This is a genomic window from Mucilaginibacter sp. 3215 (assembly GCF_050433785.1).
In the GTDB taxonomy this organism is placed as follows: Bacteria; Bacteroidota; Bacteroidia; order Sphingobacteriales; family Sphingobacteriaceae; genus Mucilaginibacter.
Genome location: NZ_JBNPWO010000004.1, coordinates 115343 through 173013, shown reverse-complemented (window position 1 = coordinate 173013; position 57671 = coordinate 115343). Strand labels below are relative to the sequence as shown.

The 57671-nt window shown below is 42.1% G+C and carries 56 protein-coding genes (2 of these 56 running past the window's edge); 36 read left to right on the top strand and 20 right to left on the bottom strand.

All coding sequences use genetic code 11. From position 1 onward, the window contains the following. The 4 genes from nrfD to ABIC84_RS09340 all read right to left on the bottom strand — a co-directional run. Nucleotides 1-310 carry the 5' portion of an NrfD/PsrC family molybdoenzyme membrane anchor subunit gene (gene nrfD, locus ABIC84_RS09355; RefSeq protein ID WP_426584410.1) on the bottom strand. Its footprint begins 1163 nt before the window's first position, so the window shows 310 of its 1473 coding nt (coding positions 1-310); its start codon is at nucleotides 308-310; its stop codon lies beyond the left edge, outside the window. Between the two features lie 26 nt (nucleotides 311-336). Continuing rightward, entirely contained in the window at nucleotides 337-3399 is a 3063-nt protein-coding gene (locus tag ABIC84_RS09350; protein ID WP_429263426.1) for a TAT-variant-translocated molybdopterin oxidoreductase, read from the bottom strand. 36 nt (nucleotides 3400-3435) lie between these two features. Further along, nucleotides 3436-4716, bottom strand: a complete 1281-nt coding sequence (locus ABIC84_RS09345; protein WP_426584406.1) for a cytochrome c3 family protein — start codon at nucleotides 4714-4716, stop codon at nucleotides 3436-3438. Nucleotides 4717-4968: 252 nt separating this feature from the next. Further along, nucleotides 4969-5949: a deoxyhypusine synthase family protein gene (locus ABIC84_RS09340; protein ID WP_090530168.1), complete on the bottom strand. Its 981-nt coding sequence runs from the start codon at nucleotides 5947-5949 to the stop codon at nucleotides 4969-4971. 205 nt (nucleotides 5950-6154) lie between these two features. Here ABIC84_RS09340 and ABIC84_RS09335 point away from each other — a divergent pair, with 205 nt between their 5' ends. Further along, nucleotides 6155-7282, top strand: coding sequence for a polymerase (locus ABIC84_RS09335; protein ID WP_426584403.1), 1128 nt, complete (start codon nucleotides 6155-6157; stop codon nucleotides 7280-7282). A 101-nt stretch (nucleotides 7283-7383) separates the two neighbouring features. Here ABIC84_RS09335 and ABIC84_RS09330 read toward each other — a convergent pair whose 3' ends face one another. After that, on the bottom strand, nucleotides 7384-7986 hold the full coding sequence (locus tag ABIC84_RS09330) for a hypothetical protein (RefSeq protein ID WP_426584401.1): 603 nt from the start codon (nucleotides 7984-7986) through the stop codon (nucleotides 7384-7386). Nucleotides 7987-8030: 44 nt separating this feature from the next. Here ABIC84_RS09330 and ABIC84_RS09325 point away from each other — a divergent pair, with 44 nt between their 5' ends. The 4 genes from ABIC84_RS09325 to ABIC84_RS09310 all read left to right on the top strand — a co-directional run bounded on the left by ABIC84_RS09325 (nucleotide 8031) and on the right by ABIC84_RS09310 (nucleotide 11738). After that, nucleotides 8031-8903, top strand: coding sequence for a transglutaminase family protein (locus ABIC84_RS09325; RefSeq protein WP_426584399.1), 873 nt, complete (start codon nucleotides 8031-8033; stop codon nucleotides 8901-8903). A gap of 193 nt (nucleotides 8904-9096) precedes the next feature. Further along, nucleotides 9097-10632, top strand: coding sequence for a histidine kinase (locus tag ABIC84_RS09320; protein ID WP_426584397.1), 1536 nt, complete (start codon nucleotides 9097-9099; stop codon nucleotides 10630-10632). Nucleotides 10633-10635: 3 nt separating this feature from the next. Beyond that, complete coding sequence (locus ABIC84_RS09315) at nucleotides 10636-11313, top strand: LytR/AlgR family response regulator transcription factor (RefSeq protein ID WP_429263425.1); 678 nt, start codon at nucleotides 10636-10638, stop codon at nucleotides 11311-11313. 47 nt (nucleotides 11314-11360) lie between these two features. Then, nucleotides 11361-11738 (top strand): nuclear transport factor 2 family protein, encoded by a 378-nt coding sequence (locus tag ABIC84_RS09310; RefSeq protein WP_429263424.1) that lies wholly within the window; start codon nucleotides 11361-11363, stop codon nucleotides 11736-11738. A 413-nt stretch (nucleotides 11739-12151) separates the two neighbouring features. Here the strand turns inward: ABIC84_RS09310 and ABIC84_RS09305 are convergent, their stop codons facing one another. The 5 genes from ABIC84_RS09305 to ABIC84_RS09285 all read right to left on the bottom strand — a co-directional run bounded on the left by ABIC84_RS09305 (nucleotide 12152) and on the right by ABIC84_RS09285 (nucleotide 15874). Beyond that, nucleotides 12152-12580 carry a hypothetical protein gene (locus ABIC84_RS09305; RefSeq protein WP_426584391.1) on the bottom strand — a complete coding sequence of 143 codons (429 nt, stop codon included), beginning with the start codon at nucleotides 12578-12580 and terminating at the stop codon, nucleotides 12152-12154. A gap of 104 nt (nucleotides 12581-12684) precedes the next feature. Continuing rightward, on the bottom strand, nucleotides 12685-13134 hold the full coding sequence (locus ABIC84_RS09300) for an ankyrin repeat domain-containing protein (protein WP_426584389.1): 450 nt from the start codon (nucleotides 13132-13134) through the stop codon (nucleotides 12685-12687). Nucleotides 13135-13148: 14 nt separating this feature from the next. Continuing rightward, entirely contained in the window at nucleotides 13149-14063 is a 915-nt protein-coding gene (locus ABIC84_RS09295) for an alpha/beta hydrolase (RefSeq protein WP_429263423.1), read from the bottom strand. A gap of 180 nt (nucleotides 14064-14243) precedes the next feature. Next, nucleotides 14244-15336 (bottom strand): peptide chain release factor 2 gene (gene prfB, locus ABIC84_RS09290; RefSeq protein WP_176625233.1). Its coding sequence is split into 2 segments (ribosomal slippage): nucleotides 14244-15275 and nucleotides 15277-15336, totalling 1092 coding nucleotides; the frame shifts between segments, so codons are not numbered across the junction. Between the two features lie 100 nt (nucleotides 15337-15436). Then, nucleotides 15437-15874 carry a hypothetical protein gene (locus ABIC84_RS09285; protein ID WP_091171982.1) on the bottom strand — a complete coding sequence of 146 codons (438 nt, stop codon included), beginning with the start codon at nucleotides 15872-15874 and terminating at the stop codon, nucleotides 15437-15439. A 253-nt stretch (nucleotides 15875-16127) separates the two neighbouring features. On the opposite strand from ABIC84_RS09285, the gene pgi reads away from it, so the two are divergent. Next, nucleotides 16128-17774 carry a glucose-6-phosphate isomerase gene (pgi, locus tag ABIC84_RS09280; protein WP_429263422.1) on the top strand — a complete coding sequence of 549 codons (1647 nt, stop codon included), beginning with the start codon at nucleotides 16128-16130 and terminating at the stop codon, nucleotides 17772-17774. 473 nt (nucleotides 17775-18247) lie between these two features. Further along, a complete protein-coding gene (tnpA, locus tag ABIC84_RS09275) occupies nucleotides 18248-18682 on the top strand; it encodes an IS200/IS605 family transposase (protein WP_429263421.1) in 435 nt (144 codons plus the stop codon). A 93-nt stretch (nucleotides 18683-18775) separates the two neighbouring features. Here tnpA and ABIC84_RS09270 read toward each other — a convergent pair whose 3' ends face one another. From ABIC84_RS09270 to ABIC84_RS09255, 4 genes are all read right to left on the bottom strand, one after another. Further along, the gene (locus tag ABIC84_RS09270; RefSeq protein WP_429263420.1) at nucleotides 18776-19849 is read right to left on the bottom strand and encodes a glutaminyl-peptide cyclotransferase; all 1074 of its coding nucleotides are present in this window, start codon (nucleotides 19847-19849) and stop codon (nucleotides 18776-18778) included. 5 nt (nucleotides 19850-19854) lie between these two features. Next, the gene (locus ABIC84_RS09265) at nucleotides 19855-20223 is read right to left on the bottom strand and encodes a YraN family protein (RefSeq protein ID WP_426584377.1); all 369 of its coding nucleotides are present in this window, start codon (nucleotides 20221-20223) and stop codon (nucleotides 19855-19857) included. Continuing rightward, nucleotides 20223-22166 carry a DNA primase gene (gene dnaG, locus ABIC84_RS09260; RefSeq protein WP_429263419.1) on the bottom strand — a complete coding sequence of 648 codons (1944 nt, stop codon included), beginning with the start codon at nucleotides 22164-22166 and terminating at the stop codon, nucleotides 20223-20225. Before dnaG ends, ABIC84_RS09265 begins: the two co-directional genes overlap by 1 nt. A gap of 391 nt (nucleotides 22167-22557) precedes the next feature. Continuing rightward, nucleotides 22558-23427, bottom strand: coding sequence for a DMT family transporter (locus tag ABIC84_RS09255; protein WP_429263418.1), 870 nt, complete (start codon nucleotides 23425-23427; stop codon nucleotides 22558-22560). A 111-nt stretch (nucleotides 23428-23538) separates the two neighbouring features. On the opposite strand from ABIC84_RS09255, the gene ABIC84_RS09250 reads away from it, so the two are divergent. From ABIC84_RS09250 to ABIC84_RS09165, 18 genes are all read left to right on the top strand, one after another. Continuing rightward, nucleotides 23539-24030: a hypothetical protein gene (locus tag ABIC84_RS09250; protein ID WP_429263417.1), complete on the top strand. Its 492-nt coding sequence runs from the start codon at nucleotides 23539-23541 to the stop codon at nucleotides 24028-24030. A gap of 59 nt (nucleotides 24031-24089) precedes the next feature. Next, on the top strand, nucleotides 24090-24299 hold the full coding sequence (locus ABIC84_RS09245; RefSeq protein WP_090530211.1) for a hypothetical protein: 210 nt from the start codon (nucleotides 24090-24092) through the stop codon (nucleotides 24297-24299). A 182-nt stretch (nucleotides 24300-24481) separates the two neighbouring features. Next, nucleotides 24482-25918, top strand: coding sequence for an asparagine--tRNA ligase (asnS, locus tag ABIC84_RS09240; RefSeq protein WP_426584369.1), 1437 nt, complete (start codon nucleotides 24482-24484; stop codon nucleotides 25916-25918). Between the two features lie 98 nt (nucleotides 25919-26016). Then, nucleotides 26017-26493 (top strand): SRPBCC family protein, encoded by a 477-nt coding sequence (locus ABIC84_RS09235; protein WP_429263416.1) that lies wholly within the window; start codon nucleotides 26017-26019, stop codon nucleotides 26491-26493. Nucleotides 26494-26580: 87 nt separating this feature from the next. After that, nucleotides 26581-27123 carry an RBBP9/YdeN family alpha/beta hydrolase gene (locus ABIC84_RS09230; protein WP_429263415.1) on the top strand — a complete coding sequence of 181 codons (543 nt, stop codon included), beginning with the start codon at nucleotides 26581-26583 and terminating at the stop codon, nucleotides 27121-27123. 213 nt (nucleotides 27124-27336) lie between these two features. Beyond that, the gene (locus ABIC84_RS09225; RefSeq protein ID WP_090531310.1) at nucleotides 27337-27708 is read left to right on the top strand and encodes a methionine-R-sulfoxide reductase; all 372 of its coding nucleotides are present in this window, start codon (nucleotides 27337-27339) and stop codon (nucleotides 27706-27708) included. 559 nt (nucleotides 27709-28267) lie between these two features. Next, nucleotides 28268-29242, top strand: coding sequence for a ribonucleoside-diphosphate reductase small subunit (locus ABIC84_RS09220; RefSeq protein WP_426584363.1), 975 nt, complete (start codon nucleotides 28268-28270; stop codon nucleotides 29240-29242). A gap of 159 nt (nucleotides 29243-29401) precedes the next feature. Continuing rightward, nucleotides 29402-31774 (top strand): ribonucleoside-diphosphate reductase subunit alpha, encoded by a 2373-nt coding sequence (locus ABIC84_RS09215; RefSeq protein WP_429263414.1) that lies wholly within the window; start codon nucleotides 29402-29404, stop codon nucleotides 31772-31774. 132 nt (nucleotides 31775-31906) lie between these two features. Beyond that, nucleotides 31907-32188 carry a cysteine-rich CWC family protein gene (locus tag ABIC84_RS09210; protein WP_429263413.1) on the top strand — a complete coding sequence of 94 codons (282 nt, stop codon included), beginning with the start codon at nucleotides 31907-31909 and terminating at the stop codon, nucleotides 32186-32188. A 113-nt stretch (nucleotides 32189-32301) separates the two neighbouring features. After that, nucleotides 32302-33255: an acyltransferase family protein gene (locus ABIC84_RS09205; protein WP_429263412.1), complete on the top strand. Its 954-nt coding sequence runs from the start codon at nucleotides 32302-32304 to the stop codon at nucleotides 33253-33255. Between the two features lie 86 nt (nucleotides 33256-33341). Continuing rightward, complete coding sequence (locus ABIC84_RS09200; protein ID WP_426584355.1) at nucleotides 33342-33524, top strand: hypothetical protein; 183 nt, start codon at nucleotides 33342-33344, stop codon at nucleotides 33522-33524. Nucleotides 33525-33776: 252 nt separating this feature from the next. Further along, nucleotides 33777-34469, top strand: coding sequence for a hypothetical protein (locus ABIC84_RS09195; protein ID WP_426584353.1), 693 nt, complete (start codon nucleotides 33777-33779; stop codon nucleotides 34467-34469). 364 nt (nucleotides 34470-34833) lie between these two features. Continuing rightward, entirely contained in the window at nucleotides 34834-35247 is a 414-nt protein-coding gene (rpsL, locus tag ABIC84_RS09190) for a 30S ribosomal protein S12 (RefSeq protein WP_073405808.1), read from the top strand. Between the two features lie 19 nt (nucleotides 35248-35266). Next, nucleotides 35267-35734, top strand: coding sequence for a 30S ribosomal protein S7 (gene rpsG / locus ABIC84_RS09185; RefSeq protein ID WP_110585619.1), 468 nt, complete (start codon nucleotides 35267-35269; stop codon nucleotides 35732-35734). 141 nt (nucleotides 35735-35875) lie between these two features. Next, nucleotides 35876-37987 carry an elongation factor G gene (gene fusA, locus ABIC84_RS09180; RefSeq protein WP_426584350.1) on the top strand — a complete coding sequence of 704 codons (2112 nt, stop codon included), beginning with the start codon at nucleotides 35876-35878 and terminating at the stop codon, nucleotides 37985-37987. Nucleotides 37988-38103: 116 nt separating this feature from the next. Continuing rightward, entirely contained in the window at nucleotides 38104-38409 is a 306-nt protein-coding gene (rpsJ, locus tag ABIC84_RS09175; protein WP_022830652.1) for a 30S ribosomal protein S10, read from the top strand. A 263-nt stretch (nucleotides 38410-38672) separates the two neighbouring features. Beyond that, a complete protein-coding gene (locus ABIC84_RS09170; RefSeq protein ID WP_429263411.1) occupies nucleotides 38673-39026 on the top strand; it encodes a YciI family protein in 354 nt (117 codons plus the stop codon). Nucleotides 39027-39188: 162 nt separating this feature from the next. Then, nucleotides 39189-40415, top strand: a complete 1227-nt coding sequence (locus tag ABIC84_RS09165; protein ID WP_429263410.1) for an RNA polymerase sigma factor — start codon at nucleotides 39189-39191, stop codon at nucleotides 40413-40415. 171 nt (nucleotides 40416-40586) lie between these two features. Here the strand turns inward: ABIC84_RS09165 and ABIC84_RS09160 are convergent, their stop codons facing one another. Then, the gene (locus tag ABIC84_RS09160; RefSeq protein ID WP_429263409.1) at nucleotides 40587-41819 is read right to left on the bottom strand and encodes a serpin family protein; all 1233 of its coding nucleotides are present in this window, start codon (nucleotides 41817-41819) and stop codon (nucleotides 40587-40589) included. A 149-nt stretch (nucleotides 41820-41968) separates the two neighbouring features. Between ABIC84_RS09160 and ABIC84_RS09155 the strand changes: the two genes are divergently transcribed. The 3 genes from ABIC84_RS09155 (at nucleotide 41969) to ABIC84_RS09145 (ending at nucleotide 45888) form a co-directional block, all read left to right on the top strand. After that, on the top strand, nucleotides 41969-43213 hold the full coding sequence (locus tag ABIC84_RS09155; protein ID WP_426584340.1) for an alkaline phosphatase family protein: 1245 nt from the start codon (nucleotides 41969-41971) through the stop codon (nucleotides 43211-43213). Between the two features lie 423 nt (nucleotides 43214-43636). Then, on the top strand, nucleotides 43637-44506 hold the full coding sequence (locus ABIC84_RS09150; protein ID WP_426584338.1) for a hypothetical protein: 870 nt from the start codon (nucleotides 43637-43639) through the stop codon (nucleotides 44504-44506). Between the two features lie 551 nt (nucleotides 44507-45057). After that, nucleotides 45058-45888 carry a DUF6263 family protein gene (locus ABIC84_RS09145; protein ID WP_429263408.1) on the top strand — a complete coding sequence of 277 codons (831 nt, stop codon included), beginning with the start codon at nucleotides 45058-45060 and terminating at the stop codon, nucleotides 45886-45888. A 169-nt stretch (nucleotides 45889-46057) separates the two neighbouring features. Here ABIC84_RS09145 and ABIC84_RS09140 read toward each other — a convergent pair whose 3' ends face one another. Then, the gene (locus ABIC84_RS09140; protein WP_426584332.1) at nucleotides 46058-46957 is read right to left on the bottom strand and encodes an alpha/beta hydrolase; all 900 of its coding nucleotides are present in this window, start codon (nucleotides 46955-46957) and stop codon (nucleotides 46058-46060) included. 180 nt (nucleotides 46958-47137) lie between these two features. On the opposite strand from ABIC84_RS09140, the gene trxA reads away from it, so the two are divergent. From trxA to ABIC84_RS09100, 8 genes are all read left to right on the top strand, one after another. Beyond that, a complete protein-coding gene (gene trxA / locus ABIC84_RS09135; protein WP_426584330.1) occupies nucleotides 47138-47434 on the top strand; it encodes a thioredoxin in 297 nt (98 codons plus the stop codon). Between the two features lie 127 nt (nucleotides 47435-47561). After that, the gene (locus ABIC84_RS09130; protein WP_426584328.1) at nucleotides 47562-48215 is read left to right on the top strand and encodes a TetR family transcriptional regulator C-terminal domain-containing protein; all 654 of its coding nucleotides are present in this window, start codon (nucleotides 47562-47564) and stop codon (nucleotides 48213-48215) included. Nucleotides 48216-48219: 4 nt separating this feature from the next. Beyond that, nucleotides 48220-49554: an ABC1 kinase family protein gene (locus ABIC84_RS09125; RefSeq protein WP_429263407.1), complete on the top strand. Its 1335-nt coding sequence runs from the start codon at nucleotides 48220-48222 to the stop codon at nucleotides 49552-49554. A gap of 73 nt (nucleotides 49555-49627) precedes the next feature. After that, a complete protein-coding gene (locus tag ABIC84_RS09120; RefSeq protein WP_426584324.1) occupies nucleotides 49628-50197 on the top strand; it encodes a hypothetical protein in 570 nt (189 codons plus the stop codon). A gap of 33 nt (nucleotides 50198-50230) precedes the next feature. After that, on the top strand, nucleotides 50231-50545 hold the full coding sequence (locus ABIC84_RS09115; protein WP_426584322.1) for a Dabb family protein: 315 nt from the start codon (nucleotides 50231-50233) through the stop codon (nucleotides 50543-50545). Between the two features lie 79 nt (nucleotides 50546-50624). Then, complete coding sequence (locus ABIC84_RS09110; protein WP_426584320.1) at nucleotides 50625-52091, top strand: SDR family oxidoreductase; 1467 nt, start codon at nucleotides 50625-50627, stop codon at nucleotides 52089-52091. Nucleotides 52092-52158: 67 nt separating this feature from the next. Next, a complete protein-coding gene (locus tag ABIC84_RS09105; RefSeq protein WP_429263406.1) occupies nucleotides 52159-53067 on the top strand; it encodes a TIGR01777 family oxidoreductase in 909 nt (302 codons plus the stop codon). After that, nucleotides 53057-54370 (top strand): cryptochrome/photolyase family protein, encoded by a 1314-nt coding sequence (locus ABIC84_RS09100; protein ID WP_429263405.1) that lies wholly within the window; start codon nucleotides 53057-53059, stop codon nucleotides 54368-54370. The genes ABIC84_RS09105 and ABIC84_RS09100 overlap by 11 nt, the downstream gene beginning before the upstream one ends. Before the next feature lie 5 nt (nucleotides 54371-54375). On the opposite strand, the gene ABIC84_RS09095 is transcribed toward ABIC84_RS09100, so the two are convergent. From ABIC84_RS09095 to ggt, 4 genes are all read right to left on the bottom strand, one after another. Continuing rightward, a complete protein-coding gene (locus tag ABIC84_RS09095; RefSeq protein ID WP_429263404.1) occupies nucleotides 54376-55302 on the bottom strand; it encodes an FKBP-type peptidyl-prolyl cis-trans isomerase in 927 nt (308 codons plus the stop codon). 74 nt (nucleotides 55303-55376) lie between these two features. Continuing rightward, entirely contained in the window at nucleotides 55377-55877 is a 501-nt protein-coding gene (locus ABIC84_RS09090) for an FKBP-type peptidyl-prolyl cis-trans isomerase (protein ID WP_176625283.1), read from the bottom strand. 295 nt (nucleotides 55878-56172) lie between these two features. After that, entirely contained in the window at nucleotides 56173-56616 is a 444-nt protein-coding gene (locus ABIC84_RS09085) for a MarR family winged helix-turn-helix transcriptional regulator (RefSeq protein WP_429263403.1), read from the bottom strand. A 204-nt stretch (nucleotides 56617-56820) separates the two neighbouring features. Next, on the bottom strand, nucleotides 56821-57671 hold the 3' portion of the coding sequence (ggt, locus tag ABIC84_RS09080) for a gamma-glutamyltransferase (RefSeq protein WP_429263402.1). Its footprint extends 871 nt past the window's final position; only the last 851 of its 1722 coding nucleotides appear in the window; its start codon lies beyond the right edge, outside the window; it ends in the stop codon at nucleotides 56821-56823.

Below are 57671 nucleotides of genomic sequence, written 5' to 3'. Positions count from 1 at the left end.
ACAGTAACAATACCGCCGAGATAAGCGTACCAGCGTGACCGATACCCACCCACCATACGAAACCGGTAATGTCCCACGCCCATCCTACTGTTTTGTTCAGGCCCCATTCGCCCAAACCAAACCAAAAAGTCCAGCTGATTGCGAAAACCCAAAGCGAGGCGCCAAGCGAGGCTACACTAAAACCGATCCACCAGGCTTTACCCGGCATATTTTCTACAGGGCGTAATACATCATCCGTAATTTTCTTATACGTGATGTCCTTACCCGTAATTAACGGTTCCCTTATTATTGATTCACTATGAGATGCCATATATCTTAATCTCTGTATATAAAAATTTATGCCTGAGCTTCAGTTTCTATTATATTTCTAACTTTTGTCTGGTAACCAATACCTGGCTGTACGTTAAGTTCTTCAAGTACGTAGTAAGTTCTTTCACTTGCAAGTGCTTTTGAAACTTCAGAGTTAGGGTCATTCCTGTTACCGAACACGATAGCGTTGGCAGAACATGTTTGCTGACAAGCCATTTTGATTTCGCCGTCTTTAAGCGGGCGTTTTTCAATTTTAGCTTTCAGTTTACCAGCCTGGATACGTTGGATACACATTGAACATTTTTCCATAACACCACGGAAACGTGTTACCACATCCGGGTTAAGTACTAATTGTGTATGTTCGCCTTGCAGGTAGTTGTCAAAACGCGCGTCGTTCCAGTAGTTGAACCAGTTAAAGCGGCGTACTTTAAACGGACAGTTGTTAGCGCAGTAACGTGTACCTACGCAACGATTGTAAGCCATGTGATTTAAACCTTCAGACGAGTGAACGGTAGCTAATACCGGGCACACAGTTTCGCAAGGTGCGTGGTCACAGTGCTGACAAAGCATTGGCTGGTGAACAACCGATACATTGTCAAAGTTCTCAAGCTTATCAATTTCCTTTTCTTTGGTAACTGCTTCTTCGCTGTTGCCATGGTCATTGTAGCTATAGTAGCGGTCGATACGGATCCAGTGCATTTCACGACGACGTGAAACTTCATCTTTACCTACAACCGGAATGTTATTTTCTGCAGAACATGCAACCACACAGGCACCGCAACCGGTACAAGCGTTAAGGTCGATTGCCATTACCCAGTCATAAACAGGGCGGTCATGGTTATCCCAAAGCGATTCGGCATTGTAATCTTTACGGCCATGCTCATTACCGCTACCTGCTGCAGGGTTCTTTTTGTATTCAACAAAAGTAGCCTCGCGAATCACGCTCCTGCCCTCGTATGAGTGGTGGGTTTGTGTTTGTGCAAGCGGTGATTTGTAACCGGCTGATTTAAATGAAGCTACAGCAGCAGTTTGGAAAGTACCATTACTTAAGCTAAAGAATGGGAAGGCATTTTTACCAACGTTGTTACCAACTGGGCCAGCATTTGTACGGCCATAGCCTACAGCAACAGATAAAGTTCCTTGAGTTTGACCAGGCTGGGCTAATACCGGCAACTCAACTGAATAACCGTTGGCTTCGATCTTAATTACATCCCCTTCTTCCAGTTTCAATTTCTTCATATCAGAAATCGACATGGCAGCAAAGTTATCCCAGGTAACTTTTGAAACCGGGTCAGGAAGCTCCTGTAACCATGGGTTGTTAGCACGTTTACCATCACCTATAGCCTGGCTAACGTAAAGCTGCAATTCAAATTTGTCACCATCAGCGGCAACAGCTTTGCTCTGGGTTAATATTTTTTGAGTTACACCGGCAAGATCAAGGCTAAAGCTATAAGCAGAAGTTGCTACAGGAGCAACAATCACCATACCTGTTTGTAACAGGGTTTCCCATCCTTTTTGACCGGATAAGCCACCTTTTGCCAACAAACCTGAATCCCAGGTTTTGCGTACGTAAGTGTAGTAATCTTTTATTGGGTTATCCATCCAAACCAGTAAGCTGTGCTCGGCCTGGCGGGTATTGTAAACGGGGTTTATCGTTGGCTGAATCACAGTGTAGTAACCTTCAACAGCGTTAGCATCACCCCATGTTTCCAGGTAATGGTGATTTGGAGCATTAACTGTAGCTAATAAAGCTGTTTCATCAGCATGATCAGCAAATGATACCGTTAAACGAACATTTTTCAACGCTGCTTTAAACTCATCATTTTTGTAGTAATCATAAGCAGGGTTAGCATTCAAAAATAATACTGCACCAATATCACCACGTTTTACTTCGCTTACAAATTCAACAAATGCAGCATCGTTACCGGCGTATTGTTTTGATGGGTTATCCAAATCGATAGTAGTACCGTAGCTACCTAATAAGGAGTTGATAGCATTCACCAATACTTGCGTAGCAACATCGTTTGAACCCGAAACAACTAATGCTTTGCCTTTGGCAGCAACTAATTCTTTAGCAGCTAACTGGATAGCGGTGTCAACTTTTTTGCTGCCGGTTGCTTTTGAACCAGGTAAAGTGGTGCCAGAGATTGCGTTGTAAAGGTTTATTAATGCAACGCCAATTTCTGATGGCTTGGTAGTGATACGGGCATCGGCGTTAGTACCGGTCATGCTCATACCAGTTTCAAACTGAATGTGGCGCGACATTTTTTTGTTTGCCAGCGATTTGCTGTTACGGTTTGAAACATACTGGCGGGTAAATTCTTCGCCAGAGATCCATGTACCTAAGAAATCAGCACCAAAGCTTACAATGACATCGGCTTTATCAAAATTGTAGTGAGGCAATACTGCTTTACCAAAACTGTTTTGATTAGCCTGAATGATGCCGGTGTAGGAAACCGCATCATAATTAATATGTTTAGTAGTAGGGTATTTAGCGATGAACTCAGCAATAACTGCTAAGGTTGAAGGGCTGTGTACAGTTGAAGTAACCAAACGGATACCTTTACCTGCTGCAGCAACAGCCGCAAGCTCTTTCATTACATAAGCATCAACCTCGGCCCAACCGGCTTCGGTACCTTTTAGCTTAGGGTCTTTTAAACGGTTAACATCATACAGGTCAAGTACCGAAGCCTGGGCCTGCGCACTTAAACCGCCTTTTGAAAACACGTCGTTAGGGTTACCTTCTACCTTGATAGGACGGCCTTCGCGGGTTTTAACCAAAATAGCCTGACCTTCATAGCTTGAAGAGTAATAGTTAGCCACACCCGGGGTAACCTCTTCAGGTTTAATCAGGTACGGAATTGATTTATGCACCGGCACTTTCTGACAAGCTGCCAATGTAACCGCACCAACACCAAAGCCAAGCGCTTTTAAAAAGTCGCGGCGTGGAGTTTTAGCTGATAAACCAGATCCGCTAAGCACTTCCTCGATAGGAATTGGCTCTGCAAATTCGTTCTTATTTTTCTCAACAAATTCTGGTGTTCTGTTTAGTTCTTCTAAACCTTTCCAGTATTTTTTATTGCTGTCCATTTAAGCTGTATAAACTGTAATGCTAAATTCTTTTTATTAATAGTGACATTTACCGCACTCGATACCACCTAACACGGCGGCTGTAACTTTCTCACCTTTCTTGATCTTATCGTGTGCAGCCAGGATGCTGTCATAGTAAGCATTGCCTTTACCGTTAACTTCGGTACGTTTGTGGCATTGGATACACCATTTCATGGTAAGCGGAGAGTATTGGTAAACCTCTTTCATCGTTTGCACCGGACCATGGCACTGCTGACATTTAATACCACCAACTTTTACGTGTTGTGAGTGGTTAAAGTAAGCCAGGTCGGGCAGGTTGTGGATACGTACCCATTGAATTGGTTTGGCCGCGGTGCTGTCATACTTCTGTGTTTTTGGATCGTAACCCAGAGCGTCATAAATCTTGTGAATTTCTTCTGATTCGGTTTTAACAACCTTGTGGCAGTTCATACACACGTTTAATGAAGGGATAGAAGCATTTTTTGACTTGTATGCACCTGAGTGACAGTACTGGCAATCAATTTTCATGATACCGGCGTGTAATTCGTGTGAGTATTTAATAGGTTGCACCGGCTGGTAACCCTGGTGAACGTTGGTGTTCCATAAAGTAACCCAACCCCAGCTGCACATTGCAACAGTACCGGCAACCAATATAAAGAATACCAGTTTTTTGTTTTTAAGGATCTTAGTGATAAATTCCTTTTTAGCATCAACCGCTACGGCACCTTCCGGAGTAATAACCTCGTCCTCAATAATAAGATCTTTGTTTTTAAGCAAAATGCGCTCTAAAGAACCTACTACCCTGTTTAGTACCAGGATAACGATGAAAGCGATAATAATGATACCGATCAAACCGTAAACAACCATATCGCTCGGGCCGCTTTCAACTTTCGCACCCGGAGCAGCAGCACCGGCGGCCGGCGCAACTTTCATATCTTTCCATGTAGTACGTACATAGGTTATGATATTGCCTACATCAGCATCGCTAAGATCAGCGAATACGGTCATGCCCGACTGGTTATACTCATTATAAATTTTGAGTGCCTTAGGGTTTTTAGCAGCAATCAGCGCCTGGTTATTCTGAATCCACTGGATAAGATATTTATCGTCGGTTTCTTGAGTAAGCTGCGGGCCTAATGCCGGACCAATTAAACGGGTGTCGATTTTGTGACAGGTAGTACATTTTGATTTGAAAATGGCCTCGCCTTTAGCAGCGTCAGTTTGCGCGTACGCAGTTGATAAACTCCAAAAAGCAAACCCGGCAATCAGTAAAACCGACTTTGAGAATTGTTTAAGAATCAATGAGAAACTTCTCATACAGTGTATTTATGCTAAATAATTTTTATATTAATGATTGAAACTGTTGTAAGATGTATGTTTCATCGGATAATTACAGGCACAAAAGTATAATTTTATACACTATCGGTGACACATAAATGACACCAACCTATAATTTATAATCGTTCTAAATAGACAAAAAACTGCGTTTAAACGCTGCTAAATGCATATTAATGTCATTTGACATTTTTAGGGAATAATTATTATCCAACTTTAATTATAAAATTTTATCTATTGTTTTAATAACCAGGCAAAAATAAGTGGTGCAACAATCGTAGCATCGCTCTCTACAATAAACTTAGGTGTGTGGATGTCAAGCTTGCCCCAGGTTATTTTTTCGTTCGGAACTGCGCCCGAGTACGAACCATACGAAGTAGTTGAATCTGAGATCTGGCAGAAATAGCTCCAGAATGGTACATCATGCATTTCCATATCCTGGTAAAGCATCGGCACAACACATATCGGGAAGTCGCCGGCTATACCACCACCTATCTGGAAAAAGCCGATGCCTTTGCCAGATGAATTTTTAGTATACCAGTCGGCCAGCCATGCCATGTATTCGATACCGCTTTTCATGGTTGAAGCTTTAAGCTCACCTTTAATTACGTATGAAGCAAAGATGTTGCCCATGGTTGAGTCTTCCCAGCCTGGTACTACGATAGGCAGGTTCTTTTCGGCAGCAGCCAGCATCCATGAGTTTTTAGGATCAATTTCATAGTATTGCTCCAGCTCGCCGCTCAACAATATTTTGTACATATATTCATGTGGAAAATAGCGCTCGCCACTGTCATCAGCATCTTTCCAAATTTTATGAATGTGTTTTTGCAAACGGCGGAAAGCTTCTTCTTCAGGAATACAGGTATCGGTAACACGGTTATAGTGATTTTCGAGCAGGTCCCACTCCTCCTGGGGGCTCAGGTCGCGGTAGTTAGGCACTCTTTTATAGTGTGAGTGCGCCACAAGGTTCATGATATCCTCTTCAAGGTTAGCACCTGTACATGATATAATAGCAATTTTATCCTGGCGGATCATTTCGGCCAGTGAAATACCCAGCTCAGCTGTACTCATGGCACCAGCTAAAGTTACCATCATTTTACCGCCTTCTTCAAGGTGTGTTTCATAGCCTTTAGCTGCATCCATTAATGCCGCGGCGTTAAAGTGCAGATAATTTCTTTCAATAAACTGCGAAATAGGTCCTCTTGTAGTGCTCATAATATTTCAATAAAATTTCAGCCGCAAAAGTAGACATTTTAGTTAAATTGAATTTTAAATGAACCTTTATCTTTTTATAACCATTTAGTATCTTAATCATCATTACTTATCCCCTACCCCCTCCATTATTGTCATCATAATTTTAAAATACGCCCCTACAAAACCTTATCTAACAAAATGGGTTATATTAGCCACCTAAATATCTATGAAAAAACTTGCCATATTAATACTTTTCTGTGCTTTTTCAACCAATGCCTTTTCACAAATATCCCGGGTTATAAAGCGTATGTATTTTGATAAAGACACCACACGCAAAAGTAGCTTTGTTATATTACCTGTATTAAGTTCGGCTCCGGAAACAGGGCTTGAAGTTGGCGGCGCGGGCCTCCTCTCTTTTTATACCGATACTTCAAAACTCAATACAAGGGTATCCAATGTTTTTGGCTATGCCTCCATTACTACTAAAGGCCAGAGCCGCTTAAGCCTTACTACCAGCTACTGGACACCCGGAAACAACTATCACCTTACAGCCGGCGTCAGTTACATCAATTTCCCTTTCAACTTTTATGGCATCGGCAACAATACATTAAAGGCCAATTCCGACAGGATTGGTCAAAAACGGTTCAAGGTTAATTTTACCGCCGAAAAAAAGATCTCCAATAACCTGTACGCCGGCATAACAGGCGGTGCCTGGGATTACAAATTCAGAGATGATGATAAGACAGGTATATTTTATACCGATCCTCGCGTTGAAGACCATGGCGGCGGTCCAAGTGCCTATATAGGCCCAACCATCACATTCGATAACAGGAACAATAATACATACACCACCAAAGGGCTCATCGTAAACGCCTATTTCCAGGCTATACACGGCATGTTTGGCAATAATGACTATAAAGGCGGATTCTTTAATATCGAATACTCGCAGTTTTTTTTGCTGGCACCTAAATGGGTACTCGGCCTCGATGTGCAGGAACAAAGCCTTACCGGCAGCACTTCGCCATTTTATTTACTACCCGGCCTGGGAAGCGACGAACTGATGCGCGGTTATTACAATGGCCGTTTCCGCGACCGAAATATGTTAGCCGGGCAGGCCGAACTGCGTTACCGCCTTAGCGACCGCATAGGCTTTGCGGGTTTCGCAGGTGCCGGCGAAGTTTTTAAAAGCAGCTTTGCAACTTCCGAACTTAAACCAAACTATGGCGGTGGCCTCCGCTACTTTTTTGATGTGGAAAAAGGACTTGCCGTACGTATTGATTATGGTGTTGGCCAGAAGATCCCTAACGAAAAAAGATTAACAGGCTTTTATATAGGATTGGGGCAGTCGTTTTGATTTTTGGGTTCATGGTTGATGGTTCATAGATCGTGGTAAATAATTGATGACATAAAAAACCCATGCTTTGGTCATGATCCATGAACCACCAACATAAGCCATCAATACCTCACCCTAAAATCCTCCTTGCTCATCCCCGGTTTAAAAAACACCAGACCTAAATAAAACAGATCGACAGTTACCCTTACCCGTTCATCAGCCTTTACCTGCTCCCACGCTTGCTTTGTATTTTGTGTACGGTGGGTGCCTAAAAATATCAGCACAGTATCGTCATGAATATTAGTTATTAGGTTTTCCAGATATCCCGTTGGATTGTGCCTGGCAGCATCTATCAAAATGATGTCAGCCTGTCGGGATTCAGTGAGATCTTTTATACTGGAGATTTGCCCCCTCGGGCACGCTTTAGCCAATACATATTTTATGTTGCCATCTTTATTATCGGCAAAAAGAATAATGGCCGGCTTAAAATAAACACAAAATCGATAAAGTAAAAGGTAAAATTTTAACGGCAGTGTATTTATCACGTTCCTGTCAGAATGTTGTTTGCTGCAGGTTTCTTTAATTTCGCGGTACACTTTTTGGTCGCGATAATCGTAAATAACCGTATCAATCAGCTTGTAAACAAATGGAGAGTGTATGCCGTGCCTGTTGTTGGCCATAAAACGGTGCCGCAGGTAATCAAGCCTATACCTTATATTGTACATCGCTGTAAAAATAGAAAAGGTTTAGTATTTTAGCATTACAGCGTATGATAAATCCAACCGAAGTAAATTCATTGATCCGCCTGCTGGATGATCCGGACAGCGAGATCTTTGAGCACGTGTATAACAAATTGTTTTCATATGGAGCAGAGGCTATTACTTATCTCGAGTCGGCCTTTGAACAGGCTTTTGACCCAATTCAACAGGAACGTATAGCCAACCTGGTACATGAAATTCAGTTCAACAATCTTAAAACCGATCTGAAACTTTGGAATCAAAGCGGCGCGTTCGATTTGCTGCAAGGCATCCTGATTATTAATCGTTATCAATACCCCGACCTTGATGAACAAAAGGTAATTAACCAAATAGAGGCCATTAAACGCGATATCTGGATCCAGATGATGAACGAGGCCAGCCCGAAAGAGCAGGTTAAGTTGATCAACCATGTGTTTTACAACATCTACGGTTTCAGCGGTAATACCGCCAATCACCTCGATCCGCAAAACAGCTATCTGAGCCAGGTGCTGGAAACTAAAAAAGGCAACCAGATCTCATTGGCGATCATCTACTCTATCATCGCACAAAAACTGGATATCCCTGTTTACGGTGTAAACCTTCCCCAGCATTTTATCCTCGCCTATCTTGACGAGAGCATGCAAAGCGAGTTTGAAAGCGGGATCCTGTTTTATATCAACGCCTTTAATAAAGGCTTCCTGTTTGGCAGGCGCGATGTAGATATGTTCCTGAAACAACTTAACCTCAAATTTGACAAACAGTTTTACGAGCCATGCTCTAATACAGATATTATTAAGCGTGTGCTTCGCAACCTCATCAGTGCCTATGAAAATCTTGGCTCGGCCGAAAAGGTAAGGGAGCTGAATGAGCTGCTCCAAATCATGGACGATGCCCCCGGGGAGTGATTTTAGTGGCAGTTGCAGCAACAGTAGTTTAGACCAAGCTCATCTTAAAAAACAACTGCTACTAAAAACTGCCACTGCAACTAAAAAACAACTGCTCTAAAATCCTAACCTATCACACGAGGAACCGGTTTCATCCCATTTATTTATTCAGTAGTATTGTGAATTATACCTTGCGGGCATAATTCAAAACACGATGAACGATCTCCTGAAAAAAAACCTTAACCTTGGCAAAATTGAATTTTGGGCCGCAACCACTATTTATGTTTTTGGCCTGCTCCTTCTGTTAGCCAAAGTGTCTAACAGTGTCGATAATGAAATATGGACCCCATACCGGTACATGTTCAACAATTACCACCTACACTACTCCTACTCTAAATATTTCTTTTTCCCGCAGGTGTTTAGGTACACTGGTTATTACGGCGCCTACCTGCTCTGGAATTTTATTATAGTACCGGCCTTAGCACAAAAAAGGCGGGTAGCATGGCATATCATTTTGGGTTTGGCCTTGCTTGTTGCCCTTTGGGGCCTATTCGGCATTACCGATACCTGGCTTAAGGGATATCTATTTTACCATAAATCGGCCGATTATGTGTATAACATCGTTTTTAAAACAAATGTATTATACGCTTTGTGGGTAATAATGATGCTTACTTTTTATAGCATGATCAAATTTGCTACCCGGTTTTTATTGAGTAACGTTGATAAAATAAACGCCAAATACCAGGTAATTACCCGTGGCTGTGTTATAGCCCTGGTTATTTGTATGATCACAACATTCTTGCTAGCGCTTTCCGAAGCCCAGTATGAATTGATAGTTACGTTTGTGATTATAGCGCTGACAGGCATTGGGAATGTTAGTTTTTCGTTCTATAGCCTTATACCAGCAACATTTGCCAAAAATAGGGGTTTCTTTAACTACCTGTTTAAGGTTACAGGCATAATGCTGGTGATCAGTGTGCCGATAGGATTTTTAACAGCAGTTATTTTTAACAAGGTAAATATAGAACCTGTGTTTATCATAGGTGCCTTTAACTGTGGCATCCAGATATTATTGGTTGCTCCTATAAGCTGGATGATTTATAAGCGCAATCTTGCCGGAAAACAGGAGATTGTACATCTCAAAACGGCCCTCGGCCGCTCCACTGCCGATCTGGATTTCCTTCGCTCACAAATCAATCCGCATTTCCTGTTTAACGCATTAAACACACTTTACGGAACAGCTTTACAGGAAGATGCCGAACGTACCGCCGAAGGTGTGCAACGACTGGGCGATATGATGCGTTTTATGCTACAAGAAAACATGCAGGAAAAAATACTGCTGGTACGCGAGATCGATTATCTTAATAACTATATCGCCCTGCAAAAATTGCGCACTCAAACCTCGCCGGACATCAGCATCGTGCTGCAAATTGAAGAGCATGTTAATGCCCTGCAGATAGCCCCAATGTTGCTGATCCCTTTTATTGAGAACGCATTTAAACACGGCATCAGCCTGCGCGAACCTTCACATATCAATATCAGCCTGCAAACCAAGGAAAATACACTTTACTTTGATGTGCATAACAGCATCCATCCCAAAGTAGTTAACGATACCGAAAAATATAACAATGGTATAGGGCTGGAGAATGTTAAACAACGGCTGGCACTTTTATATCCTGACAAACACGAATTGGTGATCCGCGAAAGTGCCAAAGATTTTTTTATACATTTAACTATACAACTGCAATAAGCTTTGATTACAGCAATAGCCATTGATGACGAACCTATAGCGCTTGATGTGATCCGCTCACACGCTGCAAAGGTGCCTTTTGTTGACCTCAAGGCTGAATTTACCGATGCCTTTAAAGCAATGGACTATCTGCGGCGCGAACCTGTGGATTTGTTGTTCCTGGATATTAAGATGCCCGATATTTCGGGCATCGATCTGTTGACATGTCTCAATAAAAAACCGCTGGTAATATTTACCACCGCCTACACCGAACACGCTGTTACCAGCTTTGAGCTGGACGCGGTAGATTATTTATTGAAACCTTTCGCCCTTACCCGATTCATAAAAGCCTGCAACAAAGCCTATGAACTTTACAGTTTTAGGAACACTGTCGACGTTAAGGATTACATTTTTCTGAAAACCGGGTACGAACAGGTACGTGTTAATTTTGATGACATTTATCATTTAGAGGCTACCGGTAATTACGTAAATTTTATCTTGAAAGATAGCAAGGTGCTCACCCGCATGACCATAACCGAAGTTGAAGCCCTGCTCCCTGACGAGAAATTTATCAGGATCCACCGGTCATTTATTGCCGCGGTAAATAAAATTGATAAGATAGAACGCCATCAAGTAACAGTAAATGGATTTTTGCTACCTGTAGGGGGTGCTTATGTGCCGAATTTGGGAATGATTAAATAATCCCTTACAGATCGTTTATACGTTGGCATAATCATTATCTTTAGCGTATGCAGCAACGTGAACTTATCATCAGCAATTATGTAAAGGCCTATAACAACTTTGATGTTGAAAACATGCTTAAAAACCTCGCACCATCCGTTAAATTTCAAAACATATCAAACGGTGATGTGGATATGGAGCTTGATGGTATAGAAGCGTTCAGGAGTCAGGTAGAACAGGCAACTAAGCTTTTTGAACGCCGCGAACAAGTTATCCGGTCTTTTAAACACACCGGCAACAAAACCGAAATAGCTATTGACTATAACGCAATTTTAGCCGCCGACCTGCCAAATGGATTAAAAAAAGGTGATGAGTTAAATCTGAAAGGGCATTCAATTTTCACTTTTGACGGAGATAAAATTGTTGGGATAATGGATATTAGTTGATTTCGGGAATAAGTTTAAAAACGCGTGTCCCTGGATTTGGATTTTGAAGGGGCTATTACTTTTCCATCACGTCATTGTTGAGGTACGAAGCAATCCCTAATAAGCAGAGTAGCTATGCATATTCGCCCTGTAAAGTCGGGGATTGCTTCGTACCTCAACAATGACATGATTGTAAGTTATTGATTATTAGGTATATTTTTTTTGATGGATTTTATAACATGGGCGTTGCCTGCGGCCCGGGCTTTCCGTTGCAAGTCCTCGCCTTTCCCGCCCGCAAACCCTTTACGCGCTCCGGGCTTTACACTGCAATCCCTAACGCGGCCCACCCGAACACCGTTAAAATATATTTTACATGTCATTACATTTTTTTTCAGGGTTCCCCTGATGGTTACTCGCAATGACGCGAATTTTATTTACTCCACCACCAACTTTTTCAACGTAATCCCAATTGTTGCTGTTTTCCTTTTCACCGCAGTTCCATAACTGAATGCGATCTTATACATCTTTTTCGATTTGATCCAATTAATAAACTTTGGATCGCACACCCCGTTCAGCTTATAAACGTATTGTTGGGGTTGAGGCTTAACCTCAGATACGGCTATGTAGATAGAACAGGGCGATTTACAATCTGCCGGGGCATCCGTATCACCCTGTTGGTCAGCCACCAGGTACACCGCTATGTTAAGCGTTTTATGATCGGTGTATACATAGCGTTTTTGCAGGTTATTTAAAACATAGGTGAGGTCCTGGTTGGATACGCTTTTGTATTTAATAGCTTGGGCGATAACATTAAAGCAGGCACCGGCAACGAGCAACACCGCTAACAGTATTTTTTTCAACATACAATCTTCATTAAGGTCGAACTTCGGGCTTTCAAAAAAAGACTGTTTACCTCAACAATAAAATATGCTTACTGTTTTATCGATTCAGTTAAAAATCATTATTCTTATTTCAGGTTGTCCTCTATGAATTTTATTGCGTCGGGATGATTACCTTCTTTCGCAGCAGACAACACGGTATTTCCCTCTTTGTCTTTGAAATGAATATCAGCTCCATTTTTTAACAGATAGCTAATAATAGCTATGTTGCCTTTATGTGCTGCATACATTAAAGCGGTGCTGCCAAACCAGTCTTTCCAGTTGATTTCGACTTTATGATCAACTAAAAGCTTAACCATTTTAAATTGGTCTTGTTGGATTGATAATATCAGCAAGCTCATTTCAAAATTCATGGTTTTCCGTTTGAAGTTAACATCAGCACCTTTATTAATTAAAGTTTCAGCCAATGTTGTATCATTTGCATTTACAGCTTTGTACAATTGCTCGTTGATTGCTTGTGCTTTTACATAAAAAGCTAAAAAACTGAAAACTAAAAACAGGAAAAAGTATCGTTTCATTTATACTTAATTATTTATTTTCCGCTCAAAAAACCATTCTCCTCCAGCCACGCGGCAGCCCATTCAAACCATTTGCCTTTATTTTTAGAGTTATACATTCCAAAGCCGTGGCCACCTTCCTGGAACAGGTGCATTTCGGCCTTCACTTTATTTTTTAACAGCGCATCATAAAATAACAGACTGTTTTGCACAGGCACTACGTTGTCATCCTCGGCGTGCACTAAAAATGTTGGCGGGGTGTTGGCAGTCACTTGTTTCTCGTTCGAATACAGATCTAACTGCGCTGCCGATGGGTTTTTACCTATCAGGTTTTCCCTCGAGCCAACATGGGCATATTCACCAAAAGAAATTACAGGATAGATCAGCATCATAAAATCAGGGCGTACGCTGATGTTTTCTTTATCTTCAATAACCGGTTTATCAAAATGCGTACCTTCTGTTGAAACCAGGTGCCCGCCTGCCGAAAAACCGATAATTCCTATCTTTGAAGGGTTAATATTCCATTCGGCAGCATTTTTACGCACGGTGTATATGGCCATTTGCGCATCCTGTAACGGACCGATAGATTTATCTGTCATAATATCATCGCTTGGCAAGCGGTATTTTAGCAAAAACGCAGTAACACCAATATTGGCAAAAGCCTGTGCTACGGCCTTTCCTTCATGATCCGATGCAAGTCCGGCATATGCACCGCCGGGGCAAACAACTATCGCTGCACCGTTGGCTTTCCCTTTTTCCGGAAGATACGGCGTTAGCGTTGGTTCTGTAACCATGGTGATCCAGCTTCCGTTATTAGTTTTTTCTGTATAGGTAGCAGGCGCCTTTTTAGAATTTGGCACCCCTTTGGGATAAAGTGGCATGGGTTTTTCCTGTGCAAGGGATACAAAAGTAATAGCGGTCAATACAAAGGCTGATAAAATGGTTTTCATACTTATTTAAGGAAAATTGGATGTGTCCAAAATACAATTAATCTCCCGAAAACAAAAGCGGGGCATCAGAAATGATACTCCGCTTTTATAATTTCTAAAACAACGTCAACTATACAGGGCGGGCCTGCTAATCGGGGATTGCTTCGTACCGCGCAATGACGCCTTTTTTATCTATTTTTTTTACGTCTTTGGCCCGCCAAACTCCATGAGGTAGGCTTTCAGGAAATCATCCAGATCGCCATCAAGCACTGCTGCCGCGTTTGAAGTTTCATGATCGGTACGCAGGTCTTTCACCAATTTATAGGGATGTAAAACATAGTTACGGATCTGTGAGCCCCACTCTATCTTCTTTTTATTGCCCTCAATAGCATTGGTCAGTTCCATACGTTTGCGCATTTCAATTTCGTATAACTGTGATTTAAGCAAGCGGATGGCATTGTCCTTGTTCTGTAATTGCGAGCGCGACTCCTGGTTTTTAATGATGATACCCGACGGTTTGTGGTACAAACGTACGGCAGTTTCCACCTTATTCACGTTTTGCCCGCCGGCACCGCCCGAGCGGAAAGTTTCAAACTCGATATCTGCCGGATTTACCTCAATTTCAATAGTATCATCAACCAAGGGATAAACATATACCGAAGCAAAGGAAGTATGGCGTTTGGCGTTAGCATCAAAAGGCGATACGCGCACCAAGCGGTGTACCCCATTTTCACCTTTCAGATAGCCGTAGGCAAACTCGCCTTCCAGTTGCAGGGTAACGGTTTTTACGCCGGCCACGTCGCCTTCCTGGTAATCTTGCTCGGTTACTTTATAGCCGTTTTTTTCGCCCCACATAATATACATACGCATGAGCATGCCGGCCCAGTCGCAGCTTTCGGTGCCGCCGGCACCCGCTGTGATCTGAAGCACCGCGTTTAGCTGATCTTCTTCGGCCGAGAGCATGTTTTTAAACTCAAGCTCTTCAACGGCTTTTATAGCTGCATTATATTGTTCCTGCATTTCGGCCTCGGTGGCGTCGCCGCCCTGGTAAAATTCAAAAAGTACGCCGGCGTCATCAACAACCGATACTACCTTCTGAAAAGCATCCGTCCATACTTTTTTTACTTTGATGGATGCCAGTACCTTTTCGGCCTCTTTGGGGTGATCCCAAAAATGTGGACCAACGGTTATTTCCTGTTCCTCTTTTAATAGTTCCAGCTTCTTATCAATGTCAAAGATGCCTCCTCAGGGAAGTTACTCTATCCCTTAAATCCTGAACTTGTTCTTTAGTCATGCGGCAAATATATATAATTTGAAAAATTGCCATAAATAAAAAGGCCTGCAAATTGTTTAACAATCGGCAGGCCTGTTCATTAGGCAGATGTAATAGTATGTTAGGCAACCATCAGGTTGTTCACAAGCGGGTTCAGATCGGTACGGTTACCGTTTAGCTTAGTTAACATAGTACCCAAAGCAAATTCTTTGGCTTCACCGCTTTTTGTTTCCTTAATCAGTTCATTCATTACAGTTGGGATCAAAGCCTTTGCAACTGTTAACGCATGTGCCGGGTCGATACTGTAAAAAGTGTTAAGCTTATTTGCAAAGCGGTTGGTTATGCTCGATACTAATGAATTGTTGTAACTACCCGAGAACTGGAAGTACTTTATAAGTTCCTTCACCTTGCCGCTTTCAAGCTGGCCTTTTAAAACTTCAATGATTGAACTTGAAGCTTCATTGATCACCGCCTCATGATATTTAGCAGGAATCACCGGATTGTTGATAACAGCCGTCCCGGCGTTATCTTTTACAAGCAAAAACAGTTTTTCGAACATAGTAATACGTGCTTTTAAAGTAAATTTACAAATTGATGATAAATACCTGATTTGATTACCATCGATACAAATATATTAAATAAAAATTTTAAACTTCAAAATATATTTGTAATTATTTTGTAATTCTCATAATTTTCAAGTGTAAAATCAACACTATGCCAGCCGTGTTTAAACAACACTAAGACAGGCTAATAATTTATTTAATGACTATCTAACAATTAACTTTTTACTTTTGTTGAAAAACAACACAATTATGCTGCCAACTACTGATTTTACAACAACCCAGGCTTACAAATATCTTACAGACCATTACATTGATATTGTATCAAAAAACCTGAAGGAAATGTTTGATGCTGACGACCAGCGTTTTAATAAGTTCTCGATCCAGTTTGAGGATATCCTGCTTGATTATTCAAAGAACCGTATCGATGATGAAACTATCGCTTTATTGATCCAACTGGCCAAAGAATGTTCATTAAAAGAGGCGATAGACGCCATGTATTCCGGCGAAAAAATTAACGTTACGGAAGGCCGTCCGGTATTACACATCGCATTACGTAACCGCAGCAACACTCCTATTTATGTTGATGGTAAAGATGTTATGCCCGATGTAAATAAAGTGCTTGACCAAATGAAAGCCTTCAGTGAAGCCATCATTTTAGGCGAGTGGAAAGGCTATACCGGCAAAGCTATTACCGATGTAGTTAATATCGGTATCGGCGGCTCAGACCTTGGCCCGGTAATGGTTACTGAAGCTTTAAAAGCATACAAAAATCATTTGAACCTCCACTTTGTAAGTAACGTAGACGGCACACATATAGTTGAAACCCTGAAAGCAGTTAATCCTGAAACTACGCTGTTCCTGGTGGCTTCAAAAACTTTCACTACCCAGGAAACTATGGGCAACGCCCACAGCGCCCGCGACTGGTTCCTGGCCAGCGGTGCTACTGAAGCTGATGTGGCTAAACATTTCGCCGCTCTTTCAACCAATGCAGCAGCTGTTGAAAAATTTGGTATCGATACCAAAAACATGTTTGAGTTTTGGGATTGGGTTGGTGGCCGTTACTCTTTATGGAGCGCTATCGGTTTGTCAATTGCCCTAAGCATTGGTTTTGAAAACTTTGCCGATTTGCTTGCCGGTGCCCACGCGACTGACAATCATTTCAAAACTGCCGAATTTGACCAAAACATCCCGGTTATTATGGGACTGATCGGTATCTGGTATAATAACTTCTTTGAGGCCGAAACCAATGTTATTTTACCTTATGATCAATACCTGCACCGTTTCTCTGCCTATTTCCAACAAGGCGATATGGAAAGTAATGGCAAACATGTTGACCGTAATGGTAAAGATGTTGACTACTCTACTGGTCCGATCATCTGGGGTGAACCGGGAACAAACGGCCAGCACGCGTTTTACCAATTGATCCACCAGGGTACCAAACTGATCCCTGCCGATTTTATTGCTCCGGCACAATCGCACAACCCGCTGGGTGAGCACCATAACATGTTGCTTTCAAACTTCTTTGCTCAAACCGAAGCGTTAATGAATGGCAAAACCGAAGAGGTAGTTATTGAAGAACTTAAAGCAGCCGGAAAATCTGACGAGGAAATTGCTCAAATTGCTCCGTTTAAGGTATTTGAAGGCAACCGTCCAACAAACTCATTCCTGATTAAAAAAATCACCCCATACACTTTAGGCGCGCTGATTGCTATGTATGAGCACAAGATCTTTACCCAGGGCATCATCTGGAACATATACAGCTTTGACCAATGGGGTGTTGAGCTTGGTAAACAACTTGCCGGCAAGATCCTTCCTGAATTGAAAGATAATGCAGAGATCAACAGCCATGATTCATCAACCAACGGCTTGATCAATCAATATAAAGCCTGGAGGTAATGCCCCCAGCCTCCTAAAGGGGGGAGGTTTATAGTTTAAACAACAAATGCCCGGATTCTCCTGGCGTTTGTTGTTTTTAAAAAGCTTAAACTTATAGCAGAAATTTTTCCGGCGATTTCGGCTAAAGCCGGTTTGCAATTCCTACTGTTCCGTTGGTTAAAACCAACGGCAATGAATTTTAACAGCTCGTTAATTAACTTTTTATAGACATAAATCAGCCGGAATAAATAATGATTAATGTCGGCCAAGCAAATGCTCTTTCATTGCAATTGGTTTTAACCAACAGATAAAATTAAGGCAATACAACGGCTTTAGCTAAAATAAACCATACCTTTCGAATAGGAAAACCTAACGAATACACAGATTTCTCTCATCATTGCCGTTGGTTTTAACCAACGGATAAGATCATCAACATTTAAAGGGCTTTAGCCAAAATAAACCATACCTTTAAGGAAAGAACAACTTTCTAAACTATGTCATTTGTAAAAATCTGGATCCATTTAGTATTTGCAACTAAAGACAGACAACCTTTGCTTACCCAAAACATAAGATACCAGATAAATAAACACATCATAGAGAACTGCAAAGAGAAAGGGATATTCTTACAAGCGATTAATGGCTATACCGATCATATCCATTGCTTTATTTCTTTAGGAAAAGATCAAAGTATCGCTAAAATAAGCCAGCTAATTAAAGGCGAATCATCCCTTTGGATAAATAAGAACAAGCTGATAGACCAACAATTTGGCTGGCAGGACGATTATTTTGCGGTATCAGTAAGTGAATCACAGGTATCAACTGTCATTAGCTATATTAACAATCAGGAAAATCATCATCAAAAGAAATCATTCAGTGATGAAGTTGAAGAATTTATGAACCGATATGGCTGGCAACTGCTCAATAACTAAAACATGAAACGCCCGGGTAATCCGGGCGTTTCATGTTTATAAAAATAGTCTTTCAAACTATGGTTCCCCCTTCAGGGGGTTAGGGGGCGAGGCTTAGGGAACCGGCACAAACTTTACCTGGTACAAATGCGGCCATTTTTTACCGGTAACAAACAGGCGTTCACCTTTGGCATCCCAGGCAATTCCGTTTAGCACGTTATTATTCCAGTCCCTGTCCTGCGGACGGCTTGCCACCGGGTAAATCTCTTTCAAATCAATTATCTGCTCCACCGCACCGGTTTTAGGATTGATCACCAATATGTTATCGGTTTGATAAACATTAGCATAGATCTTACCGTTGATGTATTCCAGTTCGTTTATTGAATCTATCTGTTGTTTATCGTCACACACATCAATGTGGCCTATCTGATGGTAATCATTTTTATCCAGGAACCAGATCCGGTTGGTGCTATCATCCATGTATAATTTTGTTCCGTCATAGCACATCCCCCAACCTTCGGGGCCAACGTTGTTGGTGAAGTTGTTAAGCAACTTCAATGTATTTTTATCGTACACAAACCCTACCTTTTCCTTCCAGGTAAGCTGCACTACTTTATCACCAATAACCGATAAACCTTCGCCAAAGTATTTCTCATCAAGCTTGGTTTCCTGTAAAACCTTACCTGTATTCAAATCAACCTTGCGGATGGATGAGTGTTTATAGTCTCCGGTACTTTCGTATAAAACACCATCAACATATTGCAGGCCTTCGGTATATGCAGCGGTATCATGAGGGAAAACTTTTTCAACCTTATAAGTGTACCTGGCAGGGGCTTTTGCCGCTAATAACAGGACATTGGTTGATACCTCATTGCTTTTACCGCCTTCATAAACCTTAGCCGTGATCATCCTGATACCCAAGCCAATGGTATCTGTTTTAAGGCTGATGCCTGCAGTATCTTTGCTGGAAGCAATCTTTACCGAATCGAGCAGGTAAACTACCGAATCAACTTTACTGCCTGTAGGATAGCCTACTTTGATGTCGATCTTATCGCCGGCTTTGTAGTTTGCACCGGCGTCGGGGGTGATAGTATAATCTGTAGCCGAGCTATCAGGTTTATGGTTACAGCTGCAGCCGAAGGCCATTAGGGCAAGGGCGGCAAAAAATAGCTTTAGTTTATTATTCATAAGTGTTATGTGGCCGAAGGCCAAAACGCATCTTCTATATGGTTTAGTATATAATTTCCACTGCGGTCAAACAAAATAGCGATGATATCAAACCGCACTTCGCCCTGGTGGTTCATGAGGTAGATGTATTCATCAGCGGCTTCGGCCAGCAGTTTTTGCTTACGGTTATCTACAAAATCTTCGGGTTCTCCAAAGCCATTGCCCGTGCGAGTTTTTACTTCGGTAAATATAATAACCTTGTCTTTATAAGCAATTATATCTATCTCAGCTTTTCCGTAAGTCCAGTTTTCATCAAGAATTTCGTAGCCTGCTTTTTCGAGGTGGGTTTTGGCTAATGCTTCGCCGATGCGGCCAAGTTCAAGGTGTTGGGCCATTATTTTATGATTACGGAGCCCAAAAAGTCAGATATTGATTTTTCTACCTTTTTCATACGCATGTACTGGTTAAGCAGTATTTCCTGGTCGGCCTCAGTATCGGCTTTTTGAAGCTGGGTGCGCAGGTCTTCCAGCATTTTACCAACCTTGTGCTTTTTAAGGTGAAATATCGCACCGAGAATAGTTGCCTTCATATTAACCTGCTCATCGTTCACCGTGATCTTATGCATTTCATACCAGTTTTCACTGAGCGAATATTTACTGGCTAACATGTTAATAGTTAAATCAACTATAGCTTTGTCCTTATGGTGAATAAAATAAGCCTCATCCGGCAGTACACCGTTTTCTACTTCGCGACGGTAAATTTCGGTAATCTGCTTACAAACCGGATGATCAAAAGTAACATCACTCAACTCGGCAATAATGAATGGGCCTATATAGGTATTGGCAATGCCGTCCCAGTCAATCATACGGCTTCCATAATGCAGCAATAAACGCACAATTTCCTTTTCCTGAAAAGCATCGTCTTTAGCAACTTGTGGCTCAAGTACAACAGGCTCATCAAAAAAGTGGGGTTCATCGGGCATTTCGGCAAACCTGTTGTTTTGCTGCTGACGCTGCTGCTCCTCCTTTTTGGCTTTGGCAGAGCGCATTTTATTGAGCTCGGATAAAAGGGCGCGCTCGTCTATCTGCAATAAACCGCTACACTCTTTTATAAATACCGATGCCTTGATGCTATCCGGGATCTTGGCGATACTTTCAACCACCTCACGGATCACATCAGCCTTTTTTATCGGGTCGTTACCAACTTCTTTAAGCAGGATCTGGGTTTTATACAGGATAAAGTCCTTCTTATTTTCCTCGATGTGCTTTTTAAAAGCACTTGACCCTTTCGATTGTACAAATGAATCAGGATCATGTCCATCCGGAAACAGCACTACTTTTACATTAAGCCCTTCCTCCAGGATCATATCCAAACCACGCAGTGAAGCTTTGATCCCGGCTGCGTCGCCATCATATAATATGGTGATGTTTTTAGTAAAACGGGCAATGAGCTTAATCTGCTCGGTTGTGAGTGATGTGCCTGATGAAGCCACCACGTTTTCAACCCCTGCCTGGTGTACCGAAAGTACGTCGGCATAGCCCTCTACCAGGTAACAGTTATCCTGCTCACGAATGGCCTTTTTAGCAAAGTAAAGCCCGTAAAGTACATTTGATTTATGGTAAATCTCAGACTCGGGCGAGTTAACATACTTGGCTACGTTCTTATCTTTTTTTAGTGTACGGCCGCCAAAACCAATTACCCTGCCAGTAAAACTATGGATCGGGAACATTACCCGACCGCGGTACCTGTCGAACAAGGCCCCGTTATCCCGCTTTACCGACAGACCGCTCTCGACCAGAAACTGCTCTTTATAGCCGTTCCTGATGGCGGCACCTGTAAAAGCTTCCCATTGATCGGGCGAGTAACCCAATTCAAACTTTTTGATGGTTTCGGTGGTGAACCCGCGTTCTTTAAAATAACTGAGACCGATGCTTTGCCCTTCCTCCGTTTCGAGCATGGCCTCGTGAAAAAACTTAGCAGCAAATGCCGATACGATCATGAGGCTTTCCCGGCGAAGATCCTCCTCGCGGTTTTCGGGAGCTTCAACAGTTTCTTCAACCTCGATGCCGTACTTTTTAGCAAGCCATTTCAAGGCTTCAGGATAACTGAACTTTTCCAGCTCCATTAAAAACGTAACAGCCGAACCACCTTTTCCTGTCGAGAAATCTTTAAAAATACCTTTTGCCGGGGAAACCGTGAACGAAGGGGTACGCTCATTCGCGAAAGGCGAAAGGCCTACATAGTTGGCCCCGCGCTTTTTTAACTGCACAAATTCCCCTATTACCTCCACAATGTCGGTGGCTTCCATAATACGGTCGATAGTGGATTTTTGAATCATGAGTTAAAATGCAAATGTAGGGAAGATAGATCGTTGCCCGTAATTCGAAAACGTTAAAATACGGTTTTGTTTGATAACGAGCTGTTTAAAATTCAATCTCCTTAAGAGACAAGTTTACCGTTAACGCTTTGAGTTAAGATCCTGAGATATATACCAATTTCATTACTGCGATGACAGGGGTTAACAGGGTTAACATAAATTCAATAATACAAACACAAAAAACTTATAATCAATTACTTAATAAAGCAATAGGGTTACATTAAATACTGCTAAAGTATTAGAAAAGTAATAAAATTATACAAATCGTACTTCAATCGTTGCGACCGAAGCGAACTGAAGATATTAACATCATGATATGATATAACTTCATTTGTACTGCGCTTAAACCCGTTTAAACCAAGGTATTCGCTTTTTGATTTCGGGGTTTTAAAAATGTTACCGCTATCCCCGCCAATACAATTATGCTGCCAACAATCTCATTAAAACCTAAACGTTCATGCAGAAAAAAAGCAGCCAGCAGCCCGGCAAAAACCGTTTGGCTTAATAAAGCGATGGAAACCCTGGTTGGTTCCAGATAACGTAACGAGTAATTGATGGTTAGCCAGCCTGCTAACTGGCAAATAAGCCCCATACCTATAAAGCAAAGCCAAACTTTTAAAGAAAGATGAACAATATCGTTATGCATAGATCCATTGACTACCAGCAAAAAAATACTGGCGCTCAGCATACTGTAAAACATAAAACTAAACACATCAATACCGGCCATAATATTTTTGGTGATCATGATATAAGTAGCATAAAAAAAACTGGCGAGTATAGCCAGCAGTATGCCGGCATTAAGTTCCATGTGCAAAATATGTTCATAACCTACCAAAACAACCATACCGGCGATGGCAATGAGCGTACCTATCCAAAATAGCCGACCTGATCCTTTTTTTAAAAACAGGAAGCTCATCAGGCCCACCCAAACCGGGGCCAGGTTGGCAATAAGGGTTGATACAGTGGCGCTGATCTTTAACAGCGAAATATTCCATACTGCAATATCAAGGGCGAAAACCATGCCCGCAGCTATGGAAATAAGCAATTGCTTTTTATCTATTTTTAGTTTTTGCCTAAATACACAAAATGGAGCAAGACAAATCCAGGCTATAAACACCCGGTAAAATGCCGATCCTATAGGTGATACCCCGGCAAGCTTTACAAATATCGGCGAAAAGGAAATACATAAAATACCAATAACAAGGCTCACTTTAGGATTCATAGGCGATAAAACAAAATGAGCGGCAAACTTACTGAAACCACGTATAATATGCCTTACTTTTAAATATCTTTATATTTCCTGTACAATTTATTAACCTGTCATCAGTAAGCAATGAAATATCCCTGTTTGATATTAGCCATAGCCGTGGCCCTGCTTTTTTCAGCCTGCAAAAAAAAGGACTGTTGTAATTTTCCGGTCATACCCGATTTTATACTTGCGCAAAAAAACAACATCAAATGGGAGGCTAATCCTTCCGGTTCGAATATAATGGGTGATACCATTACCATATCAGCAAAAAGCACCATTGGAGGTGAAGAAGAGCAGGTAGGTTTTAAAATTGTGTTTGATGGTGTTGGGTATTATACCCTCAAAGCAAACGAAAACTATTACCACATTACAAAAAACGGCTCCCCGTTAGCCGGATACAAACCTGACCCTACCCATCTTAGTTCGGTAACTATAATTTCGTACAACCAGGCCGATAAAATACTGCAGGGATTGTTCGAATTACGTTTTCTGAAAGTAATTGATAGCCAAACCGAAAGTCATCCGGACAAGGTTACTTTTAGCGAGGGCAAGTTTAAAGCTAAACTCAAATATTAACTTTTATATTAATTGTAACTAAGCTTAATTATCATTCGTATTAGTTGTAAATTTGTTTTATGAAAAAAGCTCTATTATTAACCGCCTCAGTATCACTTCTGTTATTTGCTGGCTGCCAAAAAAATGGCGTAGCCCCAAAACAAGACAGTGTTAGTGCAAAAAAAAGCATTACCAACCAGTCATTGAATAAAAGCAAAGACACTATTATGGTAGGCGGCGCGACGACAAACACGTTGCTCCGTGACACAATCATGGTTACAAACAAGTAAGCGTCGAAAAGAAATAGCCGGGATACTTCGCGTTCCCGGCTATGTATTAGTCGCTGGTTTCCCTTTCCCCCTTTCTCCGGATATATCTTTCCGTGTTAACATGCTAATGTTTTTTAGCTCATGTTTCAAAGTGCGCTTTCATAATTAATTGTATTTTTGCGACTCTAAAAATTATACATGATATGAGTCAGCGAACTAAGATCAAAGCATTGCTGCAAAGCCAGCAAACCGAAATTGATGTAACAGTTAAAGGATGGGTGCGTGCATTCCGTTCAAATCGTTTTATTGCTTTGAATGATGGCTCAACTAATAATAACATCCAGGTAGTTGTTGATTTTGAAAATACCGACCCGGCATTACTTAAACGCATCACCGTTGGTGCAGCACTTAGTGTTCAGGGTAAATTGATAGCATCTTTAGGTAAAGGCCAAACAGTTGAGGTTGTTGCAACTGAGATTGAGATTTTAGGCGATAGCGATCCTGAAAAATATCCTATCCAGCCTAAAAAGCATAGCCTTGAGTTTTTGAGGGAAAACGCCCACCTGCGTTTCCGTACCAGTACGTTTGGCGCTATTTTCAGGGTGCGTAACAGCCTGGCATTCGCGGTGCACCAGTTTTTCCAGGAACGTGGTTTTGTTTACCTGCATACCCCTGTAATTACGGCTTCAGATGCTGAAGGCGCGGGCGAAACTTTTCACGTTACCAACTTCGATTTGGATAACATCCCAAAAACAGATACCGGCGAGATTGACTTTAAACAAGACTTTTTTGGTCGTGCTACTAACTTAACGGTATCCGGTCAGCTGGAAGGTGAACTTGGTGCTATGGCCCTGAGTGATATTTATACATTCGGCCCAACTTTCCGTGCCGAAAATTCAAACACCACACGCCACCTGGCCGAGTTTTGGATGATTGAGCCGGAAGTAGCGTTTAACGATCTGGTTGACAACATGGACCTCGCCGAGGACATGCTGAAATATGTGATCAAATACGCTTTGGATAAAAATGCCGATGACATCGAATTTTTAACCCAACGCCTAACTGAAGAGGAAAAAACCAAACCGCAAAATGAGCGCTCAGAAATGACGCTGCTTGAAAAACTGCAGTTTTGCTTAAATAACGATTTCGAGCGCCTAACTTATACCGAGGCGATCGACATCCTGAAAGAATCTACCCCGAACAAAAAGAAAAAATTTGTTTATCCTGTTGAAGGCTGGGGTACCGACCTGCAGAGCGAGCATGAGCGTTACCTGGTCGAAAAACACTTTAAAAAGCCGGTGATCCTGACCGATTATCCAAAGGAGATCAAAGCGTTTTACATGCGTCAGAACGACGATGGCAAAACTGTGCGCGCCATGGACATCCTGTTCCCGGGCATTGGCGAAATTGTAGGTGGTTCACAACGTGAAGAACGTTTAGACAAGCTTGAACAACGCATGAACGAAATGGGTATCCCTACCGAAGAGCTCTGGTGGTATTTGGATACCCGCCGTTTCGGTTCTTGTCCGCATGCCGGCTTTGGTTTGGGTTTTGAGCGTTTGGTGCTGTTTGTTACCGGCATGAGCAACATCCGCGATGTGATTCCTTTCCCAAGGTTTCCTAAGAATGCGGAGTTTTAACCGTTGATTGTTTTTTGATTTTAATGATTACGCTGATTATTTGTAATGCGTAACACTATATTTGGGCTGTCGTTAAACGACAGGCTCTTTTATACTATATGCCATCACAAATTCTGCTTGCTACCCATATTAATGCGCCTGTTGAAAAAGTATTTGACATTGCCCGTAACATCGATGTACATGTGGAATCGACAAAACATACTGGCGAACGAGCTATTGCCGGGCGTACAACCGGCTTGATTGAGCTTGGCGAAACTGTTACCTGGCGGGCAAAGCATTTCGGCATATGGCAAAACCTTACCTCAAAGATCACTGAAATGGAATATCCAAATTACTTTACCGATATCCAGGTTGAGGGCGCTTTCAAAAGCTTTACTCATGAGCATTATTTTTATCCTATCCTTAACCAAACCATGATGCGGGATATTTTTACCTTCGAATCGCCAGGTGGGATTTGGGGCGATGCCGTTAATTATTTGTTTCTGTCAAATTATATGACGAGTCTGCTATTAAAGCGAAATGAAGTAATCAAACAAATAGCAGAGGGACCCAAGCTCCCTAAAGCGAGAGCTTAACTGCTTTAGCCTAACATGGGCAACTGCTTAAAAATTGATATATTGAGCTTTCAATTATTAGATTATTTCAAACATCTTACTAAAACTATGACTTTCAACTCTGATATTCTTATACACCCGGGATTGGGTAATTCAGGACCACAACACTGGCAAAGTATTTGGGAAAAACAGTTCAATTTTACCGGTATTGAACAGCAGGACTGGGAAACCCCGGTTTGTAGCGATTGGGTAAAAACAATAAATGATTATGTAAAGCGCCTTGAACCGGCAAATGTGATTTTAGTTGGTCACAGCCTGGGTTGTGCTGCTATAGCCCGGTGGGCCACAGAATATAACATCAAGATAAAAGGTGCATTATTGGTTGCGCCAAGCGATACTGAGGCAGATAGTTATCCAACCGGCACAATTGGCTTTACGCCGGTGCCCTTAGGTAAACTACCATTCAAATCAACAACTGTAGTTAGTAACAATGATTTTTACGTGAGCCCGGAACGTGCTTCATTATTTGCAGACAGTTGGGGCAGTGAAGTTGTGAACATTGGTGATGCCGGCCATATAAATGTATCAGCAGGTTATGGCGAATGGAATAAAGGCCTTGAATTATTAAAAAAACTGGACGCGGGATATTAAGCCCGCAGGAGTTATTTGTTTTCAGCAATCCGCATATCTGAAATCTGCACATCAACACATCTGCAGCTCGCCCGTCAAACCAGTGTAAACATCAGCCTGCAAAACATTATATCGACCTAAATTGTCGTATCTTTATGGTAGATCAAAACACCAGATGGAGTTTCCCGATCGGTGAGATCATCAAGAAAAATCTGTGTAATCCCAACAAAAAATATGGAGTACAATCAATTAACGCCCGAAGAAGAAAGGGTAATATTATACAAAGGTACCGAAAGGCCGTTCACCGGTTCTTTACTGAACAATAAGGCACAAGGTTTATACGTTTGCAAACGCTGCGATGCGCCGCTGTATCGATCGGAAGATAAGTTTGAATCATTTTGCGGCTGGCCAAGTTTTGACGACGAAATTGAAGGAGCTGTACGCCGCGAGGTAGACGCCGATGGCCGCAGGGTAGAAATCCTGTGTGCAAATTGCGGCGCTCACCTGGGCCACGTGTTTGAGGGTGAGTACATGACCGCTAAAAACACCCGCCATTGTGTAAATTCAGTGTCGATGAAATTTGTTCCGGTTGAGGACGCAAAATAATTCGTAAAACTTTCAGGAATACGCCCGTTGATTCATGATTAACGGGCGTAATTGTTTTCCACATACCGGCCTGCAGTGACCTTTTAATTTCACATTTAAATATTGATACCTGCCGCAAGCAAAAGCATTTCATTATTGGCAATAATTGTCGGTGTTAAGTCAAGTAATTTATAATGTTAAATTATCGTAATCCGCAAGTATAAAGGCCTCCGAATTTCAATCAAATTTTTAATCGGCTGTTTTCAAGTCCGTTAATTTTCCATCAATATAACAAGTGCCGATAAAGTGTGGATAACTCGGGGGTTTGTGAAAAACTATCATTCACAACTACACAACTCAAACATTAACTTTGCTCAGCAAGGTAATAAAAAAGGCATTCAGCCGGCGGCCAGAAGCACTCGTCAACTTCTAATTAAATAACTGACTGTCAGAAAGTTACACAATACAGTTGCTAAGGAATGATCCGAAGGCATCAAAATTTAAAGCTTTATTGAAAAGTAGGGCTTGCTTTCGTGTCTGAATACCTGATTGAAGAAAGAAACTAATAAAGTAGACACCAATGAGTTTGGAAAACGAATTATTACTACGGGAAAACAAGGACCGGTTTGTTATCCTTCCCATCAAGTATCCCGCAATTTGGGAGATGTATAAAAAAGCGGAGGCCAGCTTCTGGACCGCCGAGGAAATCGACCTATCAGACGACATCAAACATTGGGAAAGTCTTAATTCGGGCGAGAAACATTTTATCTCGCATGTACTCGCTTTTTTTGCCGCAAGCGATGGCATTGTGAACGAGAACCTGGCGGTAAACTTCATGAGCGAAGTACAATTGCCCGAAGCACGCTGCTTTTACGGTTTCCAGATCATGATGGAAAACATTCACTCTGAAACCTATGCCCTGCTGATAGACACCTACGTAAAAGATCCCGCCGAGAAAGATCGTCTTTTCCATGCTATCGAAACTGTGCCATGCGTTGGCAAAAAAGCCGAGTGGGCATTGAAGTGGATCAACAACGGCAACTTTGCCGAGCGTTTGGTTGCATTCGCAGCTGTTGAAGGGATCTTCTTTTCAGGCAGCTTCTGTTCTATATTCTGGCTTAAAAAACGTGGCCTGATGCCGGGTTTAACTTTCAGCAACGAGCTGATCTCTCGTGATGAAGGCTCGCATTGCGAATTCGCCTGCTTATTATATGGCATGCTTGAAAACAAACTACCGCAGGAACAGGTTACCAAGATCATTACCGATGCGGTAGAGATAGAAAAAGAATTTATAACCGAGGCATTACCGGTTAACCTGATAGGAATGAATGCCAAGCTAATGAGCCAGTACATTGAGTTTGTGGCCGACAGATGGTTGGGCGAATTGGGTTACGATAAATTTTATAACGCAACCAATCCGTTCGATTTCATGGAAATGATCTCGTTACAGGGTAAAACAAACTTCTTTGAAAAACGCGTAGGCGACTATCAAAAAAGTGGTGTGCTAAACGCATCGGCCGAAAGCAAAAGCTTTTCGCTGGATGATGATTTTTAGATTTAGAGATTGGAGGTCAGAGATTAGGTTGAATCTTTGCATCAGGAAATCCTCAAATCAGGAAAATCAAGGTTTAGAATCAAGGTTCAGGAAAACAATCAAATCACAATAATATTAACTAAAAAAGCTTCGCTTTTAACGGGGCAAGGAGGGGCAAAAATGTTCGTAGTAAAAAGAGACGGGAGAAGAGAGTCCGTAAAATTTGATAAGATCACCGCACGTATTGAAAAACTGTGCTACGGGTTTCAATTAGTTGATCCAATTGATGTGGCTAAAAAGGTAATTGAAGGTTTGTTCGACGGCGTTACCACCTCCGAGCTGGATAACCTGGCAGCAGAAACCGCCGCTTCACTAACCACCAAGCACCCCGATTATGCTTTGCTGGCATCACGTATCGCGGTATCAAACCTGCATAAAAACACCATTAAATCGTTTTCAGAAACCATGCGCCTCCTGCATGAATATGTTGACAAGAAAACCGGTAAAGACGCGTCGCTTATCGCTGATGATGTGTGGGAAGTGATCAAGGAAAATGCTGAGTTACTTGACAGCACGATCATTTATGACCGCGACTTTGGTTTTGACTACTTTGGTTTTAAAACCCTTGAAAAATCATACTTGTTAAAGATCGACGGTAAAATCGCCGAGCGCCCGCAGCATTTATTCATGCGCGTATCGGTGGGTATCCATAAACACGATATTGAAAGTGCCATTAAAACATACCATTTAATGAGCGAGCGCTGGTTTACACATGCTACGCCAACCTTGTTTAATGCCGGTACGCCAAAACCACAAATGTCGTCATGTTTCCTGTTAACCATGAAAGATGATAGCATCGAAGGCATTTATGACACACTGAAACAAACCGCTAAAATTTCGCAAAGCGCGGGTGGTATTGGTTTAAGCATCCACAATGTAAGGGCTACAGGTTCATACATCAGCGGCACTAACGGTACCAGCAACGGTATCATCCCAATGCTGCGTGTATTTAATGATACCGCACGTTATGTTGATCAGGGCGGAGGTAAACGTAAAGGCGCTTTTGCTGTGTACTTAGAGCCATGGCATGCTGATATCTTTGAGTTCCTTGACCTGCGTAAAAACCACGGTAAAGAAGAAATGCGTGCCCGCGACTTGTTTTATGCCCTTTGGGTATCTGACCTGTTTATGCAGCGTGTTGAGGCCAATGAAGACTGGAGCTTATTCTGTCCGCACGAAGCACCGGGCTTAGCCGATTGCTGGGGTAAAGAATTTGAAGAACTGTACACCAAATATGAAAAAGAAGGCCGTCAGCGCCGTACTGTAAAAGCGCAGGAACTTTGGTTTGCAGTGTTAGATGCACAGGTTGAAACCGGTACGCCATACTTATTATATAAAGATGCTGCCAACGGTAAATCAAACCAGCAAAACCTGGGTACCATTAAAAGCTCAAACCTTTGCACCGAGATCATCGAGTATACCGATGCAAACGAAGTAGCTGTTTGTAATCTTGCATCATTGGCGTTGCCACGTTACATCAGTAACGGCGCGTTTGATCATGATAAACTGTATGAAGTAACTTACCAGGCCACCATCAACCTTAACCGGATCATTGATGGTAACTACTACCCGGTTAAAGAAGCTGAATACTCAAATCTGCGCCACCGTCCTATTGGTTTAGGTGTACAGGGCTTGGCTGATACTTTCATTCAACTGCGTATGCCGTTTGAAAGCGATGAAGCTAAAAAACTAAACATCGAGATCTTCGAAACCATCTACTTTGCAGCTATGACAGCTTCAAAAGATATGGCGATAAAAGATGGCGCTTATGAAACTTTCAAAGGCTCACCGCTGTCACAAGGTAAATTCCAGTTTGACCTGTGGGGTGTAAAACCGGAAAGCGGCCGTTGGGATTGGGAAAACCTGCGTTTAGATGTAATGAACCATGGTGTACGTAACTCATTATTGGTTGCACCGATGCCAACTGCTTCTACATCACAAATATTGGGTAACAACGAGTGCTTTGAACCATATACTTCAAACATATACACCCGTCGTGTATTGAGCGGTGAGTTCATTGTAGTAAACAAATACCTGCTGCGCGATTTGGTTAACCTTGGCCTGTGGAGCACCAGCATGAAAGATAAAATCATTAGCGCAAACGGCTCTATCCAGGAAATAGCTGAAATCCCTGCTGATATCAAAGCATTGTACAAAACTGTTTGGGAGATCAAGATGCGCAGCATTATTGATATGGCTGCCGACAGGGGCGCGTACATTTGCCAGTCGCAATCATTGAACCTGTTCATCAACTCGCCAAACGCTTCAAAATTGACTTCAATGCACTTCTACGCATGGAAAAAAGGATTGAAAACAGGTATGTATTACCTGCGTACACAAGCAGCGTCGCAAGCGGTTAAATTTACGGTTGAAAACCAGGGCGGCAAAAACATGGATCCAGTTATCCCGGCCGTTGTTGACGCCGTTGCCGACGAAATTCCTGCAGGCCCAACCTGCTCAATGGAAGAGGGCTGTGTGACTTGTTCAGCGTAGGTTTTTATTAGTCCGGAAGTAGGAAAGTACGCAAGTCCGTAAGATAACTTTCAAAGCCCATGAACTTCGATTTATGGGCTTTTACTTTTAGTGGGATTTCGTTGACATTCTACTTGCATTTAATTAATACTTTTGACTAACCGTTTCCGCACCGATCTTCCGGACTTGCGGACTTTACCGGCTTTCGGACTTAAAAGAATGCACAAACACGAGATCATCCGTTGCGAACGTTGCGAAACGCCTTTTGAATGTAAAGCCAATTCATTCACCAAGTGCCAGTGCAGTACTGTACAGCTTACCATTAACGAGGTGCAATACGTGAGCGAGTTGTATGATGGGTGTTTGTGCGCCAATTGCCTGCTCATTATTCAGCAGGAATACAGGGAAAGTATCAATATAATTGATAATCAATAAACCTCCATTGCATAACATATTAATTTTTAACGTCGCCATCAAAAGCAATCTTTCTTTTTTTAATATAGTTACCACCCCATTTCATTAAACAAATATTTATCAGATATTCGGGGGTGTTTAAACATCAAAGTAAGATAGATAGTATCGTTTTATTAAGAGGATTAGCTGCGTTAGGTGTATGTATCACTCATTATTATATAATGAATGCAGAAACATATAGTCCACTTATCAAACAGCTGTTTATGAGCGGTCAACTCGGCGTTTCAATATTTTTTGTGATATCCGGTTTTGTTCTTCCTTATTCGTTGAGTAAGATCAATTATACCCTTGCCAAATTTCCAAACTTCATATTAAAAAGGCTGTTCAGGATCGAGCCTCCTTATTGGGCGGCTATTGCCCTGCTTTTTATATTGGGCATTGTGCCTTGGCAAAGCTTTGATATCAGGCAATTTGCGGTAAATATATTTCATATTGCTCCGCTGTTTAAAAATTACAGCTGGTATTCACCCATCTTCTGGACATTAGCAATTGAATTTCAATATTACATTTTGTTAGGCCTGTTTTTTTCGTTGTTAATGCGTTGTAAACCTGCGGTATCTATTTTAATAGTTTGCAGCATAAGTGTAATATGTGTGTTTGCTAAACTTAATATACGTGATCTTGTATTTACCTATTGGTACGATTTTGCTGCGGGCTACATTGGGTTTATGTGTTTAATTAATAAGATCAGGCCTCAAACAGCAACAATCTACCTTACTGTTTTTTGCGCCATTGTTGCATGGAAAGTTTCTATCATAACAGGCGTATTGCCCTTTGTTACTACGTTAATTATCCTTTTATTTAACAAAAGACCTTACAGGCCGTTCCTGTTTTTGGGTAATATCTCATACTCTTTGTACCTCACACATACCATAGCCATATTTTTCTTTCTGAAATTTGCTAAAGCCCACTTATCAAATCCAATAATCCTTTTTGGGCTAACCATTTTATCATGTGTATGTTTTGCTGCTTTATTTTATACTATAATTGAAAAGCCCGTTCTCAGGCGCTCAAAAAAATTACAATAAGTAATTCCTCATTAATCCTTTTCTATTTCCATCAGTCATATAGGTGTACATCTTCAATAAAGATGATGGATTAAAGAATTTACGCCATGAAAAGGAAATTTGTTGCTTTGGCACTATTAATATCAGCAGTAATATCAGTAACCTCAGGTTGTGTGGTACGTGAAGATTATGGTCACCACCACAGGTACCGTAACGGATATAACAACGGTTATAATAATGGTTACCATGACGGTGACGATCACGGCCATTATCACGGCCGCGGTTATTAAGATTGTTAATTTAAGTTTTCTATATAAGTAGTTTTAGTGAGTGATGAAAGAGGGCGCCGGTTTTTACCGGCGCTCTCTTTATGTCCATCTGATTTATTCGACACCGAATTTTATTGTGGCCTTAAATTAAAAATACATTAAAATCAGAATTTAAAACGATAAAAATAAATTTAACAAAATTTAATTCTGTAAAATTTGATTTTCCAAAATCATTTTTTGTAGATTTGATTCAACATTATAAACCTATCAAAAATGACCAGCATTAAAACTACTACGGGCTATATATGCAGGTTTGCATTTATAGCTACATTCGCTTTACTACTTGTGACAAGCACAGTCACAACTATAGCCAAAAGCCCCAAACATTCAACAACTATTACTACTGATACCCAACTCAAAGCCTTTGAGGGCATTTACCAGTTAAAAGAGAACGAGTTTAGGGTTTACAAGCTTATTGTTGATGGCGATAAATTAATTGCCCAACAATTGGGGGGAGATCAAAAACTAACCTTAACCCGAAAATCGGATCTTGAGTTTGAACTTTTAGACGATGACGGCGATGAAAAGATCCCGGTTGTATTTTCAAAGAATGAGGCGGGAGAGATTAACCAGGTTTCGTTAGGTGGCAGACAAATATTCTTGAAAATAAAAAGCTATACCCCTCCCAGAGAAGTACAACTAAAGCCCGAACAAATAAAGGTTTTAGCAGGCAAATATCAATCGGACGAACGGGCTGATCTTTTTTTAACGATTACCGCTATTCCCGATGGTTTAACACTCAAACAATCATGGGATGGTAAGGAGATCAATTTTAAACCACTATCAGATGTGCTGTTTTTAAATCAACCTTTTGGCTTTCCATTAAAGTTCAGCAAAGATGCCAGTGGCACCCCTACCAAGGTATTGGCTTTTAATCGTGACACCTGGAACAGGGTAAAAGAATAAGTTCCCTAATTAAATCATTATATAAAGCATTACGGGCCGGGCCGCTGTTTCCTAAACCAGGTCACATCGGTAACCGGCCCTTTTTTGTGCCGTTGATTAAAGATGATTACGATGATTTTGCAGATTGTTATTAAAAGTAATTATAAAAAGGCGTCATTGCGAGGAACGAAGCAATCCCCTATTAGCAGGTCCGCCCTGTAGGTTTGGGATTGCTTCGTTCCTCGCAATGACGTTTCGGGTTAACTTTGCAGTGACTTCTTCCCCTCAAAAAAACTTTCACACAACTACTTGAAAATCAAAAATAATGTTCGTACTTTTGCAGTCCCGAAATGCGGGATAAAATTATTAGACAAAAAAGCAAGAAATGCCTACTATTCAGCAATTAGTTAGAAAAGGTAGAGTAGCTCTGGTTGACAAGAGTAAGTCACCAGCGTTGGACAGCTGTCCACAGCGAAGAGGCGTATGCACACGCGTGTATACCACTACCCCTAAAAAACCAAACTCAGCAATGCGTAAAGTTGCCCGTGTGCGCTTAACCAACGGTAAAGAAGTAAACGCTTACATCCCAGGTGAAGGTCACAACTTACAGGAGCACTCTATCGTTTTGATCCGCGGTGGTCGTGTTAAAGACTTACCAGGTGTACGTTACCACATCATCCGTGGTGCACTGGATACATCAGGTGTAGCTGGCCGTAACCAACGTCGTTCAAAATATGGTACCAAACGTCCTAAACCAGGTCAGGTAGCAGCAGCGCCAACAAAAGGTAAAAAGAAATAATTAAGGAGGATAGAAAGCAATGAGAAAGTCAAAACCAAAAAAGAGAATTATCCTTCCTGATCCAAAGTTCAATGATACTTTGGTAACAAGGTTTGTAAACAACATGATGTATGATGGTAAAAAATCAACCGCATACGCTATTTTTTACAACGCTGTTGAAATTGTTGAGAAAAAGACAAGCGAAAACGGCTTAGAAACCTGGAAAAAAGCTTTAAACAATGTAATGCCTGCTGTTGAAGTAAAAAGCCGCCGTGTAGGTGGTGCTAACTTTCAGGTACCTACAGAGGTTCGTCCTGAGCGTAAAGTAGCTTTAGGTATGAAATGGTTAATCAGCTATGCCCGTCGTCGCGGTGAAAAAACCATGATGGAGAAATTAGCAGGTGAAATCATCTCTGCTGCAAAAGGCGAAGGTGCCGCTGTTAAGAAGAAAGAAGATACGCACAAAATGGCTGAGGCTAACAAAGCGTTCTCACACTTCAGATTCTAATTAAGGATTACACCGATATAAAAGGATTACACCGATTATATATTAAGATTATATTGATTTACTATGATTGCGCCTTTTAGGTATAATCATAATAAATCAGTGAAATCATAACATAATCGGTGTAATCATAAAAAAACAAAAATGTCAAGAGATCTTAGATATACAAGAAATATAGGTATTGCCGCTCACATTGATGCTGGTAAAACTACCACTACCGAACGTATCCTTTACTATGCTGGTGTAAGCCACAAAATTGGTGAGGTACACGAAGGTGCCGCTACAATGGACTGGATGGCACAGGAGCAGGAACGTGGTATTACCATCACATCGGCTGCAACTACCGTTAACTGGAAATACAGAGGCCATAACTATCACATGAACATCATTGATACCCCGGGTCACGTGGACTTTACTGTAGAGGTAAACCGTTCATTACGTGTACTTGACGGTTTGGTGTTCCTTTTTAGCGCGGTTGATGGCGTTGAGCCACAATCTGAAACCAACTGGAGGCTTGCTAACAACTATAACGTTGCCCGTATCGGTTTCGTTAACAAGATGGACCGTTCTGGTGCTGATTTCCTGAACGTTGTTAAACAAGTTAAAAGCATGCTGGGCAGCAACGCTGTGCCACTTCAATTACCAATTGGTGCCGAAGAACACTTTAAAGGTGTTGTTGACCTGATTAACTGGAGAGGTATCGTTTGGAATGAGCACGATAAAGGTATGACCTTTACCGAAGTGCCAATTCCTGAAGATATGGTTGAAGAAGCTACCGAGTGGAGAGAGAAATTGCTTGAATCAGTAGCTGAGTATGACGAAAGCCTGATGGAAAAATTCTTCGAGGCTCCTGAAACTATTACTGAGCGCGAAGTGCTTGACGCTTTACGTAAAGCAGTTTTGGATGCTAAGATCGTTCCTATGGTTTGCGGTTCATCATTCAAAAACAAAGGCGTACAAACCATGCTTGATTATGTGATGGAATTATTGCCATCACCTATGGATGTTGAAGGTATCATCGGTACTAACCCTGATACAGGCGAAGAAATCTTGCGTAAACCAGATGTTAAAGAGCCATTTGCAGCTTTAGCATTTAAAATCGCAACCGATCCTTTTGTAGGTCGTTTGTGCTTTATCCGTGTTTACTCAGGTAACCTTGAAGCCGGTTCATACGTTCACAACATGCGTTCAGATAACAAAGAGCGTATCTCTCGTATCTTCCAGATGCACGCTAACAAGCAAAACCCTATCCCTAACGTAGGTGCAGGTGATATTGCTGCGGTAGTAGGCTTTAAAGATATTAAAACTGGAGATACCCTTTGCGATGAGAAACACCCGATCATCCTTGAGTCAATGAACTTCCCTGAGCCGGTTATCGGTTTGGCAATTGAGCCTAAAACTCAGGCCGACGTTGATAAATTAGGCATGGCTTTAGGTAAATTAGCCGAAGAGGATCCAACCTTCCGTGTAAACTCTGACGAAGAAACCGGCCAAACTGTAATTTCAGGTATGGGCGAGCTTCACTTAGATATCATCATGGACCGCTTAAAACGTGAGTTTAAAGTTGAGGTTAACCAGGGTGCTCCACAGGTAGCTTACAAAGAATCTATCACAGGTACTATCCAACACCGCGAAACATACAAGAAACAAACCGGTGGTCGTGGTAAATTTGCTGATATCCAGGTTATCCTTTCTCCAAATGATGAAGGTAAAGAAGGCTTACAGTTTGTGAATGAAATTAGCGGTGGTTCAATCCCTCGTGAGTTTATCCCATCTGTACAAAAAGGCTTCGAAGCTTCAATGGTAAACGGTGTATTAGCCGGTTATCCATTAACAAGCTTAAAAGTACGTTTAATTGATGGTTCATTCCACGCAGTCGATTCAGACGCGCTATCTTTCGAGTTAGCTGCTAAGATGGCTTACCGCGAGGCATTGCCAAAATGTAAACCAGTATTGCTTGAGCCGATCATGAAAATCGAGATCCTTACCCCTGAAGAAAACATGGGTGATGTTATCGGTGACATGAACCGTCGTCGTGGCCAGCTTTTAGGTATGGATTCACGTGCCGGTGCACAGGTTATTAAAGCAACTGTACCACTTTCAGAAATGTTTGGTTATGTAACCCAGTTACGTACCATTACTTCTGGCCGTGCTACTTCAACCATGGAGTTTGATCACTATGCTGAAGCACCACGTAACGTACAGGACGAAGTAGTAGCTAAAGCAAAAGGTAAAAAAGCTGCCGGTAATAACTAAAAATTAGAGAATAGTTGATTGGTGATTAGAGATTAGTTGCCAATCAGCTTTTCAAAATAATAAACCGGCGGGTTATAATTAATAGCTCTTATAATCAGCCATAACAATAAACAAAAATGAGCCAAAGAATCAGGATCAAATTAAAATCTTACGATTACAACCTGGTAGATAAATCTGCTGAGAAAATCGTAAAAACAGTAAAGCCAACAGGCGCTGTAGTTAGCGGACCACTTCCGTTACCAACCGAAAAGAAAATCTTCACCGTATTACGTTCACCACACGTAAACAAAAAAGCACGTGAGCAATTCCAACTTTGCTCATACAAACGCTTATTAGACATTTACAGCTCTAACTCAAAAACTGTAGATGCCTTGATGAAGCTTGAATTGCCAAGCGGTGTTGAGGTTGAGATCAAAGTTTGATAAACGACCGGCCCACTGAAAGGTGTGGGATCAAAAAATAAAAAGACCATTTGCGTAAGCGGATGGTCTTTTTTTGTTGGGTATAACCTATATTTAATTATTATATGAACTTTCTGATTTTTGAAATTACCCGGGTTCAGAAAAATTCCGAAATTGAACATCTCAAATTCAAAATAAATATTACCCGCCCTGTCCTATTTAGCCATTTCCATTTGATATAGAGGTGTAATTCATATATTTATTAACCTTTAAAATTTAAAAAGATGAACGAATTCGTTTTAATTTTCAGGCACGAGGATGGCACTAAAATAGCTTCTCCCGAACAGATCCAAATCTGGATGAAACAAACTATGGACTGGATTGGCGGCATAGCTGCTCAAAACAAATTTGTGAGCGGCACTGGCTTGCCCTTTGCCGATGCCAAAATTGTAGGCCATGGCGGCGTAGTTACCAACGGTCCCTTCGGCGAGATCAAAGAAACGATAGGCGGTTTCATCACTGTAAAAGCCGAATCGGTTGAAGAAGCTGTGGAGTTTGCCAAAGGTTGTCCTGTTTTGCAGGGCGATGGCAATACCGTTGAAGTGCGGAAGGTTGCCAAGAATGATGGGGTGCATTAAAATAATTTTATAAATCATGTCATTGCGAGGAGCAGCTCGGGCAAAGAGTATCCGGCGCAACGTGGCAATCCCGGAGTTATGCCTGCGAGATATGCAAAACGGCGAAGCACAGCTACGAGATTGCCGCGCAATCGCTCGCAATGATATTTTTTCATTTGCCCCATGCAAAGCCCCGAAATCATTCCCCATCTATTCCGCACCGAATACCGCAAAATAGTATCGGTGCTGTGCCGCCGCTTTGGATTTGATCAGATGGAAACTGCCGAGGATATCGCCAGCGACACCTTCCTTACCGCAGCCCAGGCCTGGAGTTATAAAGGTATCCCGCCTAACCCAACCGCCTGGCTTTATAGCGTAGCCAAAAACAAGGCGAAAAATCATTTACAGCGTAATGCCATTTTTGAAAGCAAGGTATCCCCGGAAATACAAATCGCGGAGACCTATGAACCGGAAATCGACCTTTCGCTTCAAAACATCAGCGACAGCCAACTGCAAATGATGTTTGCCATTTGTCATCCCGCCATCCCGCCCGAGGCACAGATCGGGCTTTCGTTACGCATCCTTTGCGGTTTCGGAATTGATGAAGTGGCTGAAGCTTTCCTGACCAATAAAGAAACCGTTAACAAACGCCTGTTCAGGGCTAAGGAAAAGATCCGCAATGAAAAAATAGGAATCGAAATGCCTGGTCCGGCTGAAATTGATAACCGGCTCGAAAACGTGCTCACCACTATTTATCTGTTGTTTAGCGAGGGTTATTATTCTGTTAGTGATAACCAGGTTTTGCGTAAAGATCTTTGCTTTGAGGCCATGCGCCTTTGCCACATGCTTATTGAAAACGAAGGCACCAACAAACCGCCGGTTAATGCATTGCTTTCGCTCATGTATTTTCATGCCTCGAGGTTTGAAGCCCGCATAGATCAAAACGGCGGACTAATTTTATATGAAGATCAGGACACCAACCTCTGGAACTATGACCTGGTAGCCAAAGGTGCCTTTTATTTAAACCTTGCCACTACCGGTACTCAATTATCAAAATATCACATTGAAGCCAGTATAGCCTACTGGCATACTCAAAAAACCGATTCCAAGCAAAAATGGGAAAACATATTGCAGCTTTATAATCGCCTGCTGAAAATAGCATACTCCCCTATAGCGGCACTCAACCGCACCTTTGCGCTTGCCAAAGCCAACAGCCCCGAAGAAGCCATTAGTGAGGCCGAAAAATTGAAACTCACCGGAAACCAGTTTTACCATACCCTGCTTGGCGAACTATACACCGGCATTGACAATGAACAGGCAAAACTAAACTTTGAGAAAGCACTAACGCTGATAAAAACACCTGCTGATAACGCCATTATTCAAGGCAAAATCGATAAGCTTCAGAATTAACATCAGCTCAGATCCGCAAAAAACAACTGATAAACAACAACAAAAAAGCATTAATTACATGACTTATAAACAAGGCATTACCATGCTTAAAAATAACACCGAATACTTAAAGTTGGTATCATAAGTATGTTGAAGCGATTAAAACTATTTTGGGTAAACCCGGAGAGCATTTTATTCACTCAGCGTTGGGTTTCTCACTATCCCTGCAAATAGTATCAGCCCGGTTTTCATTTCACGTATTGCAAAAATGAAAGGTTTATTAAAAACATGAGTTGGTGGGGCTGCCGTGGTCACTATGCCAACAGATGTTACTGCCGCGGCTTCGGTACCGTCTTCATTCACATCAATATAAGCTTTGTGTTTCACCTCGGATATACTAAGTCCACCACCCGCGTTAATGCGACTAAAATCAGCCATATCGCTAAAGGCAATGCTCATCCCTAATGATTTTAAAATATAATTCAGTGTAATATCATAACTAAATTTAAACCGGGGCATGGTAATGTCCGATTTACCGGCGGTGAGTTTACCCATCAGTAAATTCCATTTATCGGAATCAAGGCCCTGCGCAAAGGCTTTTATATCTTCATCAGGCATCATCAATATCATGCTGTATTTACTGTTGCTATAAGGCAGTTCAACCACGTTTGTACCATTATAATATGCGCTTTTAAGGTCAGCATGGCTATTGGTCATAAAATCAGCTTGTACAGTGCCGCCATTTGACAAACGAAACGGCGCCTTGAATGTTGCTTTTGCATCAAAACGGGTTTTCCATATGCTTCTAAAATAAATGGCATTGATGAGGTACATCCGGGCCCCATCCGAAATTTTATCGAGGATCTTTGGAATCTTGCTGTTAGTTTGCTGGCTTACCCAACCATTAATAGCAGTTAGAGATGCTGATTCATTGCTAAAATCGAGGGATTTCACCTCGGCATTATAAAAATCGGTATTGGTTTTCAGGAATGCAGGCAGCACCGTAAAATTATTAGCGTACCAAATGGAATTGGCTATTTTAAGCGTAGTATTTGGATCGAGATCGGGGAGGTTTGTGATGAGGTTATGATAGTAATTGTTAACCTTTTCTTCGGTAAAACTGCTAAACTCCATGGTTTTGCGGATATCTGTAAGGGTTTGCCCGCTGGCACCATTACTGGTCATACCTATGGCAAAGCTTACGCTTAATGGCGAAATGATGACGTTTTTATCCGCGTCAAGACTATTTACATTAGCGCTGAAAAGCTTTAAGGTAAAAGCATTACCAGGCCCAATCTGTTGCTGTTCGGTTGCGGAAAGCACCAGGTCTTTACCCGGATCTTTATTAACTGGGCTGATACCTCCCTTTTTACAAGCGGTTATAGCTAAAATTCCAAAACAAAGTAAGGTTAGTTTGCGCGTCATGGCTGATAGGTTTATAATTACATTACGCCTTGTAAATCATTTACGCTACAACACGTTAAAAATATAACAGCCCAAAAAGCATAACAATTTTTTAACGCCTGTACTTTTAAAACACCGTAATTTAGTCTTTTAAAACATTACTTATATCGATGCGAAATCTACTTAAAACCGCAGCTTTTGTCCTCCTGATATCGGCCGGGCTAAATACCACCGCCCAGATCCGCAAAGCAGTCTTTATTATTGCAGATGGCATCCCTGCAGATCTTATTGAAAAATTGAATACCCCTAACCTGAAACTGATAGCTAAGCAGGGCACCTACCTACGTGCGCATGTTGGCGGCGAAAAAGGTGGTTATTCGCAAACGCCAACCATATCGGCAAATGGCTACAACAGCTTACTTACCGCTACCTGGGTTAACAAACACAACGTTTGGGGCAACGACATCAAAGCACCAAACTATAATTACTGGAATATATTCCGGATGTTTAAAAATGCTTATCCCAACAAAAAGACAGCCGTATTTAGCAGTTGGACAGATAACCGCACCAAGCTAATTGGGGACCGGTTATCCGCAGCAGGTAACATCCATCCTGATTTTGCTTATGATGGTTATGAACTGGATACCGTTAAATTTCCGCATGATAAAGCCGGGAACTATATGCACCTGATAGATGAGCAGGTAGCAGCATCGGCAGCGGATTGTATTAAAGATAAAGCTCCCGACCTTTCATGGGTATACCTGGAATATACCGATGACATGGGGCATAAATACGGCGATAGCCCGCTATATTATGATGCTATTGAAAAAATGGATGCACAGGTAGGCAAGATCTGGGCAGCAATACAATACAGGAGGCAACATTTTAAAGAAGACTGGCTGATTTTTATCACAACAGATCATGGCCGCGACGAAGCAACCGGTAAAAACCACGGTGGTCAAAGCACCCGCCAGCGCTCAACCTGGATGGTTACCAGCTACCGCCCGCTTAATAACTATGCTAAATTCTATACCCCGGGTATTGTTGATATAACGCCCTCTATCAATAGTTTTTTAAATTTAAAAGTACCCGAAGCACAACAACGTGAGATGGATGGGATCTCGCTTATCGGTCCGCTATCAGTGGCAGAGCCTGCCGCTAACTATCTGCAGGGCTCATTGGATATCACATGGAAAGCACTTGATCCCAAAGGCAGTGTTAAGATTTGGGTAGCAGCCGATAATACTTTTAAAGAAGGTAAAGCCGATGATTATAAGCTGTTAGCTACTGTGCCGGTTACTAATGAGCATGTGCTGGTTGATGTTAAAAATATACCCTCTAAATTTTATAAAGTTGCTATAGAAGGATTGAATAATACCATAAACAGGTGGATTGTATTGGATGAGAAAAAATAACCCGGACCATTCATTAAAAATATCAATAACGCCTCTTTGCATAAAAATGTAAGGAGGCGTTATTGATTTATCTCTCGTAAAAAACCTTCCGATCAAACTTTCCCAACCCTCATCAGCTCAAAATACAAACTACTTTGTATTGTGTGCCCTCCCCGGGCTCCGTAAACTTGTGATATAAAAACAATCCAAATCACAATGAAAAAGCCACAAGTATGTACCTCTGATATAACGCCTGCTAACAGCAGCACGTTAAATTTTATTATTACAATCATCTCAAACTCACCGTTCAACAGGTTATTTTATCTGAAAAACAAAAGATTGTCCGTTGTTTTTTTGCAGGTAAATTACCTACATTAGATCATTGCCTGCTGGCGTTGATCTGTTCATCACAATCATCAAAACACACCTAATCCGTTTACTAAAATGATCTGCAAAACCAAAATATGGGCAGTTATTTGCTGTATTACCGGCGCATTTTGTTTGAGTACACAAGCTGTTTATAGCCAAAACCAGTTTGAAAAAGAACTCACGCAAAAAATAGACAACTTTCTGGCCCCTGTCCCTCAAACCAACCAGCAAACAATATCAACACAAAATGAGCTGTACCCAAGCGATGCCCCCGGCGGCATATTAATTCCATCGGGCTTTGGGGGATACGGCACCTACCTGTTTGGAGGCCTTGGCGCTACCTACCCTGAAGTGTACAGGGACAACAAAGCCGATCTGATCGCCTCTGCAGGGGCATGCGTTGGTAATCCTGTAAAAGCAATAAACTTTGCCGCCAGTTTAAACATGACGGATGTGCACAGGTTCAGGGATTTTTCAGGAAACTTCATAATAAGCCGTAAGCTATTTGCAGGTACAAGTATCTCGGCCGGGGCATTGCAGATGTTTGCCAATGCAAGGCAATCAGACGCTTCCGGCTCAACCTATTATCTTGCCGTAACCCATGCTATACAAACCATTAAATCATTAACCCCGGGCTGCTCAAGGCTTAGTTATACAATAGGCATAGGCAGTGGCCGGTTTTACGAAAAAAGCCCCAAAGATATTGCTGCCGGCAGAGGAAAACACGGTACGGCAGTATTTGGCAGCGTATCCTACGAACTTATACACCATGTAAACGTAAATGCCGAATGGACCGGCATGAACCTCGGTATCTCGGCGGGGATCCGACCGCTCCCGGTGCCTTTAAGTTTAGCAGTAGGGGTTGCAAACCTTACCCGGTATACCAATAATAAAGCCAATATGGTATTCTCCATCGGTTACCCCCTCTCCCTAAACCGACGATAATTCTTTCTCAGCAAAAAATTAATTATTTCATTAAAACATATAAGATCTATGAAAAAGATAATCATAGCAGCATTAGTCGTGTCCGCAACTTTAGTTATAAGCATTAAGCAGACTTCTGCCCAAAGCAGAAACAATCAATCAGATTGGAATGTACCACCACCGCTACCTCCTTATACGCCACCACCACCGGTAATTCCGCCACCCACAGTGCCGCCACTACCTCCACCGCCGTATAAACCGGTAATACCAGTGCCACCGATTAAACCACCTAACATTCCGCCCACTCCGCCGCCACCGGGACCGGGGCCACATATGCCACCGCCAACCCATATGCCGCCGCCTACTCATATGCCGCCACCGACTCATATGCCGCCACCGACCCATATGCCACCACCAACCCATATGCCACCACCTACGCATATGCCGCCACCGACCCATATGCCGCCACCGACCCATATGCCGCCACCGACCCATATGCCAAGCCATTAGTAAACAGTGATCTATATTTAGCTTTTCAATCCAACAGGGGATAATATAAATCGATTAAAAAAATGAAAACACACCTCTTCAATATAAAAACGGCATTAATGGCTTTATTGCTGTTCGCAGCCTGCTTCAGCAAAGCTCAACGCCGCGAACTTACGTTTAAGCAGGGCGATGAGTACAATAAAACAACCTATATAAGTGCGGCAAGTATATTGCAGCGGGGGAAGCAAACATTCAATATCAATACAACATCATCAATATCAAAAAGCTATAAGGTTACAGGTATTACCCGTAGCGGGTTTGTTTTAACTGTTACCACAAGTCACATCGACGATACAATGGATGCCTTTGGTAAAAAAATGGAATACAGCTCAGACAGGCCTGCCGATACCAGCTCATACATCCAGATGGCACTGCAAAGTCTTATAGGCAAATCGGTAACGCTCAGCATTGATAAAAATGGGATCATAACCGATGTAAATGATCCGGATGAGCGATACGCTACCGACACGCTGTTATTATTCGCAGGTTTTAAACAGGATCAGTTTATAACCGGCACACGCTTAAACCTGGTTGCAGATAACTCGGAAGCATTAAAAACGGATGCAAGCTGGGTGAGCAATATATCTTCGGGTAATGAGAAGATAAACACTACTTATACAGTAAACCAATCAACACAGCCTGACAAGTATACCAACCTGATGCTTACCAGTACATCATCAGCACCTGAACAAAACAGTAATACGAATGGTGTACTTGTGGTTGATAATGCTTCAGGCGTGGTATTGGTTTCAACAGTAAAAACAGCTACGCTGAGTTACAAATTTGTTAATGACGCCACTTATTCATTTGGCCGGCGTACCGAAGTAGTAGAAAATTGTATAAAAATGAATTAATACGAACCGGGGAGATTCATTACAAAACGCACAGCTTTCACCGAAAGCTGTTACAAGATACATTAGTCCTGAACGTAGGGGTACAATAAGGGCTATTGTTAAAAGAAGAGGCTATGCTGTTAAGTTATGCATATGCCTCTCTTTTTATAATCCTATTTTTTTACTGTACTTAATGAAGTTTCATCCTTTTGGCTGTTGCCGGGTGCAGGTAATTATTATCGCTCAACCAGTCGGCCATGCGTTGAGGCCAGGTGCTGATGCCTTGCAGCTTTGACCGGTAACCCATATTAAAGCCATGATCGCCCTGGGTATAAATATGTATTTCAACCGGTATTTTTGCTTCCCGGTAACGCTGCAGTAGTTTTACTACCGATGGCGAGCAGCAAACATCATCATTAGCGGCTAACAAAAATGCCGGCGGGGCATCATAGGGCAGTTTATCGGGAATATAAAGCGGTCCCGGATAGATCTGGATCAAAAACGAGGGACGGGCATTTAACCTATCGATCGGATCGGAGGCTCCGGGGTCACCTTTACTCTCGCCATAAGCAACCATATCAACTACTTCGCCGCCTGCCGAAAAACCCATCATCCCGATGCGGTTTGTATCCAAACCATATTCAGCTGCTTTGCTGCGTACCAGCCGCATCGCCCGGTAGCCGTCCTGTTTGGCATGTACATCAATTTTGTATGGCGATAGTGTATCCCTGCCTAAACGATATTTCAGCACAAAAACCGTAACACCCAAAGTATTAAGATATTTTGCAGGATCAACACCTTCGGCAGTGTATACCAGCAAACGATGGCCGCCGCCGGGGCATATCACCACCGCGGCGCCATTAGCTTTATCCTTCGGCGGCAGGAAAACAGTAAGTGATGGATTATGGATATTTTTAACCCAATAGTCTTTAGCCTGCTCTGGCTCGTTGCGGCGGTTTTCGAAGCCCGGCGCTCCGTTTTGCCAAAGCGGTACAACAGTGCCCTGGGCCAAACCCGAAAAAGGGAGCGCAAAGAGTACCAGGAATAGGTAAGTGCTTAGTTTTGTTTGCATAAAGTAAATATACTTCATAGCCGATGCTTTGATATTAAAACACTAAACTTTTACGCGGGTTAATGGTTAAATTTGAATAGCATTTAGTTCATGGATCATAGTTCATAGCAATTAGCTTATCTACAGAAAACAGGCATCACTATAATGCCCGTACTATGAACTATCATCCATGAACCATGAACAACTAATAAAATACTTATGGCAAATTTCCAGGAAATAATAGCATCAGAAACACCGGTACTGGTCGATTTTTCGGCCGAGTGGTGCAGCCCTTGTAAAATGATGCCACCTATACTGCACGATGTTAAAACAGCGTTAGGTGATAAGGTAAAGATCATCAAAATAGATATCGACAAAAATCCTGCGGCAGCCAGCGCGTACCGTATTCAAAGTGTGCCTACCCTTATGATCTTTCAAAAAGGGCAAAGCAAATGGCGCCAAAGCGGTGTGGTACAGGCCAGGCAGCTGCAACAGGTGGTGGAGCAGTTTTTATAACTTCACCCCAGCCCTCTTCAAATGGATAGGGAGTTATATAATTTATGAGATTTTACAATTTTAACATATCAGCTCAAAAGTCCCCTCCTTTGGAGAGGTTTTAGGTGAAGCTTAAATTCCAATCAACATGGCAACTATCGAAAGCATCCAGACCGCGTATATCGATTATGTGTTAACCGAAGGCGAACAGCCTAAATCGGTTTATATCTTCGCAAAGCAAAATGAAATGAGCGAAGCCGAATTTTACCAGTTCTACGGTTCATTTGAAGCGGTTGAGCAGGGGATCTGGGCAGGCTTTGCAACCAAAACATTAGCCGAGATCCGTGCACAGGAAGTTTGGGAAGGCTATACAGCACGTGAAAAAGCTTTATCATTTTTTTACGGTTTTTTTGAGTTGTTGAAAAGCAGCCGCAGCTTCGCGGTTTACAGCATTAAAAAGCAACCTAAAGGTTTTACAACACCCAGGATATTCAGTCCGCTGAAGGACATTTTTGAGGGCTTTGCAGATGAGATTTTGAAGGAAGGAATTGAAAGCACCGAACTAAGCGATCGTAAATATTTCTCCAAAAAGTATAAAGACGCCTTATGGATCCAGTTCGTTTTCGTACTTAACTTCTGGATTAACGATAATTCGGCCGGCTTTGAAAAAACCGATGAGGCTATTGAAAAAGGAATAAATGTAACGTTTGATCTTTTCCAGCGCTCGCCTATCGACAACCTTTTTGAATATGGTAAGTTTTTGGTGCAAAACGGCGGGATAAAGGATAAGATGGGATTTTAAAATTATGGCAGATGAAACTCCGGGAGCCACTCCCGAACAAAATAGCATACCCACTACCAAAGTACAGCGGTCAGCCAAATTTGTAAAAACAGGCATTAAAATTGGCGGCAACTATATTAAGCATTACTCCAAAAAGCTATTCAATCCTGATCTGGATAAATCGGAGTTGAACGAGGATAATGCTGCTGATATCTATCAATCATTAAGCGAGCTTAAAGGCAGCGCGCTCAAGGTAGCACAAATGCTCAGCATGGATAAAAACCTGCTGCCGCAGGCTTATGTTGATAAGTTTACTCAATCGCAATACAATGCGCCGCCGCTTTCGGGACCGCTTATTGTGCAAACATTCAGGAAATATTTCGGTAAAAACCCCGATCAAATCTTTGATAAATTCAATATCCGCTCAACCAATGCAGCTTCGATAGGCCAGGTTCACCAGGCAGAGCTAAATGGCAAAAAGCTTGCAGTTAAGATCCAGTACCCTGGTGTAGGCGATTCTATCTCGTCTGACCTGAAACTGGTTAAGCCTTTTGCTTTCAGGATGCTGGGCATGAGCGAAAAAGAACTGGATATATATATGAAAGAGGTTGAAGAACGCCTACTGGAAGAAACCGACTACGAACTGGAAGTTCGGCGGTCTGTTGAGTTTTCCAATGCCTGTGCCAATCTCAATAATGTTGTTTTCCCTAAATATTATCCGGAGCTAAGTAGTAAACGAATTATCACTATGGACTGGCTGGAAGGTAAACACCTGAAAGAGTTTTTAGCCACCAATCCATCGCAGGAGCTGCGCAACCAGATAGGTCAGGCTTTGTGGGATTTTTACAACTTTCAACAACATGAGCTCCGCGCCGTACATGCCGACCCGCATCCCGGTAATTTTATGATCACGCCAGCAGGTAAACTTGGGGTCATTGACTTTGGCTGCATTAAGGAAATGCCCGAGGATTTTTATTATCCCTTCTTTTCCCTTACATCAACCAATTTACTGGATAACAAGGAAGAAACCATCAAGGCATTCCGCCAGCTGGATATGATCCACAAGGGTGATACCCCGGCGCAGATTGAATTTTATTATACTCAGTATAAAGAGATGATAAGCCTGTTTGCCCAACCATATATTACCGACACATTTGATTTTAGCCAAACAGCATTTTTTGATCAGTTATATGGTTTTGGCGAGCGTATATCAAAAATGCCCGAGTTTAAACAGGCCCGCGGTGTTAAACATTTTATCTATGTAAACCGCACCAATTTTGGGTTGTATAATATTTTACATGAATTAAAGGCCGAGGTTAAAACGGATACCTTTAAGCCGCATGTGGTATTGGAATATTAAGCAGTTGGCAGTTTTGGGTTTGCAGTTGAACCAGTTTGTAATTAGCTATATTTGGATTAACCTATCACCATTTATGAAAGTGCAATACCTGCTTTTAATAGCGTGTTTATTAGTTGCCTGCAAGTCAAAGCATACAAAACCAGATATCAATTCTTCTAAAATCAAAAAACTTAAAGTTTTTCCAGCATCCTATAAAAGTGCAACTAAGATTAAAGCAACAGTTATTGATACATCTAATACCGATAACGAGGCTGCTTATGCAAATTATTATATTTTAGTTACCGATACCGGTATCAATTATTATACGCTCAGAGATATAATGTTTGACTTGAATAAATCATCCGATATTCCTATTGATACGATGGAACGGGGATACAACAAAGCTAAAGACCTCATTGCGCTATCGGATAAAGACGAAGACGAAATTTATGCCGGCGAGTATTACCCCCGAAGATTTCCGTCCAAAACATTAAGCCTTGAATATCTTGATACCTACCAATATAACACAAGTCCGAAAACTATTGCTCTGGTAGCCGGGATTTACGAAAGCAAAAACAGCGCCGACAGCGCTTTACAAGTTATTAATAAGCTTAAAACAGCCTTTGTTTTTAAAGGAAGAGTTTACGCCGGCTGCATGCATTAAAAATAATTTTACAACTTAACACATTATTTCTCCATGCCAATACTACAAAACACATTCGTCCACCACGTACATTTTTGGCTTAACAACAAAGCCGATAAAGATAAACTGATTGAAGGGCTTAACATCCTCCTTCCTATTCCGCACATCCGCGATATACATATCGGCGTACCGGCCAATACCAACCGCGATGTGATCGACCGTTCATATGATTTATCACTATTGATCTTATTTGATTCGCCCGAAGCCCAGGAGGCTTACCAGGTTGACCCTACCCATATCATCTTTGCCGAAGAATATGCAAAACCGCTATGCAGCAAAGTAGTGGTTGTCGACAGCGTAAACCTATAGGCTCTAACTAATTGGTGACATATTATAAGGCAGGCACTGTTGTTTAAAACCGCCTGCCTTTTTTGTTGTTTCACTATGCATGAAGGTTTTACTCGCTGGTGCTAATGGCTATATAGGTACACGGCTTATCCCGGTTTTACTGGAGAACGGTCACGACGTAGTTTGCCTGGTACGTGATAAACGTCGTTTTCATGAGCACAGCGATTTCAGCGGGCAGGTTACCCTCATTACCGGTGATCTGCTTAAAGAATCAAATATCGAAGCATTTCCCGAAGATCTCGATGCTGCTTATTACCTGGTGCATTCCATGGCGCAAACACAGGATTTTGCAGCGCTCGAGGCCCTCTCGGCGCATAATTTTGTACAGGCACTCGATAAAACCAATTGTAAACAGGTTATTTTTTTAAGCGGGATTACCAACGACGAAAATCTTTCGCGCCATCTTGAATCCCGGCGGCACGTAGAGGATGTGCTGAAAGAAGGCAAAGCCGCATTAACTGTTTTGCGAGCTGCAATTATCATCGGTTCGGGCAGCGCCTCATTCGAGATCATTCGTGATCTTACCGAAAAGCTTCCTGTTATGACCGTTCCGCGCTGGGTGAACACTAAATGCCAGCCGATTGGCATCCGCGATGTACTGGGTTACCTGGAAGGGATAATGCTGAACGAAAAATCGTTCAACCGCACTTTCGATATTGGCGGGCCTGATATTCTTTCTTTTAAACAAATGATGCTTACCTATGCCAAAGTACGTAAGCTGAAAAGGTACATGATCACCATACCTTTCCTGTCGCCCAAACTGTCATCATACTGGCTTTATTTTGTTACTTCAACAAGCTATACCCTTGCCCAAAACCTGGTGAACAGCATGAAGAACGAAACGATAATGCACGATCATAGCATTGATGATGTAGTGCCACGTAAATGCCTTACTTATGAAGAGTGCCTGGAGCTTGCCTTTGTGAAGATAGAGCAAAACTCTATTGTATCAAGCTGGAAGGATGCCTTTAACCAGGGCTACCTTAATCCGGGATTTATGGACCAGATCAAAGTACCCCAAAACGGCACGCAGGAGTATAAAGTAAAAATGCCTTTTGAACGCCCGGCTGCTGAAGTATTTGCCAACGTGCTCTCCATAGGGGGTAACCGTGGCTGGTATTATTGGGACTGGATCTGGAACATCCGCGGGTTCCTGGATAAGGTTTTCGGCGGTGTTGGCTTACGCAGGGGGCGCACAAGCAATATTGATATAAGCCCTGGTGATGTCATTGATTTTTGGCGGGTTTTATTAACTGATCGGGAAAATAAACGCCTGCTGTTATACGCCGAAATGAAACTACCAGGCGAAGCCTGGCTTGAATTTAAAATAATTGAACGCCACGGTAAGCAAAGTTTAAGCCAGGTAGCTACCTTTAGGCCCAGCGGCTTGTGGGGCCGGCTTTACTGGTACGCCATGTGGCCCTTTCACCTGTTCATATTTAAGGGGATGGCAAGGGAAATTGTAAATTACCAGGAAAAACCGAGGACCATGGACAATAGACCATAGTCCATAGCAATAGCTTATTAAATAAAATCACTATGGACTATCGTCCATCGACCATGGACTGAAAATTATGAGCAAAAGTATCTTACTAACCGGCGGATCGGGCCTATTGGGTGGACACCTTACCAAAGCTTTATTGGCTAAAGGTTATACCGTAAGTCATTTAAGCCGCAAGGCAGGTAATAATGATAAGGTAAAAACCTTTATATGGGATATTAATAAAGGGACTATCGATGAGCATTGCATTGATGGGGTTGACACCATCGTGCACCTTGCCGGCTCAGGTATTGCCGAAAAACGATGGACCGATGCCCGCAAAAAAGACCTTATAGATAGCCGTGTAAAATCAATTGGAATGATATACGATGTCCTGAGACATCAACAACACCAGGTTACTTCAGTAATCTCGGCATCGGGAGTTGGATACTATAGCGACCGGGGTAATGAGTTGATGTATGAAACCAATGCACCTACCGGCGATTTTATATCGCGATGTTGCGTTTTATGGGAAGCAGCTGTTGATGAGGGCGAAAAGCTTGGCATGCAGGTTTTGAAATTTCGTACCGGCGTTGTGCTGGATAAGGATGGCGGCGCTTTGCCAACACTCACGCAACCAATCAAATTATTTGTTGGCTCACCCATCGGGAGCGGTAAACAATGGGTGCCCTGGATCCATTGGCAGGATGTTGTGGATATGTACCTTTTAGGGATCGAAAATAAGAACCTTAGCGGCGTTTACAATATGGTTGCACCAAATCCTGTCACCAATAAGCAATTAACCCAGGCCGTTGCCAAACAATTACATAAACCACTGTGGGCGCCAAATGTGCCGGGCTTTGTGCTCAAACTTTTATTGGGCGAGATGAGCAGTATAGTACTGGGCAGTACCAAAGTATCGGCACAAAAAATTGAAGACGCCGGTTTCAATTTTAAATTTGCTGATATAGATACAGCATTGAGTGAAATTTATGGATCATAAAACACCGGTTAGCATATTCTGGTTCCGCCGCGATTTACGGCTTGATGATAATGCAGGCCTTTACCATGCCCTTAAAAGCGGCAATCCTGTTTTGCCCGTATTTATTTTTGATAAAGAAATTCTTGACAAGCTTGAAGATAAGGACGATGCCCGCGTTACGTTTATTTATCAAACTATTGAAAGCTTAAGTACAGTATTGCATAAGCATGGCAGCACTATGTTGATACTTTATGATAAAGCAATACACGCCTGGGATAAGCTCATCAAAGACCATAACATTACCGCAGTTTACACCAATCAAGACTATGAACCCTACGCCACTAAACGCGATGATAGGGTACGCGCAAAACTTGAAGAGCATGGCATCCCCTTTAAAACCTATAAAGACCAGGTAATTTTTGAAAAGGATGAAGTGCTGAAGGACGACGGCAAACCCTATACTGTTTACACCCCTTATCAGCGCAAATGGTATAGCACATTGAAGCCGTTCTATTTAAAAGCCTACCCAACAAAAAAGTATCTTAAAAACCTATATAAAACAGAAGCATTACCCATTCCCGCCCTAAGAGAGCTGGGCTTTGAAAAAAGCGACGTCCCCCTGCCGAATAAAAATTACGAAAGCGTAATTAAAGACTATAAAGATAAACGCGATTTCCCAGCCGTTAAAGGCACCTCACATATTGGCATGCATTTACGCTTTGGTACCGTAAGCATCCGTGAACTGGCAGGTACGGCCTACAGTCATGATGATAAAACCTGGCTTAATGAGCTCATTTGGCGCGAATTTTATATGATGATATTACATCATTTCCCTCATACTATGGACCATGCTTTCAGGCCGGAATATGACCGCATCCATTGGATAAACGATGAAAAACAGTTTGATGCCTGGTGCAAAGGCGAAACCGGTTTCCCAATCATTGATGCAGGGATGCGCGAACTGAATACAACCGGCTTTATGCACAATCGCGTGCGCATGATAGTGGCCAGCTTTTTAAGCAAAGACCTGCTGATTGACTGGCGATGGGGCGAGCGGTATTTTGCCCGCAAATTGTTGGATTATGAAATGGCAAGCAATGTAGGCGGCTGGCAATGGGCTGCAGGTTCAGGTACCGATGCGGCACCGTACTTCAGGATCTTTAACCCCGATGCCCAAACCAAAAAATTCGACCCGGAGCTTCAATATATAAAAAAATGGGTTCCGGAATATGCCGACTTCAGCAAATATCCAAAACCCATTGTTGATCACAGCAAAGCCCGTGACCGTTGTTTAGCAGCGTTTAAAAAGGCGCTGGCTAAATAATTACATCAATTAGTAACCGTGGCTACTGTAAAGTCAAAATACAACACCACATTTGCAGCTATTGATGAACCACTGCCAGTGTTGCCGTAACCAAATCTCGAAGGTATTATAATAGATACTGCAGACCCAGCTTTTTGCCCGGTTAAACCCTCCTGGGCACCTTTAACCAAACCGCTAACTGTAAAAGATGAAGAGGTTGTCCCTTGCAGGGAGGTACTGTCAAACACTGTATCATTTAAATATTTGCCCGAATAGGTGCAAGTTATGTATGAATCGAGGTCTATTAAATCAGAACCGGTACCAGGTGTAGCTACTTTTATATATACTCCGTCAGCCGTTTTGGTAAACCCGGTAAGCCCTTTAGTTTTGATATAATTTTTAATAACAGCGTCATCATACAGCTCCTGGTTTGAAACCACATTAATATAATAATCCAAACTTTGGTTACCGCCGATATGAGTATTTGCATTACTTGAGCTGCCCGATCCGTAACCGTTAACGCCATAAGCCAAATGCGATGGGATGATCACCCTTGCCGCCGTACCTTTATATTTTATGAGGTTGTGGATAGCTGTCTGTAAACCTTTGGGCAGTGAGTTGCTAACATGTCCCAGGTAACCGTAAAAATGGTTTGTATTAAGCGAGTCAACAGATACAAACTTACCATCGAGCGTGCGGACGGTAAATACAAATGAGATCTGATCTGAGTAATCCATCGGTGTACCGCGGCCTTGTGAAAGGATCTTGTAGTAAATACCGGTTGTATCACCGTCGGTGGTATCACGTAACATGCCTGTGATGCTGTTTGCCGCTATATAATTCTTGATCTGGGTTTCGTCATATTGCTTAATGTCCGGATCGTTCCTGTCTTTCCGGCATGATATAAGGCCTATAGAGATAAGTACTAAGAGCGTAAAAATAGTTTGTTTCATTTATTATAATTTGTCTTTTTTAACCGCCTAAAGCTTTTGCTCGCCGGCCTATATTGTCCTTTTATCTGGCTTTATTAATTGGTTACATTATACAGCTGAATTTGAAAATCAAGCACTGAATTAGCCGGCAAATGTATCGAATCCTGTGCATATGGCCCATAGGCATAACGCGATGGGATCAACAACCGAACCTTACCTCCCGGTTTGATCTGCGGGATGCCTAATTGCCAGCCTTTTATTACACTCCCCAATACATAGGTGGGATGAAACTTATCCGTTTGGGCAAATACAACGCCCGATGTTAGTATTTTGCCGGTATAACCAACTGTAACTTGTGTCGAACTGGTATAAAGCACATTACCTGTTCCCCCTTCTCCATCGTTTACTATGTAATAAACACCTGTTGTATCCACCCGCTTCGCATTTAACGATGTATTGGCAGCCAGGTAGTCGCTTATGATCTTATCGTCAATTTCCTTTTGCTTGTTGTATTGAACTAAGGGACTGACGGATGATTTTACGCAACCACCTGCAATAACGCCTAAAAGCAATAAAACTATCAGTATCCTGTTCATCAATTCAAAAGGCAAATTTATTCTTTTAAAAGAGAAAAACGGCAGCTTAACACTTTTTAACAATTAATAAAAAGCAGGCACCGTTTAAAATACCCCATAAAGGATATTTCGAAGGTAAAACGTTCAATTTTAAGTAAAAGTGTATTAATGTCATTTTGCTGCACAGTCATTTATTTAATGTGATTAAGTCATTGTTGTTCCCCCATAACATACGGCAAATGACTTAATGACTACACAGTGCAATGACACGGAGTAAATGACAGCGCAGCGCAATGACGCGAAGCAAAATGACTAATCAGGGTTTATAGTTAACCGTAAGCTTGTTCAGCTTTTTAAGCGTTTCGATGAGGTGTTGTTTATCGGCTTCGCTGATGTTAGCATCAAGGTAATTATTGAACTGGCGCACTATTACACGGGCCTGGTGTCGTTTTTCTTTACCTAACACAGTAAGGTAAATTTTAACCGAACGCTTATCGCCTTCGTTGCTTTCTCGATATATCAGCCCGGTGGTTTCCAGTTGACTAAGCATGCGCGACAAGCTGGTTGATTTAAGCCCCAGCAAGGCAGCAGCCTGCGATACGGTAGTACCTTCCTTTTCGTCGATATTAATGAGCAGGTAACCTATTGATTGTGTAAAGCCAAACTCCGTCACCAACTGGTTGTAACGGTTAGCCATGGTTTGCCATACTATCTTTATAAAATAGTCAATAGTTTCCTGGTGTTTTACATTATTATGCATGCATACCAAACGTAAGAAATGCTTATTGATTACGCAAATTTAGTTGCAGTAGCAGCGATAGTTGCAGCGTCACTAATAGTTGCGGTGACGGTAATAGTTGAGACTTCTTACTATAGGCTTCGATTATGCTTTTGGATATTTATCCTTCAACTAAAAATTGCTGCTACTGCCTATTATACCAGCCACTAAAAACTGCTATTGCTACTAAAAACCCATCTTAGTATCATCCCCTCTCGGGTCGGCCCCGCCTTCGTAATAGCCCCATTTAGTTTTGAGGATAGCATCAACACGGCCAATGGATTGGGTGGTTACAATCTTATATCCTTTGCTTTGTAGCTTACCAACTGTAGTACTGTCAACACCGTCCTTTTCAATAGTTACTTCGTCGGGCAGCCACTGGCTGTGGAAACGTTTTGATGCAACAGCCTGCTGCATGTTCTGATTAAATTCAATTACATTGAGTATGGTTTGGAAAACAGAAGTAATAATAGTTGAACCGCCGGGGGTTCCTACTATCATAAACAGTTTACCGTCCTTTTCAATAATGGTGGGTGTCATGGATGATAACATCCGCTTGCCAGGCTGGATGCTGTTAGCCTTGCCACCAACCAGCCCATACATGTTTGGCACACCAGGCTTGGAGCTAAAATCGTCCATTTCATTATTCAGCAAAAAGCCCGCACCGCTTACAAAGATCTTTGAGCCAAAGCTATCATTCAACGTAGTAGTAACGGATACCGCGTTGCCTTCCCTGTCCACAATGGAATAATGCGTGGTCTGGTCGCTTTCATAACCAACAAATGAGCCTGGTTGGATACTGGCACTTGGCGTAGCAGCGTCCCAGTTAAAGCTTTTCATGCGCGATGTAATATAAGCCGGCTGGAGCAGGCTATCAACCGGCACTTTATAAAAATCCGGGTCGCCCAGGTATTTAGAACGATCCGCGTATACCCGGCGCTCGGCCTCCACGATAAGCCTGATGGTAGAATCCTGATTGTAGCCCCATCTTTTCAGCGGGTAAGGCTCAACCGACTTCAGCAATTGCAATAAAGCAA

Excerpts from the sequence above, each read along its gene's own strand:
- ABIC84_RS09125 (WP_429263407.1), top strand. The coding sequence starts at position 48,220 with ATGGCAGATGAAACTCCGGGAGCCACTCCCGAACAAAATAGCATACCC.
- ABIC84_RS09100 (WP_429263405.1), top strand. The coding sequence starts at position 53,057 with ATGGATCATAAAACACCGGTTAGCATATTCTGGTTCCGCCGCGATTTA.
- ABIC84_RS09145 (WP_429263408.1), top strand. The coding sequence starts at position 45,058 with ATGAAAACACACCTCTTCAATATAAAAACGGCATTAATGGCTTTATTG.
- ABIC84_RS09200 (WP_426584355.1), top strand. The coding sequence starts at position 33,342 with ATGAAAAGGAAATTTGTTGCTTTGGCACTATTAATATCAGCAGTAATA.
- ABIC84_RS09265 (WP_426584377.1), bottom strand. The coding sequence starts at position 20,223 with ATGGCCCAACACCTTGAACTTGGCCGCATCGGCGAAGCATTAGCCAAA.
- ABIC84_RS09160 (WP_429263409.1), bottom strand. The coding sequence starts at position 41,819 with ATGACGCGCAAACTAACCTTACTTTGTTTTGGAATTTTAGCTATAACC.
- dnaG (WP_429263419.1), bottom strand. The coding sequence starts at position 22,166 with ATGATTCAAAAATCCACTATCGACCGTATTATGGAAGCCACCGACATT.
- ABIC84_RS09270 (WP_429263420.1), bottom strand. The coding sequence starts at position 19,849 with ATGAATAATAAACTAAAGCTATTTTTTGCCGCCCTTGCCCTAATGGCC.
- ABIC84_RS09220 (WP_426584363.1), top strand. The coding sequence starts at position 28,268 with ATGAGTTTGGAAAACGAATTATTACTACGGGAAAACAAGGACCGGTTT.
- ABIC84_RS09330 (WP_426584401.1), bottom strand. The coding sequence starts at position 7,986 with ATGTACAATATAAGGTATAGGCTTGATTACCTGCGGCACCGTTTTATG.
- ABIC84_RS09085 (WP_429263403.1), bottom strand. The coding sequence starts at position 56,616 with ATGCATAATAATGTAAAACACCAGGAAACTATTGACTATTTTATAAAG.
- ABIC84_RS09215 (WP_429263414.1), top strand. The coding sequence starts at position 29,402 with ATGTTCGTAGTAAAAAGAGACGGGAGAAGAGAGTCCGTAAAATTTGAT.
- ABIC84_RS09285 (WP_091171982.1), bottom strand. The coding sequence starts at position 15,874 with ATGTTCGAAAAACTGTTTTTGCTTGTAAAAGATAACGCCGGGACGGCT.
- ABIC84_RS09245 (WP_090530211.1), top strand. The coding sequence starts at position 24,090 with ATGAAAAAAGCTCTATTATTAACCGCCTCAGTATCACTTCTGTTATTT.
- rpsL (WP_073405808.1), top strand. The coding sequence starts at position 34,834 with ATGCCTACTATTCAGCAATTAGTTAGAAAAGGTAGAGTAGCTCTGGTT.
- ABIC84_RS09250 (WP_429263417.1), top strand. The coding sequence starts at position 23,539 with ATGAAATATCCCTGTTTGATATTAGCCATAGCCGTGGCCCTGCTTTTT.
- ABIC84_RS09335 (WP_426584403.1), top strand. The coding sequence starts at position 6,155 with ATGAAAAAACTTGCCATATTAATACTTTTCTGTGCTTTTTCAACCAAT.
- ABIC84_RS09310 (WP_429263424.1), top strand. The coding sequence starts at position 11,361 with ATGCAGCAACGTGAACTTATCATCAGCAATTATGTAAAGGCCTATAAC.
- ABIC84_RS09320 (WP_426584397.1), top strand. The coding sequence starts at position 9,097 with ATGAACGATCTCCTGAAAAAAAACCTTAACCTTGGCAAAATTGAATTT.
- ABIC84_RS09300 (WP_426584389.1), bottom strand. The coding sequence starts at position 13,134 with ATGAAACGATACTTTTTCCTGTTTTTAGTTTTCAGTTTTTTAGCTTTT.
- ABIC84_RS09305 (WP_426584391.1), bottom strand. The coding sequence starts at position 12,580 with ATGTTGAAAAAAATACTGTTAGCGGTGTTGCTCGTTGCCGGTGCCTGC.
- ABIC84_RS09095 (WP_429263404.1), bottom strand. The coding sequence starts at position 55,302 with ATGAAACAAACTATTTTTACGCTCTTAGTACTTATCTCTATAGGCCTT.
- ABIC84_RS09195 (WP_426584353.1), top strand. The coding sequence starts at position 33,777 with ATGACCAGCATTAAAACTACTACGGGCTATATATGCAGGTTTGCATTT.
- ABIC84_RS09150 (WP_426584338.1), top strand. The coding sequence starts at position 43,637 with ATGATCTGCAAAACCAAAATATGGGCAGTTATTTGCTGTATTACCGGC.
- ABIC84_RS09115 (WP_426584322.1), top strand. The coding sequence starts at position 50,231 with ATGCCAATACTACAAAACACATTCGTCCACCACGTACATTTTTGGCTT.
- ABIC84_RS09110 (WP_426584320.1), top strand. The coding sequence starts at position 50,625 with ATGAAGGTTTTACTCGCTGGTGCTAATGGCTATATAGGTACACGGCTT.
- ABIC84_RS09130 (WP_426584328.1), top strand. The coding sequence starts at position 47,562 with ATGGCAACTATCGAAAGCATCCAGACCGCGTATATCGATTATGTGTTA.
- ABIC84_RS09295 (WP_429263423.1), bottom strand. The coding sequence starts at position 14,063 with ATGAAAACCATTTTATCAGCCTTTGTATTGACCGCTATTACTTTTGTA.
- ABIC84_RS09235 (WP_429263416.1), top strand. The coding sequence starts at position 26,017 with ATGCCATCACAAATTCTGCTTGCTACCCATATTAATGCGCCTGTTGAA.
- ABIC84_RS09120 (WP_426584324.1), top strand. The coding sequence starts at position 49,628 with ATGAAAGTGCAATACCTGCTTTTAATAGCGTGTTTATTAGTTGCCTGC.
- ABIC84_RS09155 (WP_426584340.1), top strand. The coding sequence starts at position 41,969 with ATGCGAAATCTACTTAAAACCGCAGCTTTTGTCCTCCTGATATCGGCC.
- ABIC84_RS09340 (WP_090530168.1), bottom strand. The coding sequence starts at position 5,949 with ATGAGCACTACAAGAGGACCTATTTCGCAGTTTATTGAAAGAAATTAT.
- trxA (WP_426584330.1), top strand. The coding sequence starts at position 47,138 with ATGGCAAATTTCCAGGAAATAATAGCATCAGAAACACCGGTACTGGTC.
- ABIC84_RS09325 (WP_426584399.1), top strand. The coding sequence starts at position 8,031 with ATGATAAATCCAACCGAAGTAAATTCATTGATCCGCCTGCTGGATGAT.
- asnS (WP_426584369.1), top strand. The coding sequence starts at position 24,482 with ATGAGTCAGCGAACTAAGATCAAAGCATTGCTGCAAAGCCAGCAAACC.
- ABIC84_RS09090 (WP_176625283.1), bottom strand. The coding sequence starts at position 55,877 with ATGAACAGGATACTGATAGTTTTATTGCTTTTAGGCGTTATTGCAGGT.
- pgi (WP_429263422.1), top strand. The coding sequence starts at position 16,128 with ATGCTGCCAACTACTGATTTTACAACAACCCAGGCTTACAAATATCTT.
- ABIC84_RS09255 (WP_429263418.1), bottom strand. The coding sequence starts at position 23,427 with ATGAATCCTAAAGTGAGCCTTGTTATTGGTATTTTATGTATTTCCTTT.
- ABIC84_RS09230 (WP_429263415.1), top strand. The coding sequence starts at position 26,581 with ATGACTTTCAACTCTGATATTCTTATACACCCGGGATTGGGTAATTCA.
- ABIC84_RS09225 (WP_090531310.1), top strand. The coding sequence starts at position 27,337 with ATGGAGTACAATCAATTAACGCCCGAAGAAGAAAGGGTAATATTATAC.
- ABIC84_RS09105 (WP_429263406.1), top strand. The coding sequence starts at position 52,159 with ATGAGCAAAAGTATCTTACTAACCGGCGGATCGGGCCTATTGGGTGGA.
- fusA (WP_426584350.1), top strand. The coding sequence starts at position 35,876 with ATGTCAAGAGATCTTAGATATACAAGAAATATAGGTATTGCCGCTCAC.
- ABIC84_RS09350 (WP_429263426.1), bottom strand. The coding sequence starts at position 3,399 with ATGGACAGCAATAAAAAATACTGGAAAGGTTTAGAAGAACTAAACAGA.
- ABIC84_RS09165 (WP_429263410.1), top strand. The coding sequence starts at position 39,189 with ATGCAAAGCCCCGAAATCATTCCCCATCTATTCCGCACCGAATACCGC.
- ABIC84_RS09170 (WP_429263411.1), top strand. The coding sequence starts at position 38,673 with ATGAACGAATTCGTTTTAATTTTCAGGCACGAGGATGGCACTAAAATA.
- ABIC84_RS09140 (WP_426584332.1), bottom strand. The coding sequence starts at position 46,957 with ATGAAGTATATTTACTTTATGCAAACAAAACTAAGCACTTACCTATTC.
- ABIC84_RS09345 (WP_426584406.1), bottom strand. The coding sequence starts at position 4,716 with ATGAGAAGTTTCTCATTGATTCTTAAACAATTCTCAAAGTCGGTTTTA.
- rpsG (WP_110585619.1), top strand. The coding sequence starts at position 35,267 with ATGAGAAAGTCAAAACCAAAAAAGAGAATTATCCTTCCTGATCCAAAG.
- tnpA (WP_429263421.1), top strand. The coding sequence starts at position 18,248 with ATGTCATTTGTAAAAATCTGGATCCATTTAGTATTTGCAACTAAAGAC.
- rpsJ (WP_022830652.1), top strand. The coding sequence starts at position 38,104 with ATGAGCCAAAGAATCAGGATCAAATTAAAATCTTACGATTACAACCTG.